This is a genomic window from Alloyangia mangrovi (genome assembly GCF_002300555.2).
In the GTDB taxonomy this organism is placed as follows: Bacteria; Pseudomonadota; Alphaproteobacteria; order Rhodobacterales; family Rhodobacteraceae; genus Salipiger; species Salipiger mangrovi.
In genome coordinates, this window is record NZ_NTHN02000025.1 from 1 (window position 1) to 56,230 (window position 56,230).

Here is a 56,230-nt window from a genome sequence, read left to right on the forward strand (position 1 = left end):
CATGCCGCCGCCCAACGCCATCCAGATGGACCCGGCAGCCCGCCGCGAAATCGTGAAATGGTACCGCGCCGCCACGAAAGGCTGATGCCGGGCGACGCGATGCCCAGCCCGCTCGGCGCGGACGCCAAACCGCGCCACGGATGAGGTCCGCCGTCGCAGCGCATCTCTCGGAGGCATTCACCAGCCATTGCACGATGGGCCGCTGAAAGAGCGGTACGGGCAGGGAAATGGGCGCGGCCGGGCCCCGGCGCGCATCTCAAGCACTTCGGCGTTCTGGGTGATGCCGCGCTTTCACCCGGTCTTGTCGCCCCGAGGTGCCCCGACCGCCGCAGCGCGAGCGGCCGGCAGACCGAGCCATACGGGACGCAGGCAGGGCGCTCGGCGAGGGCCGGCTTGAGGATGCCGAGGCGCAGCCCGAGCTCGGCCTTGGTGCACGCGGAAAGGCACTTCTTGAGGAGCTCATGCGTCCGCAGCGGGATGCTCTCGGTCGCCGCAGGGCTCGGGGCCGCGCACATCGTGCCGCGGGTGCAGATCGCTGCGGTGCCCGCGCCGACGCTTGCCACAGGCCGGTGCGCATCGCGCAGTGGGCGCGCAGTTTGCGGGTAAACGGGATCTCGCACAGACCCACCGCAGGTGATTTTCCGCGCAAGAAACGTTCTTCCAGCCCTTCGGCCACCCAGATGTGAAAACTGTTGCGCGACTCAAATTGGTCTGACCTATTACCAATATGAATGATACTCCCGCCACTTCCGGCGCGCCCGAGGGCCAGCTATCCGCGCTTCCTCCGCTTGGCCGGAGCCGTCAGATCATGGATGCGCTCGCCAGATACATCGAGCAGCGCAACCTCCAGCCGGGCGACCGGCTGCCGCCCGAACGCGAGCTGACCGCTGCGCTGAAAGTGGGCCGCTCATCAATCCGCGAGGCGGTCAGCCAGCTCTCGGCGCTCGGCATCGTCGAGGCTCGGATCGGCTCTGGCACCTACCTGCTGCGGAAGATCTCGGCCGACACGGTCTACATGCCGCTCAGCGTCTCGGCCGACGGTCTGGCCGAAGCGCTGCTCATGACCTTGGAGGTGCGGCGCGGCATCGAGATCGAGGCCTCGATCGCCGCCGCGCGGCGGCGGACCGAGGCCGACATCGTGCGGATGCGCGACGCGCTCGAAGAGATGGAGCGCACCCACCACCGTGAGGGCGGAAGCGGCAAGGCAGACTTTGCTTTCCACATGTCGATCTACGACGCAGCTCACAACCCGCTGTTCCGGCAACTGCTGGAGCAGATGCGCGATATTCTCGACCGGTTCTGGGAACGCCCCTTCGACCGGAACGACTTCGCCGCCCGATCCTTCCCCTACCACCGCACCCTCTTCGACGCGATCTGCGCCGGGGATACGGCGGCCGCGGCAGAAGAAACCCGCAAGATCCTCGACGTCGTCGAGGAGGACATCAGGAACATGCGCCCATGAACGATCTCTACGAGGCCTCCCGGCTGATCACGGCCCACGACCGCGACAGCATCCTCGACGCCGTGGTGCCGCCGATCGTGCAGACCTCGCTCTTCACCTTCGGCAGCTACGACGAGATGATCGCCGCCTACCGCGGCGAGATCACCCGGCCGATCTACAGCCGCGGCCTCAACCCCACCGTCCGCGCCTTCGAGGAAAAGCTGGCGGAGCTGGAAAAGGCCGAGGACGCGCTGGCCTTCGCCTCGGGGATGGCGGCGATTTCGGCCTCGGTGCTGAGCAATGTCGCGCCCGGCGACCGGGTGGTGGCGGTGCGCAACGTCTATCCCGACGCCTTCCGCCTCTTCGGGACCTACCTGCCGCGCATGGGAATCACCGTCGATTATGTCGACGGCACCGACCTAGCGGCGGTCGAGGCGGCGCTGCCGGGGGCGAAGCTTCTCTACCTCGAGAGCCCGACAAGCTGGGTGATGGAGCCGCTCGACGTGGGGGCTCTGGCCGCTGCCGCGAGGCGCCACGGCGTCTTTTCGGTGATCGACAACAGCTGGGCGACGCCGGTCTTCCAGAACCCGATCGAGCTGGGTGTCGATCTTGTGGTGCATTCCGCCTCGAAATACATCGGTGGGCACAGTGACGTGGTGGCCGGGGTGATCGCCGGGTCCAGAGCCGACGTCGACCGCGTGCGTGGCGAAATTTACCCGTACCTCGGCGGCCGCATCGCGCCGATGGACGCTTGGCTGCTGCTGCGCGGGCTGCGCACCCTGCCGCTGCGCGTCGCGGCACATCAGGACAGCGCGCTCGAGATCGCCCGACGCCTGGCGGCACTCGAGGTGGTCGAGACCGTCATGCACCCCGGCCTCACGCCGCTACCAACGGGGCTGCGGGGCACCACGGGCCTCTTCTCATTCGTCTTCCGCGAGGGCATCGACCTGCGCCGCTTCTGCGACGCGCTGAAGCTGTTCAAACTCGGCGTCAGCTGGGGCGGACACGAGAGCCTCGTGGTGCCCGGAGACGTCGTGCTCGAACAGAAGGCCAGACCCAACTCGGCCCATGAATTCGGCATCTCCTCGCGTTCGGTCCGGCTGCACATCGGGCTCGAGGGCACCGAGGCGCTCTGGGCCGACCTGACCGCGGCGATCGCCGTCGCGCAACAGCCGGTGGCGGTCAAGGCCGCGCAATAACCTGCGGCGTCCGCTGCCGTGCGGCGGCGGCCCCTCCGGGCCGCGCCAAACCAACAGACCACCAACAGACAACCAACAGGGAGAAGACCATGAAGAAATTGCTCAGTGCCAGCGCCCTGGCGTTGATCGCGGCAAGTGGCGCGGCTAGCGCCGAGACCACGCTGAAGCTGGTCGAGGTGATCACCAGCCCGGCGCGGACGGAGACGCTCAAGCAGATCGTCGCCGGCTTCGAAGAGGCGCACCCGGACACCAAGGTCGAGATCATCTCGCTGCCCTGGGGCGAGGCCTTCCAGAAGTTCGCCACCATGGTCTCGGCCGGTGACCTGCCCGACGTGGTCGAGATGCCCGATACCTGGCTCTCGCTCTACGCCAACAACGGCCTGCTGGAGAGCCTCGAGCCCTATCTCGCCGACTGGGACGTGACTTCCGACATGACCGACCGAGCGCTCGAGCTGGGCCGCGACATCGACGACACCGCCTACATGCTGCCCTATGGTTTCTACCTGCGGGCCCTGTTCTACAATAAGGAACTGCTGGCCGAGGCAGGGGTCGAGGCCCCGCCAACCACGCTCGAGGAGTTCCGCGCCGCCTCCGAGGCGATCTCGGCCCTGCCCGGGAAATCTGGCTACTGCCTGCGCGGCGGCCCCGGCGGTCTCAACGGCTGGATGATGGCGGGCGCCACGATGGCCGGCGACAACGCCTTCTTCAACGAGGACGGCACCTCGACCATGGACAGCGAGGGCTGGGTCAAGGGCATCGAGTGGTACGTCGACCTCTACAAGGACGGCCTAGCACCGAAGGACAGCGTGAACTGGGGCTTCAACGAGATCGTCGCGGGCTTCTACTCGGGCACCTGCGCCTTCCTCGACCAGGACCCCGACGCGCTGATCGCCATCGCCGAGCGCATGTCCGAGGATCAGTACGGCGTCATCCCGATGCCCAAGGGCCCGGACGGCAAGGCCTTCACCACCATCGGCTACGCCGGCTGGTCGATGATGTCGGCCTCCGAGCACAAGGATCTGGCCTGGGACCTGATCGCCCAGCTCGAGGGCCCCGAGGGCAACATCGCCTGGAACAAGAAGATCGGCGCGCTGCCGGTGCTGAAGTCCGCCGAGAAGGACGAGTTCTACGCAGCTCCCGCTTTCAAGGGCTGGTTCGACGAGCTGGCGGACGAGAACGTCGTGCCGACCGTGATGCCGACCTACCTGGAGGAATTCGCCTACTTCAAGGACTCCCTGGCCATCGCCTCGGGGCAGAAGGCGCTCTTGGGCGAGATCACCCCGCAGGAACTCGCGTCCGAATGGGCCGCCTACCTGACCAAGGCGCAGCAGAAACACCTCGCCAAGTAATGGGCCAAGTAACCTGACGCTGGGGCCGGGCGTGCGCGTCCGGCCCACCCCTTCCCCCGGAGGACCGATGACCGCAACGCCCATCCCCACCACCTACCGGCGTCCGCTGCGCCAGCGCCTCGCCGTGACGCTCGAGCCCTGGCTCTACTGCGCCCCGGTGCTGATCCTCATCACCTCCGTGATGCTGGTGCCGCTGATCCTCGGCGTCTCCTATGCCTTCCGGGACATCCAGCTACTCAACCCCTTCTCCGGCGGCTTCGTCGGCCTCGAGCACTTCAAGGCGCTCGGCCAGGACGATGCCTTCCTGCGCGCGCTGCGCAACACCCTGTGGTGGACCGGCGCCAGCGTCTTCTTCCAGCTCGCCTTCGGACTGATCCTCGCGCTGCTGCTCAACGTGCCCTTCACCGGGCGCGGGCTGGCGCAGGCGCTGGTCTTCCTGCCCTGGGCGGTGCCGACCTTCCTGGCCGGCCTCAACTGGGCGTGGCTCTTCAACCCGGTGATCGGGCCGATCCCGCACTGGCTCGCCGCGCTCGGGCTGATGGACGAGCCCTCGAACATCCTCGCCGATCCGAGCATCGCCATGTGGGGTCCGATCCTCGCCGCGACCTGGTGGGGCATCCCCTTCTTCGCCATCACCCTGCTCGCGGCGCTGCAGTCGATCCCCAAGGATCTCTACGAGGCGGCCTCCATCGACGGCGCCTCGCCGATCCAGCGGTTCTTTTCGATCACCCTGCCCTACCTCGCGCCGGTGATCGCCATCACCGTGCTGTTGCGCACTGTCTGGGTCGCCAATTTCGCCGACCTGATCATCGTGATGACCAACGGCGGGCCCGCCGACCGCACCCAGACCGTCGCCAGCTACATCTTCACCCAGGCCTTCAAGCGGCTCGACTTCGGCTATGCCTCGGCGGTCGCGCTGGTGCTGCTGGCGCTGCTGCTGGCCTATTCCATGGTCATCCTCGTCTTCCGCCAGAAGCTTTCGAACAGGGACAAGTGACATGACCGCGACCCGTCTTTTCGGCACGCTGGCGCATCGCGCGGCCATCCTGTGCTTCATCGCCTTCGCGCTCTTCCCGCTCTACTGGCTGCTCAAGGTCTCGGTGACGCCGAACGACCTGCTCTACTCCGAGGGCGTGCGCATGTGGCCCTCACGCACGACGCTCGACCACTTCCGCTTCGTGCTGGCCAACAGCGAATTCCCGCGTTTCTTCGCCAACAGCCTGATCGTCTCGGGCACGACCGCGTTGATCTCGACCGCCCTTGCGGCGCTGATGGGCTATGCGCTGTCGCGCTTCCAGTTCCGCGGCAAGCTGTGGCTCGCCGGGCTGCTGCTGGTGACGCAGATGTTCCCGCTGGTCATGCTGGTGGCGCCGATCTTCAAGATCCTCTCGCCGCTCGGGTTGACCAACAGCCTCACCGGGCTTGTCATCGTCTACACCGCCTTCAACGTGCCTTTCGCCTCGTTCCTGATGCAGGGGTTCTTCGATGGCATCCCCTCGGACCTCGAGCAGGCCGCGATGATCGACGGCGCCGACCGCTTCACAGCCTTCCGCCACATCATCCTGCCGCTGGCGCTGCCGGGGGTGGCGGCGACGCTGGGCTTTGTCTTCACCGCCGCCTGGTCCGAGATGATCTTTGCGCTGATGCTGATCTCGGGCAGCGAGAAGGCCACCTTCCCCGTCGGGCTGCTGACCTTCGTGTCGAAATTCTCGGTCGATTACGGGCAGATGATGGCGGCCGGCGTGCTGGCGCTGATCCCCGCCTGCCTCTTCTTCCTGCTCATCCAACGCTACCTGGTGCAAGGCATGACCGCCGGCGCCGTGAAAGGATAACCCCATGGCCACGATGGAAATCCGCTCCGCGAGCAAGAACTACGGCACGATCCGGGTGCTCGACGACATCAACCTAGACATCGGCGACGGCGAGTTCATCGTGCTGGTCGGCCCCTCGGGCTGCGGCAAGTCCACGTTGCTGAGGATGATCGCCGGGCTCGAGGAGATCACCGGCGGCGAGATCCGCATCGACGACAAGGTGATGAACGCCCTGCCCCCCAAGGCCCGCGACATCGCCATGGTGTTCCAGAGCTACGCGCTCTACCCGCACATGAGCGTGGCCGACAACATGAGCTACTCGCTGCGGCTGCGGAAGACCGACAAGCCGACGATCGCCGAGAAGGTGGGCGCCGCCTCGGCCAAGCTCGGGCTCGACGCCCTGCTCGAACGCAAGCCCAAGGCGCTCTCGGGTGGGCAGCGCCAGCGCGTTGCCATGGGCCGGGCCATCGTGCGCCAGCCCAAGGCCTTCCTTTTCGATGAGCCCCTGTCGAACCTCGACGCCCGCCTGCGCGAGCACATGCGCGCCGAAATCCGCAAGCTGCACCGGGAGCTGGGCGCGACCTCGATCTACGTGACCCACGACCAGGTCGAGGCAATGACACTCGCCGACCGGATCGTTGCAATGCACGGCGGCCACATCCAGCAGGTCGGCACGCCGCTCGAACTCTACGACCGGCCCGCCAACCTTTTTGTCGCCGGGTTCATCGGCTCGCCTGGGATGAACTTCCTCAAGGGCGATATCGCGGACCGCAGTCTGCACCTTCGCGACGGCCGGACCGTGGCGTTGCCCGCGGAGATGCCAGCAACCATGGGCGAGGCGACGCTCGGCATCCGGCCCGAACATGTGGTGCTTTCCCCGGCGGGCGAGGCGGGCCTCGAGACCACGGTGGACCTCGTCGAGCCGACCGGCCATGGCATCATCCTGCACCTGACGCTGGCTGGCACCGTATTCAAGGTGCTGACGCACGACCGCCGCTGGCTCGAGCCGGGATCGTCGGTCGGCGTCTCCTTCCCGGCCGAAGCACTGCACCTCTTCAACGCCGAGGGCGTCCGGGTCTGACCCGGACGCCCCGCGCACCTCTGGCACAGTGGCCTTCGCCAGCCCCTAACCGCGGCTGGCGAACATCGGTCCGCCCTTCCAGCGCGGAAAACCGTAGCCATGAACCTCCACGAGGTCGATGTCCTCGGGGCGCTCCGCGATGCCTTCCTCGAGGATCGCCGCCCCTTCAGAGGCCATGGCTCTCACCAGATGCGCCGCGATCTCCGGGCGGGGCAGATCCTGCTCTCCGGTGATGCGCGCGGACAGCAACTCGGCCGCCCGGGGCGAAGGCCGCGCCGCCCGGTCGCCCTCGACGTAATCGTACCAGCCGCCCCCGGTCTTCTGCCCCTTGCGCCCGGCCCGCACGAGGATGTCACCCAGCGTCTCCGGCACGTCCTCACCCGCCGCCCGCGCGCCTTCGCGCTGCAGGAACGCGATGTCGAGTCCACCCAGATCCTGCGCCTCGAACGGGCCCATGCGGAAACCGTAGCCGCGCATCGCGGCGTCGATCTCCGAAATCGCCACGCCCTGCGTGACAAGCGCCTCGGCCTCGGCACGGTAGCGCTTGAGGATGCGGTTGCCGATAAAGCCTTCGCAGATGCCCGCCTGAACCGGCATCTTGTTTAGCGCCCGCGCCAGCGCAAAGCCGGTGGCCAGCACTTCGGGCGCGGTGTCGGGCGTGGGCACAATCTCGAGCAGCTTCATGATGTGGGCGGGACTGAAGAAGTGCAGCCCGATAAAGCGCTCGGGGTGCGGCAGCCCCTCGGCGATGGCGCGCGGGTCGAGATAGGACGTGTTGGTCGCCAGCACCGCGTCCGGGCGGCAGACCCGGCCCAGTTCGGCAAAGACCGCGCGCTTGACGCCGATCTCCTCGAAGACGGCCTCGATCACCAGATCCGCCTGTGCCAACTCGGCGTAATCGGTGCTGCCACGGACTCCCGCGATGCGCTCCGCCCGGCCTGCCTCGGCGAGTTTGCCGCGCTTGACCGCGCCGTCGAAGATCGCGGCGACGTTGGACAGGCCCCGCGCCACCGCGCCCTCGTCACGCTCGATGAGAATGATCTCCATCCCCGCCTCGCGACATGCCGCGGCGATGCCCGCGCCCATGGTGCCGCCGCCTATGACGCCGACGAGCTTGAAAGGACGCGGCTCGATGCCTTTGAGCGCAGAGGGTTTCGGCGCGGCCCGCTCGGCGAAGAAGACATGACGCAGCGCCGCCGCCTCGTCGGATCCGCGCAGGTCGAGGAAGGCCTCGCGTTCATGCGCCATGGCCGCGGCGAAGCCGTGCTCTGTGGCAAAGCGGATGCTGTCCAGAGCGCGCAGGGGCGCCTGGTGCCCGGCCTTCACAGCGGCCTTTCGCGCCTTTTGCCAGAACTCCTCGGGCATCGGCTCAAGCGGGCGCTTCGACACCGGCATGGGCATCTCGGCATCAAGTGCGGCACGGGCGAAGGCCACCGCGTCGCCCTCCAGATCGCTCACCACGGCGTCGATGAGACCGACCTTCAGCGCGCTGCCGGCGGGCATCGGACGACCGTTGGTCACCAAATCGACGGCCGCCTCGACCCCGGCAAGCCGCGGTGTGCGCACCGTCCCCGAGGCGCCGGGAATGACGCCGAGCGTGACCTCGGGCAGGCCGACTCGGGCAGTCTCGACGGCCACGCGGAAACGGCAGCCCATGGCGATCTCGAAACCGCCGCCAAGCGCCGCACCGTGGATCGCCGCGACCCAGGGTTTCCGCGCCGCCTCGATCCGGTCGACCACCTGAGGCAGGTGCGGCTCGACCGGCGGCTTGCCGAACTCGCGCACGTCGGCCCCGGCAAGGAAGGTGCGCCCGGCGCAGATCAGCACCACCGCCCTCACCTCGGGGTCAGCGTCGAGCTGGCCGACCATCTCGAAGAGCCCCTTGCGCACGGCTTCGGAGATCGCGTTCACCGGCGGGTTGTCGAGGGTTACGACGGCGATCTCGCCGTCGCGGCGGACAGTCAGAAGGGTCATGGTTCAGAGTCCCAGATAGGCTTCACGGATGCGCGGATCGGCGATGAGCTCGGGGGCCGGGCCGGTCATGGTGATCCGCCCCGTCTCCATCACGTAGCCCCGGTCCGCGATCTTGAGCGCGCCATAGGCGTTCTGCTCGACGAGCAGCACCGTCACGTCGCGCTGCTTGAGCGATTTCACCACCTCGAAGATCTGCGCCACCAGCAGCGGCGCCAGACCCATCGACGGCTCGTCGAGCAGCAGGCAATGCGGACGGCCCATCAGCGCGCGGGCGATGGCCAGCATCTGCTGCTGCCCGCCCGAGAGCCCGCCCGCCGCGAGGTTGCGCTTTTCCTTCAGGATCGGGAACATGGCGAAGGCATCCGCCATGTCGCGCTCAACCCGCTCGTCGGTGAAGAGGAAGGCGCCGAGGCGCAGGTTTTCCTCGACCGAGAGATTGGTGAAGATCTGCCGCCCCTCGGGAGATTGTGCGAGCCCCCGCTTCAGACGCTTGTGGGCGGGCACCGAGGCGAAGCTCTCGCCCCGGAAGACAATGCTGCCGTCGCTGACCGGCTGGATGCCCGAAAGGCATTTCAGCAGCGTGGTCTTTCCCGCGCCGTTGGCGCCGACGACCGTCACGATCTCGCCCGAGCTGACCTCGAGGTCGAGCCCGTGCAGCACCTCGATGCGCCCGTACCGCGAGCGCAGCCCCTCAACCGTCAGCATGGGCAGGCTCCTCCTCTTCGGTGCCGAGATAGGCGGCGATCACCGCCGGGTCGCGCGAGACGGTGGCCGGGTCGCCTTCGGCGATCTTCTCGCCGTGGTCCAGCACGACGATGTGGTTCGAGATACGCATCACCAGCTTCATGTCGTGTTCGACCAGCAGGATGGCGATGCCCGAGGCCGCAAGCTCCGCGATCAGGTGGTCGATCTCCTCGGTCTCGACCGCGTTGCAGCCCGCCGCCGGTTCGTCCAGCAGCAGGATCTTCGGGCTCAGCGCCAGCGCGCGGGCGATCTCGAGCCGCTTCAGCGCGCCGTAGCTGAGGTTGCCCGCCACCTGCTCGGCGGCCTTCTCGAGCCGCACGCGCTCCAGCAGCTTGCGCGCCCCGGCGCGGGCCTCGGCAGCGCGGCGCTTCATGCCGGGCAGCGCCAGCAGGTCGGCCCAGACCGAGCCGCGCTCGGAGAGGTGATAGCCCGCCAGCACGTTGTCGAGCACCGTCATCTCCTGGAAGATCTGCAGGTTCTGGAAGGTGCGCGACAGGCCCATCTCGGCCAGCCGGTTCGGCGCGACCCCTGTCACCTCGGTCCCGTTCAGCGAGACCGAGCCGCGACCGGGCTGGTAGACCCCCGAGATCATGTTGAAGAGCGTGGTCTTGCCCGCGCCGTTCGGCCCGATGACCGAGACGATCTCGCCCGGCGAGACCTTGAAGCTCACGTCGTTGACCGCCTTCAGCCCGCCGAAGCTGATGCCGAGGCCCTGTACGTTCAGAAGGCTCATTCGTCCCTCCCCTTCAGGCGCCGCGCGATCGAGGGCAGCAGCCCCTGCGGCAAGAAGATCATTACCAGCACCATCACGAGGCCGAGCACCAGCTGCTCGTATTCTGCAAACACCGTGAGCACCTGCGGCAGCAGCGTCAGGATCGCCGCGCCGAAGGTCGCGCCCAGCACCGAGCCGACGCCGCCCAGCACCGCCATGGTGACCATCTCGACCGAGTGCATGAAGCCCGCCACGTCCGGCGTGATGTAGCCGTTCTGCAGCGCCAGCAGCGAGCCCGCGACCGAGGCGTAGACCGCCGAGATCACGAAGGCGCGCAGCTTCTGGCGCGGCACGTCGACGCCGACCGTGGCGGCGGCCACTTCCGAGCCGTGCAGCGCCCGCATGGCGCGGCCCGAGGGGCTGTCAAAGAGGTTGAGCGCCAGCCACGCCCCGACCAACAGCACCACGCCGCAGATCATGTACCAGAACTCGCCGCCCGACAGCCGCCAGCCCATGTCGCGCAGCAGGCTGCGCAGGCCGAGGTCGGCGACGTTCATCCCGTCCGGCCCGCCGGTCAGCGCGCGCTCGTTGGTCAGCACCATCGACACGAGGATGCCGAAGCCGAGCGTGGCGACCGCGAGGTAGTAGCCCTTGAGGCGCAGGATCGGCTTGCCGATCAGCGCCGCCATCACGCCCGAGATCACCGCCCCCAGCAGCACCGCCAGTGCCGGATGCAGCCCGAGGTGCTCGGGCGCCAGTGCGCAGGCATAGGCGCCGATCCCGGCGAAGCCCGCGTGGCCAAGGCTGATCTGCCCGGCATAGCCGATCAGGATCACCAGACCCACCACCGAGAGCGCGTTGACGAAGATCAGCGCGCCGACACGGTAGTAATAGCCCGAGGGGAAGAACAGCGGCAGCAGCGCGATGAGCAGCGCCAGCACGCCGAGCGAAATCCACTTGTTGCGACCGGTCATCACACGCGCTCCGTCGATTTGCGGCCGAAGAGGCCCTGCGGCATCACGAAGAGCACACCGAGGATGACGATGAAGGCCACCGCCTCCTTGTACTGCGAGCTGAGGTAGCCCGCGGTCAGAGCCTCGAAGCAGCCCAGCAGCAGCCCGCCCACCAGCGCGCCCTTGGGGTTGCCCATGCCGCCCAGCATGGCGGCGGCGAAGCCCTTGAGCGCCAGCGCGACACCGACGTCGTAACCGACCAGCGTGATCGGCGTGACCAGCACGCCGGCAAAGGCGCCGATGGCCGCCGAGAGGCCGAACGAGAGGGTCATCACCCAACCGGTGTTGATCCCGACGAGCTGCGCCGCGACGCGATTATTGGCCGTGGCCAGCACCGCCTTGCCGGTCAACGTGCGGGTGAAGAAGACCCACAGCCCGACGAAGACCGCCAGCGCGCCGCCGATCACCCACAGGCTCTGCGGCAGGATCGTCGCGCCGAGGACATGGATCGGATCGTCGCCCGAGAAGGACGGGAAGCGGTGCAGCTGCTTGTCGAAGATCAGCTGCGTCGCGCCTCGGATCACGATCGAGGCGCCGATGGTGATGATGATCAGCGAAACCACCGGCGCGCCGCGCGCGGGCTCGATGGCGAGCTTGTTCAGCCCGACGCCGATGGCCGAGGTCGCGAGGATCGCGAGCAGCGCCGCCAGCGGCAGCGGCAGTCCGGCCTCGAAGGCGAAGACGGTGATCATCCCGCCCAGCATGACGAATTCGCCCTGGGCGAAGTTCACCACGTCGGAGGCGTTATAGATGATGGTGAATCCCAGCGCCACGAGCGCGTAGACAGCGCCCACGGTCAGACCGGAGAACAGGAATTGCAGCAGGGCGTCCATCGGGGCTCCCAGAGCTAGGCGTTTGGGGGATATGGCTCCGGGCGCGGGGCCCGGAGCCGGAGCGGGTCACTCGACGGGCAGCCAGTCGCCGTCCTTGATCTCCAGCATCCGGAAGGCGCTGAGATCGAGGCCGAGGTGATCCTCGGGCGAGAAGCTGTAGGTGCCGGTGGTGCCGACAAGACCGCTGGTCGCTTCCAGCGCGTCGCGGATCGCCTGCGGATCCTCGCTGTCACCGGCGCGGGTGATGGCGTCGACGATCAGCGCGAAGGCGTCATGCGCGTAGCCGCCGAAGGTCGAGACGTCCTGGTCGTACTTGGCCTTGTAGGCCTCGGTGTAGGCGGTCACGACCTTGTACTGAGGATCGTCCTCGGCCAGCTTGTCGGCGATCAGCAGCGCGGTGCCCGGCAGGCGCAGCCCCTCGGCGGCCTCTGCCCCCGCGAGCTCGATGAAGGCGTCCGAGGCAACCCCGTGGCTCTGGTAGAGCGGGATCTCAAAGCCGAGCTGCGCGACGTTGCGGGTGACGATCGCCGGGCCCTGGCCGAAGCCCGGGTTCAGCACCGCCTGCACGCCGTCCGTATTGCGGATCCGGGTCAGCTGCGGGGTCATGTCTGCGTCCTGCGGACCGTAGGTTTCGTCGGCGAGGATCTCGATGCCGTGATCACCCGCGACCTCCTTGCACTGCGCCTGCATCGAGGCGCCAAAGCCGTCGGTGCCCGAGATCATGCCGATCTTGGTGATGCCCTGCGCCTGCATGTCGGTGAAGATCTTCTCGCAGGCCATGCGGTCGGTGTGCGGGGTCTTGAAGACATTCGCCCGCACCGGGTCGACGATCGAGATCGCGCCGGCGAGCGAGATGAAGGGGATGCCCTCGTCCTCGGCGACCGACAGGATCGACATGGTGGTGCCGGTGGTCGAACCGCCGAGGATCGCGACGACCTCGTCATCCTCGACGAGGCGGGTGGCGAAGGTGCGCGCCTTGTTAGGATCGCCGCCGTCGTCGTAGAGCGTCAGGGCGATTTCCTCGCCGTTGATCCCGCCCGCCTCGTTCAGCTGCTCGACCAGCATCTCGATGGTCTTCGCCTCAGGGTCGCCGAGGAAGGCCGCGGGCCCGGTGGCGGAAACGCTTACGCCAAGGCGGATCTCGGCCTGCGCGGCGCCGCTGAGGGCACCGAGCGCGGCCAGGGTGGCAAGCGCGGTGGTGGTCTTGGACATCATGGTAACTCCTCCCAGATTGGTGTCCGTCGATGGTCTTGTGCCGGGTCCGTTCAGGCCGCCTTGGGCCAGCGGATCATCACGCGCCGGAAGCGGGGCGCGACGAAGGCGGCATCGGTCAGGCAGGCATTGCCCGCCGGGTTCGCCCCGGTGACGTGGAAGTCGGAGAAGGCCGCCGACTGGTTCACGTAGATGTTGCCGGTGAGGTTCACCGAAAGGTTCACCCCCGCCTGCGCGAAGGCCTTCGCGGCCCGGCCGATGAGCGCGTCGTCGGTCGCGTAGAGCGCCGCGGTGATCGCGCCCTTCCGGCGGGCGATGCCGGAGGCGCGCGCGATGGCATCCTCGGCGTCCTCGCAGGGCACGAGGAACGAGACCGGGCCGAAGCACTCGTCGTCCTGCGGGCCCTCGGCATCCTCGACCGCCACCATGAGCGGCGTGGCGCTGCGGCCGTGGCCGGTCTCGGCGCTGTCGCGGATCACCCGGCCTGCGCCGCGCGCGGCGGCGATGCGATCGAGCGTCGCCGGGTTCACGATGGTGCCGCAGACCCCCGCCGCGCGGGCCGGGTCCGAAAGCAGTGCGTCGATCGCGCCCTTCAGCCCCTCGGCCACCTCGTCGAAGCTCTTGTGCCCTGCATCCGTCTCGATTCCGCCGCGCGGGATGTAGAGGTTCTGCGGCGAAGTGCACATCTGCCCCGAGTAGAGCGACAGCGAGAAGGCAAGGTTGGCGCACATCCCGGCGAAATCATCGGTGCCGGTGATCGTGACCGAGTTGACCCCGGCCTCCTCGGTGAAGACCTGCGCGCGGCTGTGCGTGCGGGTCCAGTCGGCGAAGGCGGTCGATCCGGTGTAGTCGATCAGCGCCACCTTCTCATGGGTCACCAGAACCTTGGTGATCTCGGCGCCCGGCGCGTCGGCCCCCAGCAGCACCGCGTCCTGCGGCAGACCTGCCTCGACGAAGACCTCGCGCAGCACGCGCACGGTCAGTGCCAGCGGCAGGATCGCGCGCGGATGCGGCTTGACGATCACCGGGTTGCCGGTGGCGAGGCTGGCGAAGATCCCCGGGTAGCCGTTCCAGGTCGGGAAGGTGTTGCAGCCCACGGTCAGCGCGACGCCGCGCGGCACCAGCTCCCAGTGCTTCTCCATGACCAGCGGCGCGTGCTTGCCCTGCGGCTTTTCCCAGACCGCGTCGCGGGCGCTGCGGGTCAGCTCGGCATAGGCCATCGCCAGCGCCTCGAGTCCCCGGTCCTGCGCGTGCGGCCCGCCCGCCTGGAAGGCCATGGCAAAGGCCTGCCCGGTGGTGTGCATGGTCGCGTGGCCGAGCAGGAAGCTCATCCTGTTGAGCCGCACCAGCGCCTCGAGCAGCGCGCCGACCCGCGCCTCGACCGACGCCTCGGCGAAGGCGGTCGCAGCAGCCTCGGCGGCGGCGACCAGCGTCTCGGGGGCTGCGGCGGGATAGCTGATGCCAAGCTCAGGGCCCCAGGGCGAGACCTCGGCGCCGACGCGACCCTCCTCGGGGTGGCCGGGCAGGTCGAAACCGGCGCCAAGCAGCGCCGCATAGGACGATTCGCCCTCTTCCTTCGCGGTCTCACCATAGATCTTCCCGCTCGGGACCTCGGGAAACGGGGTCCAGAATTCGCGCGTCTCCAATGCCTTGAGGGCACTTTCCAGAAGCGGCTGATGGCGGGTGAACAGGTCTGTCATGGCTCCTCCCAAAGCTTGACCAGTATCATTGACCGTCCGGTCGGTTTATGCAACAGTAAATCTCACAGGCCCCGTGGAGGGGGGCTGGGAGGATCACATGACGACATCGCAAACCGTGCTGGCGGAGCTGGACTCCGGCGTTCTGAAACTGACGCTCAACCGCCCGGAAAAGCTCAACTCCTTCAACGAGGAGATGCACCTCGCGCTGCGCGCTCAAATCCAGCGGGCGAATGATGACGACGCGATTCGCGCCGTGCTGCTGACCGGCGCCGGGCGCGGCTTCTGCGCCGGGCAGGATCTCGGCGACCGCGATCCGCGCAAGGGAGGGCCGAAGCCGGACCTCGGCCACACGATCGAGACCTTCTACAACCCCACCCTCCGCATGATCCGCGCGCTCGAAAAGCCGGTGATCTGCGCCGTCAACGGCGTGGCAGCGGGGGCCGGGGCCAACATCGCCTTTGCCTGCGACATCGTGCTGGCGGCGAAATCGGCGAAGTTCATCCAGGCCTTCTCGAAAATCGGCCTCATTCCCGACGCGGGCGGCAGCTGGTCGCTGACCCGCATCCTCGGCGAGCCGCGCGCCAAGGCGCTGACCATGACCGCCGAGCCGCTGATGGCCGAGACCGCCGCCGACTGGGGGCTGATCTGGAAGGCGCTGGACGACGAGGCGCTGATGCCCGAGGCCGAGGCGCTGGCGCGCAAGCTCGCCGCTGGTCCGACGCTGGGACTCGGCCTGACCAAGCGGCTGATCCATGAGGCCGCGACGAATGATCTCGACACCCATCTCGACCGCGAGCGAGACTGTCAGCGCGAGGCGGGTCGGTCCGACGACTACGCCGAGGGCGTGACCGCCTTCCTCGAGAAGCGTCCCGCCAGCTTCCGGGGGAAGTGAGCCATGAAGGATAGCCAGACGATGACCCCTCAGGATCTCGCCGAGGCCTGCGCCAAGGAAATGTGGAACGCCGACAGCGCCTCGCAGCGGCTCGGCGTGCAGCTCAAGCACATCGCGCCCGGCCATGCGACGCTCGAGATGGTCTTGAGCGACAAGATGACCAACGGCCACGGCAATGCCCACGGCGGCTACCTCTTCACGCTGGCCGACAGCGCCTTTGCCTTTGCCTGCAACACCTACAACGAGGTGACCGTCGCGCAGCATTGCTCTGTCACCTACATCACCCCGGGCGCGCTCGGGGACAGGCTGACGGCCACCGCGCGCGAAGTGTCCCGCAAGGGCCGCTCCGGCATCTATGACGTGACGGTGACCCGGGAGGACGGGACCGTCATCGCAGAATTCCGCGGCCATTCGCGGACGCTCAACCGGCCCCTGCTGCCCGAAACGCGCGCAGAGGACTGACCATGAAGGGAGGAGACACCATGACCGACATGACCCCCATGAAGGAGATCCTCGATCCGATCGAGATCGCCAGCCGTGACGAGATTTCCGCGCTTCAGGAAAAGCGCATGGCCTGGTCGCTGCGCCACGCCTACGAGAACTCTCCCTTCTACCGCAAGCGCTTTGACGAGCAGGGCGCGCATCCGGACGACTTCAAGACGCTCGCCGACCTCGCCAAGTTCCCCTTCACCATGAAGCAGGACCTGCGCGACACCTATCCCTTCGGCATGTTCGCCGTCCCGCGTGAGCAGCTGGTGCGCATCCACGGCTCGTCCGGCACCACCGGCAAGCCCACCGTGGTCGGCTACACCCAGAAGGACATCGACACCTGGGCCGACTGCATGGCGCGCTCGATCCGCGCCTCAGGCGGCCGCAGGGGCGACATCTGCCACGTCGCCTACGGCTACGGCCTGTTCACCGGCGGCCTCGGCGCGCATTACGGCGCCGAGCGCCTCGGCTGCACCGTGGTGCCGATGTCGGGCGGCATGACCGAACGCCAGGTCACGCTGATGCAGGACTTCCGCCCGCAGATCATCATGGTCACCCCCTCCTACATGCTCTCGATCCTCGACGAGTTCCGCCGCCAGGGCCTCGACCCGCGCCAGAGCTCGCTCAAGGTCGGCATCTTCGGCGCCGAGCCCTGGACCAACGCCATGCGCGAGGAGATCGAACAGGCCTTCGACATGCACGCGGTCGACATCTACGGCCTGTCCGAGATCATGGGCCCCGGCGTCGCCAACGAATGTGTCGAGACCAAGGACGGGCTGCACGTCTGGGAAGACCACTTCTACCCCGAGATCATCGACCCGGCGACCGGCGAGGTCCTGCCCGACGGCCAGATGGGCGAGCTGGTGTTCACCACGCTCACCAAGGAAGGCCTGCCGATGGTGCGCTACCGCACCCGCGACCTCACGCGCATCCTGCCCGGTACCGCGCGCTCGATGCGCCGGATCGAGAAGATCACCGGCCGCAGCGACGACATGATCATCCTGCGCGGCGTCAACGTCTTCCCCACCCAAATCGAGGAGCAGATCCTGAAATGCGAGGGCCTCGCCCCGCACTTCCAGATCGAGCTCTCGCGCAAGGACCGCATGGACATGATGACCGTGCACGTGGAATGCACCCCGAACCGCTGCGATGCGGATGCCCGCGCCGCCTCGGCGAAGGAACTGTCGCATCACATCAAGTCGGTGGTGGGCGTCTCGACCAAGATCGAGGTGCATGATCCGCAGGGTGTTGCCCGTTCCGAAGGCAAGGCGAAGCGCGTCGTCGACAACCGCCCGAAGTAACCCGCTCGCAGGGTAGCAAAAATCCCGTCCGGCGGCTAAGGACTGGCGCCAGCCATCCCGACCGCCGGACCAAGAGGAGCATTCGCGCTTATGGCAAGAACGCGCGCCAGCGACTTCGAGGAGAAGCAGCATCAGCTGCTTCTGACCGCCGCCAACGTCTTCGCGACGCAGGGCATGGAAAAGGCATCCATGTCGCAGATCGCGTCCGAGGCGGGGGTGTCGAAATCGCTGCTGTACCACTACTACCCGTCGAAGGACGCGCTGATCTTCGCGATCATCGAAACCCATCTCGACGAGCTTGACGCGGCGCTGGAAGAGGCGGACGACCCCGCCCTGCCCCCGCGCGCACGTCTCGAGCAGCTGGTGATGACCGTGCTCGACGCCTACAAGGGCGCCGACGACCAGCACAAGGTCCAGCTCAACGCCGGGCCCGCGCTGTCGGACGAGCAGAAGGCCGCGATCACCAAGATCGAGCGGCGCATCGTCAAGCACTTCTCGGCGGTGTTGAACGAGATCCACCCGCAGCTCGACACGCCGGAACGGCCACTGCTGATGCCAGTCACCATGTCGCTCTTCGGCATGATGAACTGGGTCTACATGTGGTTCCGCGACGGCGGCAAGATCAGCCGCGAGGACTATGCCCGCGTCGCGACGACCCTGATCCTCGAGGGGGTCAAGGGCGTCCGCTGAGCGCCGCGCGCTCGACCACCAGCGGATCATACTCGGGCGCCGTCACGCGGCGGCGCCCCTCCTCCACCTCGGTCAGCGGCTTCGCCGGGGCAAGCTTGGTCTTGGCATCCACCGCAAGCTGGCGATAGACATCCGTGCCGCGCGACTTCCAGTCGATTTCCTGCTCGGTCAGCTCGCGCAGCACCTTGGCAGGCGAGCCTACGGCCATGACATTGGCCGGGATCTCGGTCCCCGCCCGGACGAAGGCCATGGCGCCGAGGATGCTGTTCTCACCGATCCGCGCCTCGTCCATCACCACCGCGTTCATCCCGATCAGCGCGTTGCGCCCGATGTGGCAACCGTGCAGCACCGCGCCGTGTCCGACATGGCCACGCTCCTCGACCACCACGTCCTTGCCCGGGAAGGCATGGGCGACGCAGGTCTCCTGCACGTTCGAGCCCGGCTCCAGCGTGATCCGCCCGAAGTCGCCGCGCAGCACGGCACCGGGGCCGACGTAGCAGCCGGCCCCCACAATCACGTCCCCGATCAGCACCGCCTCGGGATGGACGAAGGCCGAGGGGTCCACCACCGGCACCACCCCATCCCAGGACCAGATCGCCATGCTCAGACCTCCTGCGGCAGCGGCCAGCTGCGCGCCACCATGGTCAGCACGTCGTATTCGGCCACAACCTCATCCTTCTGGTTGGTGACGCGGCAATCCCAGCGGACCTCGCCGTAGACCGTGCCCTCGCGCGGGTTGATCTGCTTGCAGGTCAGCTGCACCTGCAGGCTGTCGCCGAAGTAGACCGGGGTCAGGAAGCGCAGGTTGTCGACGCCGTAGTTGGCCAGCACCGGGCCGGGATCGGGCTGAACGAAGAGACCCGCCGCGAAAGAGGCGATGAGGTAGCCATGCGCCACGCGCTCGTCGAAGAACGGGTTGGCCCTGGCGGCCTCGCTGTCCATGTGCGCGTAGAAGGTGTCGCCGGTGAAATGCGCGAAGTGCTCGACATCTTCCTCGGTGATGACCCGGCGCTCGGTGACCAGCTGGTCGCCGATGGCAAGCTCGGCCAGCGACTTGCGGAACGGGTGCGTGCCCTGCTCGGCCGGTGCGCCCGCGACCCACTCGCCGGTCACCGCCGAGAGCAGCCGCGGCGTGCCCTGCACGGCGGTGCGCATCATGAAGTGCTTCACCCCGCGCATGCCGCCCATCTCCTCGCCACCGCCCGCGCGGCCCGGCCCGCCGTGGACTAGCGGCGCCAGCGGCGCGCCGTGGCCGGTCGAGCTCTTGGCGCTGTCCCGGTTGCCCAGCATCACCCGCCCGTGGAAGGGCGCAACGCCCAGCACCAGCGTCGACGCGACCTCGGCATCGTTGGTGAAGACCGACGAGACCAGCGAGCCCTTGCCCTTCATCGCCAGCTCGATCGCCTGATCCAGACCCTCGTAGCCCATCACCGTCGCGACCGGGCCGAAGGCCTCGATGTCATGCGGCGCGGTGGCGTTCATCGGGTCGGCGCAGCGCAGCAGCACCGGGTTCATAAAGGCACCCGCCTCGGCATCGCCCGAGACCAGCGCGACCTTCGCCGGATCGCCAAAGACGATCTCCGCCTCGCGGGCGATCTCCATGATCTTCTCGCGCACGCCCTGACGGTCGCCCAGAGAGGCGAGCGCGCTCATCCGGGCGTTTGCGTCCTCCGGCAGACCCAGCGGCGTCTTCGCAAGACGCTCGGACAGCGCCTCGATCACCGCCTGCTCCTGCGCCTTCGGCACGATTACGCGGCGGATCGCGGTGCATTTCTGCCCCGACTTCGCGGTCATCTCGCGGTGCACTTCCTTGACGAAAAGGTCGAACTCCGGCGTGCCCGGCACCGCGTCGGGGCCGAGGATCGCGGCGTTGAGGCTGTCGGCCTCCATGGTGAAGCGCACCGAGTTCTCGACGATCGCCGGGTGCGACTTCAGCTTGCGCCCGGTCGTGGCCGAACCGGTGAAGGTGACGACGTCCTGCCCGGTCACGTGGTCCAGAAGGTCGCCGACGCCGCCGCAGACGATCTGCAGCGCGCCGTCCGGCAGGATGCCCATCTCGAGGATCCGCCGCACCACCAGCTCGGTCAGATAGGCGGTCGCCGAAGCGGGCTTCACGAGGCAGGGCATGCCGGCGATCAGCGCGGGGGCGATCTTTTCCAGCATCCCCCAGACCGGGAAGTTGAAGGCGTTGATGTGGATCGCGACGCCGTGCATCGGCACGAGGATGTGCTGACCCACGAAAGTCCCGTCGCGCGAAAGCCCCTCGACCGCGCCCTCGGGGATCACCTTGGCATTGGGCAGCTCGCGCCGCGCCTTCGAGGCGAAGGTGAGCATGGTCCCGATACCACCGTCGATATCAGGCCAGGCGTCGCGCGCCGTGGCGCCGGTGGCGAGGCTCTCGGCGTAGAACTCGTCCTTCATCTCCATGAGCTTGAGGCCGATCTCTTTCAGCATCAGCGCCCGCTCGTGGATGGTGTACTGGCGCAGCGCCTTGCCGCCGACCTCGCGGCCCCAGTCCAGCGCCCCGGCGAAATCGAGCCCGTCCGAGCCGATATAGGCATGGACCGCCCCGGTCGCGGCGTTGGCGAGCGGCTTGCCCGCGCCCTCGCCGGCGCGCCAGGCGCCCTGCACGTAGCTCTCGAGGCGGCGCGCGGTGCGTCCCGTATCCAGCATTTGCTCGTCCTTCCTGTTCAGTTCAGGCCAAGGCCGGAAAGCACGCTCTCCGCCTCGGCGCGCCACGCGGTGCGCAGCGTCTCGTTGTCGGTGTGGCGCAGGCCCATGGCCTTGAGCTTTTCGAAGCGCTCGGAAACCGCCGGGCCGAAGGTCTCAGCGACGCGCGGCATCCAGTAGGCGACCGAGGCCTTCGCCTCGTCCGTGGCGCCGATCCGTTCGAGCCCCTCGAGCCCCAGTTCCATGTGCCGCTTCTCGCGCGGGAGGATGTCGCGCAGCACCTCGGCCAGCGGCTGGTAGGAGCAGCGCGCCAGCTCGCCCACCGCGTGCTGCGTGGCAAGGCCCATGAGCACGTTCATAACCACCGCGTCGGTCCAGCCGGTCAGCGGGTAGTGGAAGACCGAAAGCCGCATGTCGCCGCCGTGGCGTTTCGCCTCGAGCGTGCTGTCGCGACTCTCGCGTGCGGCCCAGTCGTGGGCCCGCTCGTAGAGGGCCTTGTCGGTGCCGAAGCCCTCCATCAGGTCGAGCACGCGCTCGGCATGGTCGGCCTTTTCCTGGGTGATCCGGCTGGCGGCGATGCGTGCCTTGATGCCCGGCGCCCAGTTGATCGCCCCGGCAAAGCCCGCGGATCCCGCCAGCTCGCTGTCGACGAAGGAGGACATGAGCCGCAAGAGCTCGCCGCGGTAGCGCGGCGGCACGTTCTCGGGCGAGGTCAGCTTGCCGCCCTGCGCGAGGTAGTCGGCGATGTGCATGGTATCGGTGTCATTCGTCATAGCTGAGCACCACCTTGTCGGAGAGCGGAATGCACTGGCACGACAGAACGTAGCCCGCGCGCACCTCGTAATCCTCAAGCGCGTGGTTGATCTCCATCTCGACCTCGCCCTCGATCACCTTGGCGCGGCAAGTCGAGCAGACGCCCGCCTTGCACGAATAGGGCGCGTCCATGTTGTTCTGGATCGCGGCGTCGAGGATGGCCGTGCCGTCCTTCGGCATCTGGAACACCCGCGTCGCGCCGTCGAGCGTGACCGAGACCTCGCAGGTGTTGCCCGCGGCGGCCGCCTGCTGCGACACGGCACGCGCCTTGGCCCGGCCCGGCTGCGACGAGGCGAAGAGCTCGAACTTGATCTGCGCGTCCGACAGCCCGGCCTGACGCAGGCTCTCGGCAATGGTCAACATCATCGGCTCGGGGCCGCAGATGAAGGCGGTGTCGACACTTGTCGCGTCGATCCAGAGGCGGAACAGCATCTCCATCTTCTCGGCGTCGATGCGCCCGGTGAAGAGGTCGATCTCCTGCCCCTCGCTCTCGAGAATGTGGATCACCGAGAAACGCCCGAGATAGGTGTTCTTCAGGTCCTCCAGCTCCTCGCGGAACATGATCGAGCCGACCTGGCGGTTGGCGTAGACCAGCGTGAAGGTGGCATGGGGCTCACGCGCCAGCACGGTCTTGATGATCGACAGCACCGGGGTGATGCCAGAGCCGCCCGCGAAGCCGAGGTAGCTCTTGGCGCTGGCCGCGTCGAGCGAGGTGAAGAAGCGCCCCTGCGGGGTCATCGCGTCGAGCGTGTCGCCGGGCTTGAGGTTTTCATTTGCCCAGGTCGAGAAGGCCCCGCCGTCGACGCGCTTGATGCCGACCTTGAGACAGCCTTCATCGAGCCCTGCGCAGATCGAATAGGAGCGGCGCAGCTCCTCGCCGTCGAAGTCGCGGCGGAAGGTCAGGTATTGGCCTTGGGTGAAGCCGAAGCTCTCGGCGTCCTCGGCGCGGGGCCTCAGCGTGACCACCACGGCATCGCGGGTCTCGCGGCGGACGTCGGTCACTTCGAGGGGATGGAAACGGGGCATGTCAGACCTCCTCCTGTCTGCACAGGGAAATGCGTCGGGGATGCCCCGCAGGGGCACCGGAATGGCTCAGTGGCACTTGAAGTAGTCGAAGGGCTCGAGGCAGTCGCGGCAGCGGTAGCTGGCCTTGCACGGGGTCGAGCCGTACTGGCTCACCCGCTCGGTATGGGACGAGCCGCAGCGCGGGCAGGCGATCACCAGGTTCGACCGGCCCGACAGCCGCGCCGCGCGGCCCGCCATCAGCCCGTCCGAGGCCGTGCCATCCACCGGCGGGGCGATGCCATAGGCGCGCAGCTTGTCACGCGCGGCCTCGGTCACCCAGTCGGTGGTCCAGGGCGGCGACAGGCGGCGTTCCAGCCGCAGGTCGGTGACACCCTTCTCGCGCAGCTGGGTCTCGATCATCAGGTCGATTACCGAGGTTGCTGGGCAGCCGGAATAGGTCGGCGTCACCGCCACCACCAGCGTCTGCCCCTCCCAGCGGACCTCGCGCACGATGCCGAGCTCCGTCACCGAGACCACGGGGATCTCGGGGTCGGGCACCTCGCCCAGCCAGTCCCAGACCTGCTGGGTGGATGGCAGAACCGCGCTCATCGGCTTACCAGCTTGCGCCCGGATAGGCGCGCTGCAGGAACTGCATCTCGGCAAGGATGTAGCCAAGGTGCTCGGTGTGTCGCCCCTGCTTGCCGCCGGAATGCGCGTCGAACCGCTGCTCGGGCTGGCGCAGGGTCGCCTCTTCCAGCACCTCGCCGACGGTCCGCTGCCAGAACGGCAGCAGGTCCGAAAGCGCCGGAGCGATGCCGGCCTCGGCAACCGCGTCGTCGATGGCATCCTCCGCAAACATCTCGCCGGTGTAGCCCCAGACCTTGTTCAGCGCCGCCTGCATGCGGGCATGGCTCTCCTCGGTGCCGTCACCCAGCCGGACCACGAGATCCGACGAGCGCTCGAGGTGGTAGGACACTTCCTTCAGCGCCTTCGCGGCGATCTCGGCGACGCGCGGGCTCGAGGATTTGGTCAGCGCGGTCAGCAGCTCGAAGTGGAAGGCGTCGAAGAGAAACTCGCGCATCAGCGTCACGGCCATGTCGCCGTTCGGCAACTCGACCAGCTTGAGGTTGCGGAACTTCATCGCGTCGCGCAGGAAGGCGAGGTCATCGGCGCTGCGCCCTGCCCCTTCGACCTCGGCGGCAAGGCCGAGCCACATCTGCGTGTGGCCGATGAGGTCGAGCGCGGTATTGGCGAGCGCGATGTCCTCTTCCAGAACCGGGCCATGGCCACACCATTCCGAAATGCGGTGGCCAAGGATCAGGGAATTGTCCCCCATCCGGCAGAGCCAGTCGAAGAACGCAGTCTTCAGCGCCACGTCCGCGACATGCGGATCCTGCGCCTGCGCGGCGGCGGCGCGCTCGGCGAGCGTCACCACGTCCGGCGTTGCGACATCGGGAAGCGAGGGCATCACATGTGCCCCACTTCGTCGGGGATGTCGAAGAAGGTCGGGTGGCGGTAGACCTTGCTCTCGGCCGGATCGAAGAGCGGGCCCTTCTCGGAGGGCGACGAGGCGGTGATCGCCGCCGAGGGCACCACCCAGATCGACACGCCTTCCTTGCGGCGGGTGTAGACGTCGCGGGCGTTCTTGATCGCCATCTCGGCATCGGGAGCGTGCAGGCTGCCGACGTGGCGGTGGTTCAGCCCGTGCTGGCCCCGGATGAAGATCTCCCAGAGCGGCCATTCTTTCTTGGTCATGTCACATCCTCCTCGATGCGCTTATTCAGCGGCCACGTTCGAGGCCGCGCGGCGGGCGGCGGCCTTCTCGGCATAGGCGGTCAGCCCGTCACGGAACCACGCGCCCTTGTCCCAGGCCTCGCGGCGGGCGCCGAGACGCTCCTCGTTGCAGGGACCGTTACCCTTGATCACCTCGAAGAACTCGTCCCAATCGGGCTCGGCGAAATCGTAGTGACCGCGCTCCTCGTTCCATTTCAGCGTCTCGTCGGGCACGGTGAGGCCGAGGTATTTCGCCTGCGGCACGGTCTCGTCGACGAATTTCTGGCGCAGCTCGTCGTTGGTGTTCATCTTGATCTTCCACGCCATCGACTGTGCGGAGTGCACCGAGTCCTTGTCGGACGGGCCGAACATCATCAGCGAGGGGTACCAGAAGCGGTTCAGCGCATCCTGCGCCATTTCCTTCTGCTCGGGCGTGCCCTGCGCCATCTTCATCATGATCGCGTAGCCCTGCCGCTGGTGGAAGCTCTCTTCCTTGCAGATGCGGATCATCGCGCGGCTGTAGGGGCCATACGACGTCCGCTGCAGCGGCACCTGGTTCATGATCGCCGCGCCGTCGACCAGCCAGCCGACCGCGCCCATGTCGGCCCAGGTCAGCGTCGGATAGTTGAAGATCGAGCTGTATTTCATCGCGCCCGAGTGCAGCTTCTCCATCAACTCGTCGCGCGACACGCCCAGCGTCTCGGCGGCGGAATAGAGGTAAAGCCCGTGCCCGGCCTCGTCCTGCACCTTGGCGAGCAGGATCGCCTTGCGCTCCAGCGTCGGCGCGCGGGTGATCCAGTTGCCCTCGGGCAGCTGGCCGACGATTTCCGAATGCGCGTGCTGGCCCATCTGGCGGATCAGCGTCTTGCGGTAGCCCTCGGGCATCCACTCCTTGGGTTCGATCTTCTCGCCGCGGTCGACCCGCTCCTGAAAGGCGCGCTCCTCGGGGCTCATCTCCTCGGGGGACTTCATGCCTTCCGATTTCACCATCTGTGCATACATGGTCGTGCCTCCTCCTGAAGGGGTCAGATACGTTCGAGGATCATCGCGATCCCCTGCCCCACGCCGACGCACATGGTGCAGAGGGCGTAGCGGCCGCCGGTGCGCTGCAGCTGCCGGGTCGCGGTCAGGACGAGCCGCGCGCCGGACATGCCAAGCGGATGGCCCATGGCGATGGCGCCGCCATTGGCGTTCACATGGGCCGCGTCGTCAGGCAGGCCAAGCTCGCGCATCACCGCGAGCCCCTGCGCCGCGAAGGCCTCGTTGAGCTCGATCACGTCCATCTGCTCCAGCGTCAGGCCAGCGCGCTCAAGCACGCGACGGGTCGCCGGAACCGGGCCGATGCCCATGACGCGGGGCGCGACACCCGCCGCCGCCATGGCGACGACGCGCGCCTGCGGCATGAGGCCGTTCTTCGCGGCCGCGGCCTCGGAGGCGACGATCACCCCCGCCGCGCCGTCGTTGACGCCCGAGGCATTGCCCGCGGTGACGCTGAGATCGGGGCCGTTCACGCCGCGCAGCTTGGCCAGCATCTCACGCGTGGTGCCGGGGCGCGGGTGCTCGTCGGTGTCCACCACAAGCGGATCACCCTTGCGCTGCGGCATGGTCACCGGAACGATCTCCTCGGCAAAGAGACCCGCCTTCTGCGCCGCCTCCCAGCGGTCCTGCGAGCGCACGGCAAAGGCATCTTGGTCGGCGCGGCTGATGCCGTAGTCTTCGGCCACGTTGTCGGCGGTCTCGGGCATCGAATGCGTGCCGAAGGCCTTGTCGAGCTTGGGGTTCTTGAAGCGCCAGCCGATGGTCGTGTCATACATCTCGGCATTGCGCGAGAAGGCCGAGGTGGCCTTGCCCACCACGAAGGGCGCGCGGCTCATGCTCTCGACACCGCCGGCCAGCAGCAGGTCTCCGTCCCCGGCGCGGATGGTGCGGGCAGCAAGGCCGATCGCGTCCATGCCCGAGCCGCAGAGACGGTTGACCGTGGTGCCCGGCACCTCGATCGGCAGGCCCGCCAGCAGCCCGGCCATGCGCGCGACGTTGCGGTTGTCCTCACCGGCCTGGTTGGCGCAGCCGAGGATGATGTCATCGACGCTGGCCCAGTCGACCGAGGCATTGCGCGCCATCAGAGCGGCCAGCGGAATGGCGGCCAGATCGTCGGCGCGGACAGCCGATAGCGCCCCGCCGTAGCGGCCGACGGGCGTGCGTATTGCGTCGCAGATGAATGCCTCGGACATCCGATTCCTCCTCCCTCGAGAATCGAGGCCGACCATAAATGACCGACCGATCGGTCAACTAACTAGCACGACATACAGCACATGTTAAGTCACAAATGTCTATTGGCGTGACGCATTGACGAGACGCCTCCCGCGTGGATCACGCCGCCGCCTCGCGTCGCAGCTGAAAGAGCCGCCACTCGGTCTCGTCATTCCGCGCCGCAAGATGCCCATCCGGGCTGAGAAACTCAGTGCCCACATGGGTTTCCGCGAGTTTTGACAGGCCGACATAAGCGGTCACGAAGAGTTTGCGCGCCGCTTCCGCGGGCCAGTCATGAGGATAGGCGGCCCGTGGCAGGCGCGGATCGCTGAGTGCCGCATGGCGGTAGTCATGCACCAGTCGCAGCCGCAGCGCGAGCGCATCCTCCGGTGAAACCCGCACAGGCCCGGCCAGCAGGTCGCGCAACGCGCCATGGCGTGCAAGGAAGCTCGAATAGGCCTCGGCCACCCCGGGAAGACCCCAGCGTTCCGAGGCGAGCTGGCCGAGGTCACCATGCCCGTCAAGTTGTTTCGCGCGAAGCAAAACCCCCGCCACCGGCGCAATGTCCTCGCGATTGGGTGCCAGCGCGACACTTGGCGCAAGCCGCGCCCAAGGCAGCGGCAGATCGGCGTCGCGCAGCGCGTCCGACAGGCACAACAGCCAGTCTTCGGGCACCGGCGGTGGCGCAAAAAGCAAGCGGGCCGCCTCGCGGAATTCGGCCCTCGCGGGCTCGGACAGGCGATAAAAGCTGCGCCGTCCGATCCGCACACCCTCGAGCTGCCCGGCCCCCACGAGGCGAGAGACCGCAGTTCGCACGAGGCTTTCGTTCAGACCATGGCGCGCGCAGCACTCGATCAAGGTGCCCATCCAGAGCATGCCGCCACGCGGCTCGACCACGTCACCATAGATCGTGACGATGAAGGCCGGCGCGCGCGGGGCCTCGGTGGCCGCAAGCTCGGCAAGCGCCAGCGGCTCGGCGGGCAGATTGCGTGCCTCTCGTATCACGGCCTCGTTCATCACATGCCCTCCTGCGGCGGCGCCCGGTGTGACGCGGCGCCAGTTTACGCCAGCTTCCGGGATATGTCACATGATTGTAGAGTCTTTATGGATTTGCGTGCTGCTATCTGCCAGCCCCTCGGCCATCTGCGCCCGGACCCGTGCTGCCGCCGCCTGCTTCACCGGGCCGAAGCCGCGGATCTCCATCACCAGCGCGGCCTTTGCGGCGCGCGTGTCGCGGTTCTCGACGCCCAGCCCTGAAACCAGCCTGCCCAGCAGAGCGCGGTACTCGGTGATGAGGTCGCGCTCCATCTTCCGCTCGTCGCTGTGGCCGAAGGGATCAAAGGCGGTGCCGCGCAGCGGCTTCATCTTCGCAAGCACCCGCAGCGCGGGGCGCATCCACGGCCCGAAAGCGCGCTTGAGGGGCCGCCCGCGTGCATCCGTCCCCCGCGAAAGAACCGGTGGCGCCATGTGGTGCACCACCCGGAACGGTCCCTCGAAACGCGCGGCAAGACCCTCGTGAAAACCGGTCTGCGTGTGTAACCGCGCGACCTCGTATTCGTCCTTGTAGGACATGAGCTTGAAAAGCCCCTTGGCCGCCGCCTCGGTCAGCGCCCCGGCGGCGCCAGTGGCTGCGGTCTCGGCCTCTCGGACCTTGCCGATTTCGCGCAGGTACACCCCTGCCCAGGCAGCATTCTGATAGCCCGTCAGGAACTCGGCCCGCCGCGCGATCATCTCGTCCAGCGTCAGCACCGGGCTCGCGGGCAGGTTGGCGACGCGCTCGACCGCGGCCCGGTCATGCACCAGCACCCGTCCCCAGGTGAACGCATCCTTGTTCTGCTCCGGCTTCACGCCGTTGAGCTCGATCGCCCGCATCAACGCCTCGAGCCCCAGCGGCACCAGCCCCGCCTGCCAGGCCGCGCCGAGGATCATCACGTTGGCAAAGACGCTGTCGCCGAGCAGCGCCTCGGCCAGCGAGTTGGCGTCGAAACTCTGCAGCGACGCCGCATCGACAGTGGCGCGGATCGCCTCCAGCCGCGCGCCCGCGTTGAGATCGGCGTCGCGGTTCTGCACCAGATCGCCGGTGGGCATGACGGCGGTGTTGATCACGGCCCGGGTCTCGCCCTTGCGGTAGGTGGCCGAGGCCTTGGGCGAGGAGCTGACGACCAGGTCGCAGCCGATCAGCGCATGGGCCGAGCTGGGCTCGATCTTGACCTGGTTCAGCGCCGCTTCGGATGCCGCCACGCGCAGGTAGCTTAGCACCGGGCCGAATTTCTGCGCGAACCCCATGAAGTCGAGCACCGAGGCCCCCTTCTGCTCGAGGTTCGCCGCCATCGCGATGAGCTGGCCAACGGTGACCACCCCGGTGCCGCCGACACCGGTGACGAGGATGTCCCAGGGCTGCGAAAGCGCGGGCAGCTCGGGCTGCGGCAGGGCCGCCTGCAGCCGGGCGAGTTCCTCCTTCCCGGCGGCACTGGCTTTTTTCAGCGTGGCTCCCTCGACGGTCACGAAGCTCGGGCAGAAGCCGTTGAGGCAGGTGAAGTCCTTGTTGCAGGTGTTGAGATTGATCTTTCGCTTGCGGCCGAACTCGGTCTCCAGCGGCTCGACGCTCAGGCAGTTGGATTCCACCGAGCAATCGCCGCAGCCCTCGCAGACCAGCGGGTTGATCACCGCGAATTTCTTCGGATCCTCCATCTTGCCGCGCTTGCGCAGCCGGCGCTTCTCGGTGGCGCAGGTCTGCTGGTAGATGAGGACGGTGGTGCCGGGGATCTCGCGCAGCTCGCGCTGCACCCGGTCGAGATCGCGCCGATGCTCGACCGGCACGCCTGCCGGCAGGCCCTCGCGGCGGAGCGCCTCGGGGTCGTCCGAAACCACGACCACCTTCTTGGCGCCCTCCGAGACCATCGACTGCGCGATGGCCGCGACGCTGAGCGGGCCGTCGACGTGCTGCCCGCCGGTCATCGCCACGGCATCGTTGAAGAGGATCTTGTAGGTGATGTTGGTGCCTGCGGCGATTGCCTGCCGCACCGCCAGCGAGCCGGAGTGGTAATAGGTGCCGTCGCCGAGGTTCTGGAAGATGTGCCTGTTGCCGTTGAAATTCGAACGTGAAACCCAGTTCACCCCCTCGCCGCCCATCTGGATCAGCGAGGTCGTGTTGCGGTTCATCCAGCTGGCCATGAAATGGCAGCCGATCCCGGCCAACGCCTGGCTACCCTCGGGCACCTTGGTCGAAGTGTTGTGCGGGCATCCCGAGCAGAAGTAGGGCGTGCGCGCAGCCCCCTCCACGAGGATCGGCGCGGGCGCGGGAACCACGTCCGCCGCCTTGCTCACAAGATCAAGGTCAGGAAAATTGCGCTCCAGCCGCGCCGCGATGTGCCGGGCGAGCATGACCGCGCCCAACTCGTGGGTCCAGGGGATCAGACGGTTGCCCGCCTCATCGCGCTTGCCCACCATGCGTTTCGGCTTCTGGCCCGGGAAGTCGTAGAAATGCTCTTTGAGCTGGCTTTCGATGATGCCGCGCTTCTCTTCGATGACCAGCAGCTCGCGCTTGTCCTTCGCAAAGGCCAGCGCGCCATGGTGCTCGAGCGGCCAAACCATGCCGACCTTGTAGATGTCGAGGCCGATCTCGGCGGCGCGCACCTCGTCGATGCCCAGCAGCCGCAGCGCCTCGAGCACGTCGAGATGCGACTTGCCGGTGGTGACGATGCCGAAATGCGCCTCATGCCCCCATTCGCTGTGATCGATCGGATTGGCGCGCGCAAAAGCCAGGACCGCCGCCTTCTTGGCTTCCATCCGCTCCTCGATCTGCGGCCCCGGAAGGTCGGGCCAGCGGTAGTGCAATCCGCTCTCGGGCGGCTCGAAGTCGGGGGCCACAAAGGAGCGGGGCTTTGGCAGCTCGAAAGACATGCCGGATTCCACGGTCTCCGAGATTGCCTTGAAACCGACCCACATGCCCGAGAAGCGCGACAGTGCGTATCCCCATTCGGCGAAGCTCAGGAACTCGGCCACGTTGGCAGGATTGATCGTCGGCATGAAGAAATTCATGAAGGCGACGTCGGATTGGTGCGGCATTGAGGACGAAACGCAGCCATGGTCGTCCCCGGCCACCACCAGCACCCCGCCATGCGGCGAGGACCCATAGGCATTGCCGTGCTTGAGCGCATCCCCGGCTCGGTCGACCCCGGGTCCCTTGCCGTACCACAGGCCGAAGACCCCGGCGCAGGTGCGGTCCGGGTCGGTTTCGACCTGCTGCGTGCCAATGATCTGCGTCGCCGCAAGCTCCTCGTTGACGGCGGGCACGAAGCCGATCCCCCCCGGCATCCACCAGCGCGCGGTTCCGCGCCACCTCGAGGTCGATCCCGCCCACCGGCGAGCCGCGATAGCCCGAAATGAAACCGCGCGTGTCGAGGCCTGCGGCCTTGTCGCGGCGAGCCTGGTCGAGCGCGATGCGCAGGATCGCCTGCGTGCCGGTCAGAAAGACTCGACCCTCGGTGCGGGTGTAGCGGTCCGACAATTCGTAGTCGCGCAGAATGGGTGTCTGATCGGTCATCGGCTCCTCCCAAAGCCCGTCGCGGCCAAGCCGCGTCCTCCGATCTCAGGGTAAGGCTTGCCGCTGAAACCCCATCTCTAATAGGATCAGATTCACATCATTACTGAAATCCATGTTTCACATTACTGACCCGAATGAACTGCATGACAAAGCTAACGCCTCTCGAAGCCAGAATGCTTGCCATCCTGCAATCCGACGCCTCGATCAGCATGAGCGAGCTCGCGCGGCAGACGAACAGCTCGAGCGCCACCTGCTGGCGGCGCCTGCGGGAACTGGAAGAGGCCGGCGTGGTCAGCGCGCCGGTGCGCCTGGTCGATCCGGCCAAGGTCGGGCGGGGCATGGACGCCTTCTGCCAGGTGCGGATGAAGGCACAGGACGCCGAGGCACGCTCGGCTTTCCAACGGGCGATGGACCTTGAGCCCGCGATCGTCGAGGTCTACTCGATCTCGGGCGATTGGGATTACTTGCTGCATATCGTGGTGAAGGACATCCCCGATCTCGAGAATATCCTGATGACCCGCATCCACGAGCTGGACTGCGTCGCCACCGCCTCGACCATGTTCGTGCTGCGCCGGGTCAAGCACACCACCCGCATTCCGGTCTGAGCCTAGCGAAACCTCTGCCCCGCATCGTCAGGCCACCTCCTTGCGCGTGGGCGAGGACCGAAGCCTCATCCGCCGACAGGCCATGCCAAGGGATTGGGCTTCACCTGCCAGCCAACGCGACGCAGCAAAACGGCAAACCGGCGGCGGCTACAGCCGGCGATGGGCTCAGGCTCATCGACGGCATCGGGGCGATCAGATTTCACCAATCTGTCATGCACATGTCGCCCCGCTGTCGCAGCCCGCGGCCAGAGATCGCAGCGACGCTGCACAGCTGTGCGGCCCGACAGGACAGGGCAGACCATGAGCGACATCCGCATCTCCGGCATCGACAAGAGCTACGGCCAGACGCAGGTGCTGCGGCAGGTCTCGTTGAGCATCGAGGCCGGGGAGTTCGTCGCCGTTCTCGGCCCCTCGGGCTGCGGCAAAACCACCCTGCTCCGCTGCCTCGCCGGCTTCGAGAAGCTCAACGGCGGCCGCATCGAGATCGGCGGAGGCACCGTCTCGGCCCCCGGCCGGCACCTCGCCCCCGAGCATCGCGGCATCGGCGTGGTGTTCCAGAACTACGCGCTCTGGCCGCATATGTCGGTGGCCCAGAACGTCGCCTACGGGCTGAAGATCGCCGGCATTCCCAGGACCGAGAGAAATTCCCGTGTCTCCCGGGTGCTCGATCTGGTGGAACTGGGCCCGCTCGCGCACCGCCGCCCTGCCGACCTCTCGGGCGGCCAGCGCCAGCGCGTCGCCCTCGCGCGCTGCCTCGCCATGGAGAGCCGCGTCGTGCTGCTCGACGAGCCGCTGGCCAACCTCGACTACACCTGCGCGGCGCGCTGGAAGAGGAGTTCGCCGCCTTCCACGCCCGCTCGGGCGCCACCATGTTCTACATCACCCACGACCAGTCCGAGGCGCTGGCCCTCGCCGATCGCGTGGCGGTGATGGACAAGGGCCGCATCCTGCAGTTCGACCGCCCCGAGGCGCTCTTCAGCCAGCCGCAGAGCGAAACTGTCGCCGGTTTCATCGGCGAGGGGCGGGTGCTCGAGGCCGAGGACATCCGCCCGCTCGGGCAGGGCCGCGCCGCCGCCTCGCTGCTCGGCCAGCGCATCGAACTGCGCTGCGCGCCCGGCGAGACCGTGCGCCGCCGCGCCAAGATCTCCTTCCATCCGGGCGATCTCGCGCTGACCGACAGCCGCGACGCCATCCCCGGCAATGTCACCCGCGCCACATACCGCGGCGCCTACCTGCGCGCCGAGGTCATGGCCGGCCCCGCCGGGGACATACCGCTCTCCGTGAACATCGCCGCCCCCGCCGCGCTGAGCCGCGGCCAGCGGATATCCCTCGCCCTGCGCGACGGCTGGGTCATTCCCGATGCCGCGCCCTCTCACCCCTCCTGAAAACGCAACCGCAAGGACACCGAACATGCGTCTTCTCAGCCTCACCCTCGCCGCGACGCTGCTCTCCAGCGCCGCCTTTGCAGAAACCACCCTGACGCTCTACACCAGCCAGCCGCCCGAGCAGGCGCAGCAGACCGTGGATGCCTTCGAGGCCGCCAACCCCGACATCAAGATCGAATGGACCCGCAACGGCACCTCGGCGCTGATGAACGTGGTGCGCGCCGAGATCGAGGCAGGCAACGTGCAGCCCGACGTTTTGCTCGTGGCCGACGTGATCAACCTTGGAGAGCTGAAGGCAGGCGGTCACCTCTTGGCCTATGAGGACGCCCCCGTCGCCGCCTATGACCCCGCCACCTATGACGCCGACATGACCTATTTCGGCACCAAGGCGATGACCACCGGCATCGCCTACAACACCGAGATCGCCGAGCCGGTCACCCATTGGATGGACCTCATCACAGAAGAGAACCGCGGCATGATCGGCGTGCCCTCGCCGCTCTACTCCGGCGCCGCGCTGAACCATCTGCACGCGCTGCTGAACGCCGAGGGCATCGGCTGGGCATTCTACGAGGGCCTCAACGATCTGGACGTCGTCCCCGAGGGCGGCAACGGCCCGGCCACCAAGGCCGTCGCCTCGGGCATGGCGAAATACGCGATCATCGTCGATGCCAACGCGCTCCGCGCCAAGGCCGACGGCTCGCCCGTTGACTTCATCGTCCCCGAGGACGGCGTGAGCTTCATCACCGAGCCCGCCGCCATCATGGCCACCACCGAGCACCCGGAAGAGGCCAAGCTCTTCATCGACTTCCTCCTGAGCGAAGAGGGCCAGAAACTGGTCGCCGAGCAGGGCTCGCTGCCGATCCTGCCGGGCGTCGCCGGCCCCGAGGGTTTCCCCAAGCTCGAGGACATGACCCTGCTTGGCTACAACGTCGACGCCGCGCTCGAGACCAACGAGGCCGTGCGCGCCCACTTCGCCGAGCTCTTCGGGCTCTGAGCGCGTGAGCCTTGTCCAGAACCAACCGGCGCGCCCTTTCCGGGCGCGCCGACTGCTCCGGGCCATGGGTAACGCGCGGATGCCGGTGCTCGCGCTGATCCTCTTCGCCGGGCCGTTCTTCATTGCGCCACACGCCCGGGACCTGCAGGCCACATTTCCCCCTCAGGGCAGCCTCGATGCCGCCCGCATCGCGGATATCCTCGGCGGCCACCGGGTGCCGGAGACGACGCTCAACACCCTCTGGTTCGGCAGTGGCGCGGCGCCGCGCGCCATGCCCGAGGCCACCACCCGCCTGACCGCCGCGCTCGGCCCGCGCCCGCGGCAGTGCACCAGCCTCGAGGTCTGAGCCATGATCCGTCACCACATTCCCGACGCCGTTCCCGCATCCGAGGCCGCCGAGGACCACCGGCCGCTGCTCTGGCAGGTCGCGGCGGGGATCGGCCCCGGTCTCGGCACGCTCTGGCTTGGCAACCTGCCCGCCGCCGAGGACGGGACCGCGCTGCAGCGGACAGGCATCTCCGCCAGCCTCAATCTCGCGATGAACATCTTTCCCGGGCCCCTGCTCCGCCCCGACGGCACCCACCTGCGGCGCTACCAGATCGGCCTGCTCGACGGGCCGGGCAATGCCCCCGAGACGCTGGCCGCGGCGGTCATGCTGATTGACGGGCTCGCGGCAGTTTACACCGCGGGCAAGCCGCACTACCCCGCCCATTCAAGAGGCGGTCTGCTGGTGCATTGCCGCGGCGGACGCTCGCGCTCGGTCACCGTTCTGGCGCTCTGGCTGCACCTGCGGCGGCCCCGCGAATATCCGACGCTCGAGGCGGCGCTCACCCACCTCCGCGCGCTGCGCGGCCTCGAGCAGAGTTACCCGCTGCCGCCGATGATTGGCCTCGCCGGCGAGGTGCTGGACCGCGGGCTCTGCGCCCGATGACACCGCCGCGCCCACCGCTTGGCCCACCCCGCGGCCGTTTCGTCTCGGCCGCCGACGTGGCCCGGCTGGCCGGGGTCTCGCGCTCGGCGGTGTCGCGCGCCTTCACCCCCGGTGCGCAGGTCTCGGAGCAGGCCCGCGCGCGCATCCTAGAGGCCGCCGAGGAGCTCGGCTACCGGGTCAATCGCCTCGCCCGAACTTTGCATCAGGAACGCTCGGACCTCGTCGGCGTGGTCGGCGGCAATTTCTCCAACCCCTATATCTCCGCCCAGCTCGATGCCCTGTCGAAGGCACTGCATGCGCGCCGCCTGCAGTGCCTTCTGATGAACAGCGCCGGTGGCGCGGCCGAGGACCTGAAGCGCCTGCTCGACTACCGGGTGCGCACGGTGGTGCTGCTCTCGGGCGCCGCCCCCGACACGCTGATCCGCCTCTGTGCCCAGAACGGCGCACGCATGGTGCTGATCAACCGCCCGCGCCCGCCCGAGGGCGCGCGGGCCGATCTCATCCTTGCGGGCAACGCCCGCGGTGGACGGCTCGCGGCCGAGCAGCTGGCGCAGGCGGGCTGCAAGAGCGTGGCGGTGGTGATTTCAGGCTCGCGCACCTCGGCCAAGATCGACCGGGCCGAGGCCTTCTGTTCGGAGATGGCCCTGCGCGGCATCCCGGCGATCCGCTGGGCCGACGGGCCGAACAGCTATGAGACCGGGGTAGAGGCTGCCCGGGCGCTGCTCCGCACACCCGGGATCGACGGCATCTTCGGCGTCACCGACGAGATCGCGCTCGGCGTGCTCAACACCGCCCGCTTCGAGCTCGGGCTGCGTGTGCCGGAAGACCTGTCGGTCATCGGCTTCGACGACGCGCCGATCTCGGGCTGGTCCTCGCATGCTCTGACCACCGTCGGCCAGTCGCTCGACGATCTCACCCGCGCCACGATGGAGGCCGTCGCCCTGCCCCCCCGAGGCCGCGCCGATGCTCTACGAGGTGCCGGTGCGGCTGGTCGAGCGCGGCTCGGTGCGTGCGCGGCTCAGCCCCTGAACAGGCCGAGGATGGCTCTTGAGCGGCCTACGGGCCTGCTGCGCAGGAACGTGCCGCACCCGACGCAGCACAAATGTCCGTATCCTTGCCGGCGCTTGGCGCTGAATCAGGCGTCGCGCCGGGTGCGATCCTATCGGCTCGAAAACACGATGACACAGCCTTTGGCACGTGTCCGCGAGAGCTGGCACCGGGATGCCAGCTCTTTCCGGCTCTCACCGGATCTTCACGCCGTCGCCACAGCCAGCCCCTGATCGAGGTCGGCGATAATATCCGCGACATCCTCGATGCCAATCGAGATGCGCACCACATTCGGCGCCGCTCCGGCCTGCACCTGCTGCTCTTCGTCGAGCTGCCGGTGGGTCGTCGATGCCGGGTGGATGATCAGGCTGCGCGTATCACCGAGGTTGGCCACATGGCTGAACAGCTTCAGGCCGTCCACCAGCCTCACGCAGGCATCGTAGCCGCCCTTGATCGCCACGGTGAAGAGCGCGCCCGCGCCCTTGGGCACGATGCGCTGCGCCCGCTCATGCCAGGGAGAGGAAGGCAACCCAGCATAGGTCACCGCCTCGACGCGCGGATCCTTTTCGAGCCATTCCGCCACCGCCTGCGCGTTTTTCACATGTCGCTCCATGCGCAGGCCGAGGGTCTCGATCCCCATCAGCGTGTAATGCGCGCCCTGCGGGTTCATCGTCATGCCGAGGTCGCGAAGCCCCACCGCGATGGAATGGAAGGTAAAGGCCATCGGCCCGAGCGCGGCATGGAAGGTCAGCCCGTGATAGGCTGGCTCGGGCTGCGACAGTGACGGGAACTTGTCCGAGGCCGACCAGTCGAACTGCCCCGAGTCCACCACGATGCCGCCGGTGACCGTGCCATTGCCGGTCAGGTATTTGGTCGCCGAATGCACCACCAGCGTCGCGCCGTGCTCGATCGGTTTGCAGAGCCATGGCGTGGCCGTGGTGTTGTCGACGATCAGCGGAATCCCGGCCTCGTCCGCGATCTTCGCCATGGCACCAAGGTCGGTGACGTAGCCGCCGGGATTGGCGATGGTTTCGCAGAAAAGCGCGCGGGTGTTCTCGTCGATCGCCGCCTTCACCGCCTCCAGGTCGTCGGTATCGACAAATGTCGCGGACCAGCCGAAGCGACGGATCGTCTGGCTAAACTGCGTGATGGTGCCGCCATAAAGCCGCGAGGACGAGACGATGTTGCAGCCCGGCGCCATCAGCGGGAAGAGCGCCATGATTTGCGCCGCGTGGCCCGACGAGCAAGCGATGCCGCCCGCGCCGCCCTCGAGCGCGGTGACCCGGTTCGCCAGCGCCGAGACGGTGGGATTGGTCAGCCGCGAGTAGATGTAGCCGACCTCTTCGAGGTTGAAGAGCCGCGCCGCATGATCCGCATCGCGAAACACGTAAGATGTGCTCTGGTAGATCGGCACCTGCCGCGCGCCGGTTGCTGCGTCGGGCTCTGTGCCGGCGTGCACGGCGAGCGTGTCGAAGCCGGGGGTATTGCCTGTCATGAAATTACTCCTCCTTACCTGACGGCACGTTAGGCAAGCTGGGCCGCCGCAGCAATGACCCGAAACGCGCGCCGCCGGAATCTGGTGCAGATATGGTCGAACGGCCCCGCGGGCGCGCGAAATGAGATTTGCAGGCCTTCCGACATCGACACGGCGCATCGCGGCCCTACCTCCCCTGCACAAGCCACGCGCCAAGCTACGCATGCGCAGCCAGGGAGGTAAGCCATGGTTTCGTTCGAACTCAACGGGAAAGATGTGTCCGTGGACGTGCCCGAGGAGACGCCGCTCCTCTGGGTGCTGCGCGACGAGCTGCAGATGACGGGCACGAAATTCGGCTGCGGCATCGCCCAATGCGGCGCCTGCACGGTGATGCTGAACGGCATGACCCGGCGCTCCTGCGTGACCCCGGTCTCGATGGTCGAAGGCAGTTCCGTCACCACGATCGAGGGCATCGACGGCCCCGAGGCCGAGGCTGTGCAGGCGGCCTGGGAAGGGCTGGACGTGCCGCAGTGCGGCTGGTGCCAGTCGGGACAGGTGATGAGCGCCACCGCACTGCTGATGGAAATTCCCAAACCCAGCGACGAGGACATCGACAACGCGATGGCCGGCAACATCTGCCGCTGCGCCACCTACGTCCGCATCCGCAAGGCGATCCACGACGCCGCGGACAAGCTGGAGGGTTGAGACGATGACACAGGTGCTTTCCCGCCGCAGCTTCCTGGCCTCTTCCGCGGGGCTGGTGATCGGCATGACCCTGCCCCTCGCGGCCCGCGCCCAGTCCGGAGCGGCCGCGGCCTTCCAGTCCGGGGCGATCGACGAGGCAAGCTTCGCCCCCAATGCCTTTGTCCGCGTGGCCCCCGATGACACCGTCACGGTGATCATCAAACACATCGAGTTCGGCCAGGGCCCCTTCACCGGCCTCGCCACGCTCGTCGCCGAGGAGATGGACGCCGACTGGGGCCAGATGCGCGCCGAGAACGCCCCGGCCAACGACGAGCTCTACAAGAACCTTGCCTTCGGCATGCAGGGCACCGGCGGGTCGACCGCCATGGCCAATTCCTACATGCAGATGCGCAAGGCCGGCGCCGCCGCCCGCGCCATGCTGGTGGCCGCCGCGGCCGAGGAATGGGGCGTGCCCGAAAGCGAGATCACCATCTCCAAGGGAGAGATCAGCCACGGCTCGGGCAAGAGCTCGGGCTTCGGCGCGCTGGCAGAGAAGGCCGCCGGGATGACCCCGCCCGAGGACCCGCCGGTGAAATCGGTCGACCAGTTCGTCCTGATCGGGACCGACCTGCCCAAGCTCGACACCAGGGCCAAGTCCACGGGAACGGCGATCTTCACCATGGATGTGTACCGCGAGGGCATGTTGACCGTGGTCGTGGCGCACCCGCCGAAGTTCGGAGCGACCGTCGGGTCCTACGACGACAGCGCTGTGCTCGATGTCCCCGGCGTGCAGGCGGTCCGGCAGATCCCGCAGGGGGTCGCGGTCTATGCGACCTCGACCCATGCCGCGCTCAAAGGCCGCGAGGCGCTGAAAGTCGAGTGGGACGACAGCGCTGCCGAAAAGCGCAGCTCCGCCGCGATCTTCGAGGCCTTCTCGAAGGCCGCGTCCGAAGGCGGCAAGGACGCCGAGGTGCTCGGCGACGGGGCGGCGGGCATCGATGGTGCGGCGCAGGTGATCGAGGCCGAATTCCGCTTTCCCTACCTCGCCCACGCGCCGATGGAGCCGCTCGATGGTGTCATCGAGGTCCGCGAGGACGGCGCCGAGGTCTGGATGGGTTCGCAGTTCCCCGCGCTCGACAAGCCGACCATCGTGCAGACGCTCGGCCTCTCGCCCGAAAGCGTGCAGCTCAACGTGATGCTTGCGGGCGGCAGCTTCGGTCGTCGCGCGCAGGACACCGCGCATTTTGCGGGCGAACTGGCCGAGGTGGCCAAGGCCGCCGGGGCCCCCGGCAGCTTCAAGCTGGTCTGGACACGCGAAGACGATCTGCACGGCGGCTACTACCGCCCGCTCACCGTCCACAAGATGCGCGCCGGACTCGACGCCGACGGCAAGCTGACCGGATGGGAAGACGTGGTCGCCAACCAGTCGATCATGGCCGGCGGGCCGATGGCGCAGATGATGCAGGACGGGATGGACCCGACCTCCTACGAGGGTTCGACCAAGATGCCCTATGAGCTCGGCAATCTGCGCGTCGGCTGGGCAGCGCAGGAAAGCCCCGTTTCGGTGCTCTGGTGGCGCTCGGTCGGGCACACGCACACCGGCTATGCCACCGAGGTGTTCCTCGACATGGTGCTCGAGGCACAGGGCAAGGACCCGGTGCAGGGGCGGCTTGATCTCATCCGCGAGGATGCGGCGCGCGACCGCGGCGTGCTCGAGAAAGTCGCCGAGATGGCGGGCTGGGACGGCACAAAGGTCAAGGGCGACAGGGCCTATGGCGTTGCCGTGCACGAGAGCTTCGAGACCTACGTGGCGCAGATCGCCGAAGTGTCGGACGCGGGAGGATACCCGAAGGTGCACCGCGTCTGGTGCGCTGTCGACTGCGGTGTCGCGGTGAATCCCAACGTGATCCGCGCGCAGATGGAGGGCGGCATCGGCTTCGGCCTCGGCAGCGTGCTCTTCGACGAGATCACCCTCGGCGAGGGCGGCGTGGTCCAGCAGGCGAACTTTGACAGCTACCGCATGCTGCGCATTCACGAAATGCCCGAGGTGATGGTCGAGATCATCGCCTCGGATGCCGACCCCACAGGCGTCGGGGAGCCGGGGGTGCCGCCCATCGGTCCCGCCGTCGCCAACGCCTGGCGGGCGCTGACCGGCGAAGCGGTCACCGAGCTGCCTTTCCTCACCACCATGGAGGCCTGAGCCATGCGCAAGACGATCCTGATGGCGGCGCTGCTCGGCGCCGCGCCCACCCTCCTTGCCCTGCCCTCTCTTGCCGAGACGGTCAAAGGACTGCGCACCGTGGACGAGTTCGACGGCATCGAGAACGAAACCGAGCGCTCGGTTGCGCTCTTCACCGAGATGATGGCGGTGATCGAGCACCCGCGCTGCCTCAATTGCCACCCCGTCGGCGACAGCCCGCGGCAGGGCATGGACATGCATCCGCATGTGCCGCCGGTGGTGCGAGGGGATGCCGATTTCGGCGCGCCGGGGATGCGCTGCAACACTTGCCACGGTGAAGAAAACTTCACCTTCGTCACCAAGGAGGGATCAATTCCCGGCCATTCTCCGTGGCAGCTCGCCCCGATCGAGATGGGCTGGGTTGGCAAGAGCGCGGCGGAAATCTGCGCACAACTCAAGGACCCGGAGCGCAACGGCGGGCGCAGCATGGAGGACCTGCACGAGCACAACGCCACGGACGGGCTCGTTGGTTGGGGCTGGGACCCGGGCGAGGGCCGCGAGCCCGCCCCCGGCACGCAGGAGGTCTTCGGCCAGCTTACGAAAGCTTGGATCGAGACCGGCTCGGCCTGCCCTGATAGCTGATCTTTTCGACATCATGGCTTCATGGCAAGTCCGATCAGGCACCGCCGCAAGGGGATTAAGGAGTGGGCCACCTTTGATCAACGCCGTTGAAATACGGCAGACCCTACCCAATCGGAGTGGGCAGCCTGCCGGTCGGACGCTGCCTGATCGAAGGCATGTGCATGACGCCGCATCTCAGATGGAGGGGTCATGCTGGGCGAGGTTCCTGGCATCGACGCACGCCCGCGCTGGGGTGCCGACCAGAAGCCGAAGATCGCGCCGCCGGCTGGCGCTCACGGCGCGGCGTTGACCCAGATGGCCAGGCGCGATGAGAGCCCCCCTAGAGCCAGTTCCCGAGCTCCTGATCCGTGGCACCCATCGGGTGGGTACGCCCGCCTCGGAGCCGAAGTCGCGATCAATCGCGCGCACTCACGGCGCCTGCCTTTAATCTCGGCCTCTCTCGCCTAGATAACTTTCACCGATCAACTATTCCGACGAGAGCCATGTCCAATCCGCGCCAGCTTCCGAGGGGAGCACAGCCATGATCCCCGCTCTGGCCCTCTTTGCGTTCAGCGTCGGTTACGCGCTCTTTTCGTTCCTGATCGCGGTGACGTTTCGCGACGAGGTCATCGCCGATGTTCTCGGGACCGTGACATCAGAGCCGGATGTCTCGCTCTGGTATCTGGGGGTGATCGCCCTTGCGCTGGCGTTCTGGGCGCTGCGGGCTGAGACCCGGCGCGGCATGAGCCGCGGTAGGGCCTCCGCCAATGTGGCGCTGGTCTTCGGCGCGATCCTCGCCCTGCACCTCGGCTTCACCTTGTTCAAGACCACGATGCCGCAGATCGTGCCCTATTACGCCGATCCCTACCTCGCGCGCTTCGATGCCTGGCTGCATGGCAACGCGGACCCTTGGGCGATTATCAACCGGCTCTTCGGCCCCAGCGTCATGCTGAGCCTAACCCCGCTCTACCACGGACCCTGGCTGATCGCGGCTTTCCTGTTCCCGGTCATCCTCGTGGCCTGCGACCATGATCACACTCGGGTAAAACGCTACCTCGTGCTCTATTGCGCAAGCTGGATCGTCATTGGCAACATGATCGCCCTCGGCGGCATGTCCGTAGGGCCGGTGTTCTATGACCGTCTCTATGACAGCAACCGCTTTGCCATGCTGACCTGGACGCTGCGCTATGCAGGGGTGGACGGCTCCACGATGGGGGCGCTGCAGGACTATCTGTGGGAGATGTATTCGGCGGGGCGCGAAAGCTTCGGCACCGGGATATCTGCCTTTGCCTCGGTGCACGTGTCGGTCGCCACGGTGGTCGCGCTCTATTGCGGCGAGCGTTCGGCGCTGCTGGCCTTTCCGGCAGCACTGTTCTGCGCGATCATCCTGCTGATCTCGATCTGGAGCGGCTATCACTACGCCGTGGATGGGTACTTCTCGATCGGCGTCATGGCGCTGCTCTGGGCCTATCTGCGCAGGCGCATGGAGCCCGAGGCGGGAACAGCCGCGCTCCGCGGTGGCGCGCTGGGGGGCCTGCAGAGGATGCGCAAAGACTGACGCAGAGACCAAGGCCGAGACCCCATGTTGGCGCAAGGGCAGACAAATTTCCGGCACCCTGGCCAGGCCTCGACTGTAACCTGCCGATGGATATCGCGGATCAGGACGTCGCATCCCGACGCGCTTAGATTGCGGCCGCGATAGATTTCATCGTCGAGACAGAAAATGCCGTTCCTCCGGCCGCATCAGGCTGGGGTGTTGTCGATGCCGATAGGCCCGGTCGAAGGGTGTTGTGCGGTTCAGTCCGCCGCGGCCACGGGCCCGCGCGTTGCGTAATAGGCGGCAAGATCGGCGATATCCGCATCCGTGAGATTCCGCGCGGCCGCCTGCATGAGGTGGGCTCGGGGGGGTGTCGGGCGCAGGACCGTCCCGGTAGAGATGTAGCCAGTTGACAAGCCAATAGCCGTCCTGCCCCGCGATCCGCGGGGTGTCGTCCCGCTTCGGCGAGACCCCGTCGGTGCCCCCCTCGTGGCAAGCGGCGCAACTGGCGATGTCTTCGTGCTCGTCGCCGCGCTGCGCCAGTTCGCGGCCCCGCTCGGCATCTCCGAAGGGCAGCGCTTGGCCTTGCCAGGCCCCGTCCATGCCCGCGAAGCGTCCGGCGATCGCGGCACGCATCTCCGCGCCGAGAGGCGCGGCCAGCGGTTCCATGAACCCGCTCTCGCGGTGCCCCGTGGCATAGGCCTCCAGCACCGCCTCCAGCCAGGCCTCTGACTGCCCCGCCAGTTTCGGCGCCGTGCCGTCGCGGCCCAGCCCGTCCTCGCCGTGGCAGCGCGCGCAGGCCAGCTCTTGCGGGATGGCGCCGGGCAGACCGCCGAAGCGCACGCCTTCACTGTCATAGCCTCCGGCCCGGCCAAAGGCGGCCTCCTCATAGGCCGCGCGGTCGAAGCTGTCGTAGTGCGACAGGAAGGCCGCCACTGCCCAAGGCTCGTCGTCGCGGCCCTCACCGGGCCAGCTCGGCATCCCGGTGTACTTGAAGCCGTGGCGGGCGATCCACCAGAACTCGCTGGGCTCGAAGTCCCTGGACGTGAGCATCGGCGGCTCGGGCCTCATGCCTTTCACCACCGGATTGCGCGCAATCCCCGGCGCGCCGTGGCAGGTCTGGCAACCGGTGGCGAAATGTCCCGCGCCGAGGCGGATCAGCGCAGGGTCCTCGAGGTCGACGTGGCGCGGCACCTCCACCCGGTTCGCCCGCACCCGCACCGCATTGCGCAGGTATTGGTGCAGCGTCTCGCCCACGCCCGGGAGATGCGGCACCGAGGCGGCAATATTGTAAGGCGCGAACCAGAAGAACGCGGCCCCGCCCATGGCCAGCACACCGATGCTGCCAAGTATCCAGCGTTTCAGCCTCATGCCTGCGCCTCCTTGAGGTCCAGCGCCTGGCCAAGGCGGCGCAGCGCCGCGACGAGGTAGATCGCGCCCCCCCGCCCCGGCCATCAGCGCCCCGGCGACCTGTTGCTCCTGTAGCGCCGAAAGGCCAAGATGCCCCGCGCAGATGTCGCCATAGAGCGTGCGTGGCGCGAGTCCGATGAGCGCCCCGAGCAGCGTCATGTGCATCGTCGTCGCCAGCAGCACCACCGCGCCGCCGAAGCCCCCCGCCGCGCGCACCGAAGCCCAGAGCAGCATCCCGGCGGCAAGGAAACTGCCCTGCTCCAGAACGAGGCCCGTGAAGCTCAGTCGCGCCCAGACATGCAGTGCCGGCAGGTGCCAGACCCAGACCACCAGCATCTCGGCCACCGCGCCCAGCACCAACGCCATCGCCCCCGAGGGCAGCCGCAGCGCCGGGGCCCAGAGCGCGGGCACCACCGCCGTCACGCCCAGGTGCAGCACCATGTGCAGCACCATCGAGCCCGCCGCCAGCCCGGGAAGCGGCCCGAGCCAGAGTACCGCCAGCACTGCCAGCGCAAGAAGGCGGCGCGGGCTCAGCATTCGCCCAGCACCATGCCGGGGATCACGGTGAACAGGATCGCCACCGCCGAGAGCACGCAGAGCAGCAGTGCCACATGCCCGACGAAGCGATCCCGTGCGCGCTCGGAGCTTTCGGTGATCTCTTCGATAATGACGAAGACGCCGCCGTAGCGCCGGATCGCCAGCACGGCCAGACCGATAATCGCGGCGATGCAGAGCGCGCCGAGCCCGGCGATGATCCAGCGTGGCTCCATCAGCGTCGTGCCACGCCCGAGCTTGGCGCACCAGATCGCCGCCACCCAGTAGCTGAGCAGGAAATGCGCCGCCCAGATCGAGGGCGCGGCGACGAGGATCCAGACCGAGCCCTGGTCGATCACGCGCGGCGCATCGCCGGGCGGAACCGTCTTGTTGCGCGGCGCCATCAGACCACCCCCATCAGCATCGGGAAGAGCGCCAGCAGCGCGAAGATCACCACCGCTGTCAGCGCAAGGAAATGGGTGAAGAGCGTCAGGTTCACACTGTCCGCCCGGTAGCGCGGGGTGCAGCGGCTGCGCCAGACCCGCGCCGCCACGTAGAGCCGCATCACCGCGTCGAGCAGCAGGTGCAGCCCCATCCACAGGATCAGCACCCAGACGGTGGCATCGAAGGAGGTTTCAGTGGGATCGAACCCCGCGCTCCGGGCCGCCCAGCCCCACGCCCCGATCCCGAGCGCGCCGAGCGGCACGCCTGCGACAAGCAGCGCCATCGCCTGCCCCGTGCCGCCAGCCGTCAGCCGCTCGCGCGCCAAGAGCGCGGTCACCCAGCCCGCCAGCAAGAGCGCCAGCCCGACCAGCAACCAGCCGAAGCCCGGCAACCGTGCTGCGCCCGGCAGGAAGTCCGGCAGCGCCGTCCAGTAGAAGAAATAGCTGAACACCAGCCCCATGAAGGCGGTCATGTCGCCGGTCATGGTGATGAACACCGCCCACCAGCCCGGCGAGTTGTTGCCCTGCGCATAGGTTGGCAGCACCAGCCCGCGCCCCGCCTCCTTCTCCGGCTTCTCGGGGATCTCCGAGGTGCCGGTCCACAGCCACCAGAGCGTGAAGCCGATGAAGCCCGCGCCGAAGAGCAGGGTCAGCGTCCAGAGGTGGAAGGTCGCGAGGATGAACACCGCGCCGAGGCAGAAGGCCGAGCCGAGCGTCAGGTAACTCGGGCCGCCGACGCGCTGCACGTAGAGCGGGCGTGCGTCGAGGATGTCGGTGATGATGAGCTCGCGCTTGCCTTCTTCGGCGTCGGGCAGGAACCACTCGCCGCGGTCCATCTCTCCCAGCAGCTCCTTCTGCTCCCAGAGCGGGTAGCGGGTGTGGATATAGGGGATCGAACGCACGCCCCAGGGCTTGTCGGGCACCTCGGCGCTCCATTCCATCGTGCCGGCGTTCCAGAGGTTCCGCTCCACCAGCGGCGCCTTGCCGCGCGGCCAGAGCACGTTGACCGCCAGCACCACGAAGCCCGACGCGAAGATGAAGGCACCGATCGTGGAGACCATGTTGAGCACCGCCCAACCGTCGCTGACGTCATAGGTCCAGACCCGCCGCGGCATCCCCATGACCCCGGTCCAGTGCATCGGCAGGAAAGCAAGGTTGAAGCCGCCGAACATCAGCCAGAAGCTCCAGCGTCCCAGCTTGTCAGACATGCGCTTCTGGGTGACGAAGGGATACCAGTAATGCACGCCCGCGAAGAGCGGGAAGAGCATGCCGCCGATCAGCGTGTAATGCAGGTGCGCCACGACAAAGTAGCTGTCATGCGCCTGCCAGTCGAAAGGCACCAGCGCCACCATCACCCCCGTGAGCCCGCCGAAGACGAAGATCGCCAGCGCGCCCCCGGCGAAGAGCATCGGCACCGAGCGGCGCACCTTGCTGACCAGCATGGTCGCGATGAAGCAGAAGATCTGGATGCCCGTCGGCACCGCCACCGCCTCGGATGCGGCCGAAAAGAACGAGAGCGAGATCTCGGGCAGGCCGGTGGTGAACATGTGGTGCACCCAAAGCCCGAACGACAGGAAGGCCACGCCCACCGCCGAGAGCACGATCCACGAATGCCCGACCATGGGCCGCCCGGCGAAGGTCGGCAGGATGGTCGCGATCAGCGCGATCGAGGGCAGGAAGATGATGTAGACCTCGGGGTGGCCGAAGATCCAGAAGAGGTGCTGCCACAGCAGCGGATCGCCGCCGCGGTCGGGATCGAAGAACGCCCAGTTGAAAGCGCGCTCCATTTCCAGCAACAGATCGCCGGCGATCAGCGGTGGGAAGGCGAAGAGGATCATCCCCGCCACCACCAGCACGTACCAGCAGTAGAGCGGGATCAAGTTCAGCCGCATGCCCGGCGGGCGCGACTTCAGCACGCCGACGATCAACTCGACGGCGGCGGCAATGGAGCTGACCTCGATGAACGACAGGCCCAGCAACCAGATGTCCGCCCCAAGCCCACTGTAGTCGGGGTCGGACGACAAGGGCGTGTACATGAACCAGCCGCCGTCCGGCGCCACGCCGAAGAAGACCGAGCCGCAGACAAAGAGTCCACCGATCAGGAAGCACCAGTAACCGAAGGCCGAGAGCCGCGGGAAGGGCAGGTCACGCGCCCCAAGGATCTCGGGCAGGATGAGGATCGCCACCGCCTCGAAGATCGGCACGGCGAAGAGGAACATCATCGCCGTGCCATGCAGGGTGAAGAGCTGGTTGTAGAGGCTCTGCGACAGCAAATCGTTGTTCGGCACCGCCAGTTGCGCGCGGATCAGCAGGGCCAGAAACCCGGCAAAGGTGAAGAAGGCGAAGGAGGTCAGCAGATACCACTTGCCCACCGACGAGTTGTTCACCGCCGAGATGCGCCGCCAGCCGGTCGGTGTCTTCCAGACCTTCATCAGCCGCGCGCGCTGCGCCTCGTCGCGCGCCTTGTCGTAGGGCTCGGCGGGAGGCAACTTGGAGAGGTCGATCTCTTGGGTCATGCGCGGCGCGGTCCCTTATTCGAGGCTCATCAGGAAGCTGACGAGCGCGTCGAGCCTCTCGCCCTGCAGGCCCGGATAGGCGGGCATGTCGATATCGGGCTTCATCTCGTGGGTGTCGGTGATCCAGCGCGCCATGTTGTCCGGGGTCATGGCGTAGATCCCCGCTCCCAGCTTGTCGCGCGAGGCGAGGTGGGTAAGATCCGGTCCCACCGGCCCCTGCGCCTCGGTGCCGCGGATGGCATGGCAGGCACCGCAGCCTTCCTCCTCGAAGACGGCAAAGCCCCGATCCCCCTCGGCCACCTGCGCAGGTCGTGCTTCCTGTTCAAGCCATCGGACAAACGCGCCGGGCTCCATCACCACGGCGTCAAAGCGCATCAACGCATGCGCGCCGCCGCAGAACTCTGCGCAGAGCCCACCCCAGTTGCCGAGCTTCCGTGGGGTCAGCGCCAGCGTGGTCTCTCGGCCGGGGATCATGTCCATCTTGCCCCCGAGCGCGGGAACCCAGAACGAATGGATCACGTCGTCAGCGGTCAGCTTGAAAAGGGTCCGCTCCCCGAGCGGCAGGCGAATTTCGTTGGCGGTCGTCACCGGGCCTTCGGGTGTGTCGTAAATCACCCGCCACCACCAGCGTTCCCCGTCGACCCGCACGGTCAGCGCGCCGTCATCGGAGGTGATGTGACGCAGGATGAGCAGCCCCCAGACGAGCAGCCCGCAGACGACCAGCACCGGCAGGACGACACCGCCCCAGATGATAAAGCGCCGGGCCTCGCGCTCGCGATGCGGCTTGGCCTCGGCCCGGTGCGCATATGTCGCCGCGCCGATCACGAGGCTCCAGATCACCGCCGCGCCCGCCAGCACCACCCAGAAAAGCGTCTCGACCGATTGCGCTTCCTCACCGGCGGCGGCGAGCCAGTTGTGGCGTCCCGAGCATCCGGCCAGGAGTGTCAGTGTCGCTGTCGCTCCAAGTGCCCTCAAAGGTTTGCCCCGCCCCCACGAAATCACCGCAAAATCTTTGGTCAACGATACAGGAGGCGAACCGTTCCACGAAATTCATGCGAAATTACCTCGCGGCGTGGATGGCGCAGGCACGCACCGCGGAGAGGGCGGTCATCACCTCGTAGGCCATCATCGGCCAGACCACCGGGTCCGCCTTGTCGGAAAACGCCCACCAGTCGGCGCCGAGCGGGGACTTGCGCGGACATGGCGCATTCCGTCCAAGGGTTGCTTCGGTTTGAGCCAGCCCCGCGTGCCTCAGACAATCCGCCCGGCGATTTTCTGGCAATCGGCGGGTCCGGCCGCACTTGGCCGGCAGTGGGTCAGCCCTGTGCCGTACGGTATGCAACGGCGCGGGCGCGTTGACCGGCCAGGGTATCAGCCTGTCGTGGAAGGACTTGGGCCACCACAACCCACTCTGGACCGACATCCGACACGGGCCGCGGTGCGTTCAGGCAGACAGCAAAAACCCCATGAAGGCCTCGGCCTCCGGCATGCGGACCGCCGTTCCGGCACCGCAGCCGAGCAACCGGTTGGTCATCCGCTCCTCGAGGTCCAACCGGTCTTTGAGCATGGCCAGCCCCCCCGGCGCGGTCGCCCTCCGCGCAGCACTGCCGCGCCTGCGCCAAGACCACCCAGCGCATGCGCCAGGCGTGCTGCAACAAGGACACGGTCATGTCGGTGTCGATCACATCGAAGGCCCCCTCCCGAACGCCATCGGCGACGAGCCGGCGCAGTAGCGGCGTGGCGCGCTGCCGGGACTCCTGATCCAGCTTGAGAAAGATCGACTCGTTGCCAGCCATCATCGCGATGCGTATTACCGCCAGGATCTTGTCCGCATGGTCGAGTTCCCATCGTGTCGTGCCCGCGAGATAGGCCGTGAACCGCGCCGCCGCGCCGCCCGGGCTGCGCTCATAGACCGCCTGACCCGCGGCGGTGCTGGCATCGGTGAAGCGCAGCAACAGCGCCGCGAGCACCTCATCCTTCGAGGCGAAATGATGGTAGAAGCCGCCCTTGGAAATTCCCGCCGCCTCGAGAAGCAGGGCCACGGTCACCTCTTCCCACGGGTGGGTGGACAGAAGGTCGGCCGCGACATCCAAGATTGCGGTGCGTCGGTCCCCTGCACTCATTCTGGAATATTTGGCGGTCACGATTACGTTCTCCGTCTGCTGCACCCTTGATAGCCGACCGACGGTCGGTATGTAAAGGCACGCAAACCAAGCCCCGAACCGGCCCTCATGAGCGAAGGTACCCCAGCATGACCGACCGTCCCGACACCGCGGCTCCGACCAGAGCGCTGCAGTTCGAAACCGACCGCGGTTCGTCGCGCCCGTTCTGGATCGCGCTCTCGCTGGTGGTTGCGCTGGTCGCCTGGATGGGCAGCGGCCTGGTCTTCCCCGGGGCCGAGCCTGAGAAGGACACGGCAATCGCGGATCCGCTGCCCCCTTCGGTCATGGTGCGCCCGTCACAGGCGGAACCGGTCACGCTGAGCTACCGGGCCGAGGGCCAGGCGCTGCCGGACCGCGACACCGAGGTCATCGCCGAGACCGCAGGCACGGTGATCGAGATGCCCGCCTCAAAGGGCGACCGGGTGCAGCAGGGCGACATCCTGGCCCGGCTGGATTCGACCCGCGCCGAAGCCGCGCTGGCCCAGGCCAAGGAACAGCGCACCAATGCCCAGCGGGAGTTCGACAATGCCGCGCAGCTCTTCGAGCGCGGCGTGGCGACGAATGACCGGCTGTCCGAGGCCCGCGCCACGCTGGCCGCCGCCGAAGCCGACGTGGCAAGCGCCGAAGAGGCCATCGGCAATCTTGTTGTCGAAGCCCCCTTCGCCGGGCGCATCGAGGCGCTGCCCGCCAGCGAGGGCGAATACGTGCAGGCCGGGGCCACCATCTCGCGTATCGTCGACAACGACCCGCTGACCGTCGCCATCCAGGTGCCGCAGCAGGCGTTGAGCCGGATCAGCGAGGGTCAGACTGCGCAGGTGAGCTTCATCACCGGCCAGACCCGCGAGGGGCGCGTCAGCTTCGTCGGCGCCGCCGCGGCCGCCGAGACCCGGACGTTCCTGACCGAGATCGAGGTTGCGAACCCCGGCGGCGAGGTGCCCGCGGGCATCTCGGCGCAGGTCACCATTCCCACCGGCGAGGCCAAGGCGCATCGCGTCGCCCCGTCGATCATCTCGCTCGACGAGGCCGGGCAGATCGGACTGAAGACCGTCGAGGACAGTCGCGTCGCGTTCCATCCGATCCAGATCGTGAAGACCGAGATCGACAGCGTCTGGGTCACCGGCCTCGACGACGACGTCACGCTCATCACCCTGGGACAGGGCTTCGTGCGCGATGGCGAAGAGGTCCGGGCCGAGCCGCAGGAGGAAGGCGCGCAGGTCTCCACCAATGCCGCCGACCTGCCGCTCGAAGTCGCCGAGGACAAGCCATGACCAGCCTGATCGACGCCGCGTTTTCCCGCGGCCGCGCGGTGATGATCCTCCTGGCGATGATCCTCACCTTCGGTGCCGTGGCCTATGTCTCCATCCCCAAGGAAGCAAACCCGGAGGTTCCGCTTCCGCTGGTTTATGTCAGCACCACGCTCGACGGCATCAGCCCCTCGGACGCGGAACGCCTGCTAATCGAGCCGATGGAGGCCGAATTCGGCGCCATCGAGGGGCTCGAAAAGATGTCTGCCGAGGCCACCGAGGGCTTTGCCAGCGTGCAACTCGAGTTCGCCGCGGGCGGCGACATCGACGAGGCGCTCGACAAGGTGCGCGAGGCCGCCGACACGGTGCAGAGTGACCTGCCCGAGGACGCGACCACGCTCAACGTCACCGAGATCAACACCGCGCTCTTCCCGATCATCACCGCCGTGCTCTCGGGGCCGCTTCCGGAGCGCACGCTGAATGACATCGCCGAGGCGGTGCAGGACAAGCTCGAGGCGCTGCCCGGCGTGCTCGAGGTCGACATCGGCGGCGCGCGCGAGGAATTCCTCGAGGTGCTGATCGATCCCACGGTCTTCCAGACCTACAATCTCAGCTTCGAAAGCCTGACCAGCCAGCTGCAGCGCAACAACCAGCTCATCGCGGCGGGCGCCATCGAGACCGGCGGCGGGCGCATCGTGCTGAAGGTGCCCGGCCTTATCGAGGATCTCGAGGATGTGATGGATATGCCGGTCAAGGTCGACGGCACCACGGTCGTCACCTTTGGCGACGTCGCCACGGTGCGCCGCACCTTCGAGGACCCGACCGGCTACGCGCGCATCGACGGCCAGCCCTCGCTCGCGCTGGAGGTCACCAAGCGCTCAGGGGCCAACATCATCGACACGGTCGCAGCCACCAAGCAGGTCGTCGACCAGATGAGCGCGGACTGGCCCGACAGCCTGCGCGTGACCTACCTCCAAGACCAGTCCGAGCAGGTGAAGACCCTGCTCTCCGACCTCGAGGCCAACGTCATGGCCGCCATTCTGCTGGTGATGATCGTCATCGTCTTCGCGCTCGGCTTCCGCTCGGCGATCCTTGTCGGCCTGTCCATTCCCGGCGCCTTTCTTGCCGGTGTCGCGATCATCTGGGCAATGGGCTACACGATGAACATCGTCGTGCTCTTCGCGCTGATCCTCGTGGTGGGCATGCTGGTGGACGGCGCCATCGTCACTGTCGAGCTCGCCGACCGCCGCCTGCAAGAGGGCGACAGCCCAAGAGCCGCCTATGCCCATGCCGCCAAGCGCATGGCCTGGCCGATCATCGCCTCGACCGCGACGACGCTCTCGGTGTTCTTCCCGTTGCTGTTCTGGACCGGCCTCATAGGCCAGTTCATGAAGTACCTGCCGATCACCGTGATCCTGACGCTCGGCGCCTCGCTCTTCATGGCGCTCATCTTCATCCCCGTGCTCGGCGGCACGATCGGTCGCAACCAGCCGCAGACCGCGCGCGCCAAGGCCGCGCTGCACGCGGCGGAGCGCGGCGATCCGCGTGACATCTCCGGTCTGACCGGCGCCTACGTACGGCTGCTCGAACGTGCGATTCTGCGTCCCTGGACCACGATTGTCCTCGCCCTGGCGCTGCTGCTCGGAGGCTTCGCGCTTTATGGCCAGTTCGGGCGCGGCATCTCGTTCTTCCCGTCGGTCGAGCCCGAGTTCATGCAGGTGCAGGTCCGCGCCCGTGACAACCTGTCGATCTACGAGCGCGACGATCTCGTGCGCAAGGTCGAAGACCGGCTGGTCGGCACCGAGGGGATCGAGAGCGTCTACGCCCGGTCGACCATGAGCGCCGGCGGCGGCGAGGAGGATGTGATCGGCACGCTGCAGCTCGACCTGGTGGACTGGCAGCAACGCCCCACCGCCGATGAAATCGGCGCGGAAATCCGGGACAAGATGTCGGACATCGCCGGCATCGACGTGCAGGTCGAGACCGAGAGCGGCGGCCCTTCCAGCGGCAAGCCAGTGAACCTGCGGGTCTCGGCGACCGACGCCTCCGAACAGAGCGCCTCGGTGGATGCCGTCCTGGCCGCGATGGAGCGTGTGGGTGGCTTCACCGATGTCACCGACACCCGCCCCCTGCCCGGCGTCGAGGTGGCGATCAACGTCAACCGCGCCGAGGCCGCGCGCTTCGGGGCCGATGTGAGCCTGCTGGGTCAGGCGGTGCAACTGCTCACCCAGGGCATCACCGTGACCGACTACCGGCCGCCCGATGCCGACGGCGAGCTTGACGTCCGGGTGCGCTTCCCCAACGACTCCCGCTCGCTATCGGAGCTGACGAACCTGCGCGTGCCGACCTCGGCGGGCCTCGTGCCGATCTCCAACTTCGTGACCTTCGAGCCGGTCGAGCGCGTCGGAGTCATCCGCCGGATCGACGAAAAGCGCGTCACCACGATCGAGGCGAACGTGGCGCCCGGGCTTTTGGTCAATGACCAGGTCACCGCCCTGCGCGCCGAGCTCGACAGGGCCGAGTTGCCCGAGAGCGCCAGCTACGAGTTCGCCGGCGAGGCCGAGGACCAGCAGGAATCTATGATCTTCCTCGCCCTCGCCTTTGTCGCGGCCATCGTGCTGATGTTCCTGATCCTCGTGGTACAGTTCAACAGCATCTACCAGTCCGTCGTGGTGATGAGCGCCATCGTCTTCTCGATCGGCGGCGTGCTGCTGGGGCTTGTCGTCACCGGGCGGCCCTTCGGCATCGTCATGGGCGGCGTCGGGGTGATCGCTCTGGCGGGTATCGTGGTGAACAACAACATCGTGCTCATCGACGCCTTCAACGACCTGCGCAGGGCCGGGCTCTCGCCGCTCGAGGCGGCGCTCCGCACCGGCGCGCAGCGTCTTCGGCCGGTGGTGCTGACCTCGGTCACGACGGCGCTCGGCCTGATGCCGATGGTGCTGGGGATGAACATCGACTTCATCAGCCGCGAGATCGTCTTCGGCGCACCCTCGACGCAGTACTGGACCGAGCTGTCGAGCGCCATCGCGGGCGGCCTGGTGATCGCCACCGTGCTTACCCTAGTCGTCACCCCGGCGATGCTGATGTTGCGAGAGAAGCCGCGCACGCGCGCCCTGGGCACGCAGGCAGGGCGGCCCGCGGAGTAAGACCGCGCCGCCACCGGCCTCGCTCCGCGCAAGGGGCCGGTGGCGGGAGAGCGAAGCCGGTGGCGAAGTGACCGACATCGCGCCGCTCGGAAACCGGGGCGGTGGGGCATAAGCGTTTCGACGGACCGATGTCGCGGACCGCCACCCCCGGCTCGCGCGCCTGGCAACTGCTCGCCATGCCAGCGCCTTCCCGGCCGACAACGTCGGCCGGGGCTGGTTCGCGGAGCGTCAGGTCGCCGCCGTCAGTCGCGCACCACGGACGGGCCCTCCTACCCTTGTTGGGTGCTGGTTGCGCCAAGCTGCTTGGGATGCAACACGACCCGCGCATTCATCGGCACCTGGTCGTAAAGCTGGGTGATCTGCTCGTTGATGAGGCCCGCACACCCGTTCGACACGGCGCGACCTATGGTGCCCGGATCATCCGTTCCGTGAATGCGCAGGAAGGTATCGCCGCGCTCTGGCGTGAACAGATAGAGCGCGCGCGCGCCGAGGGGATTGCCGGGCCCTCCGGGCATGCCGCCATCGGCGTACTTCTCATATTTTTCCGGCTCGCGCTCGATCATGTCAGGGGTCGGCGTCCAGGAAGGCCACTCCTTCTTGGCCCCAACGTAATACTCGCCGGGCTCGTAGAGGCCATCGCGTCCGACGCGGATGGCATATATCCACGCCTGCCCATCAGGAAGGGACCAGAACAGACGGTACGCGTCCGGATAGACATGCACTTCGTTGGCCGGCAGGGGGGGCGGCCAGGCGCATGAGTTGCGGACGTATCACGCTGGGCACCGGGGGACCGGCGCCGCGGTTTGAGCCCGGAGAACCGCGGGAAGCGCAAGGCCCGCAGCAGAGGCGAGGCCCAGCTTCAGAGCATGACGGCGTGTGGCAAAGGCGTTCATGGATATTCCTTTCCTTTACCGACCCAACATTGATCGGCCAGAGAACACTTGTTTGGCTAACTTAACTAGCGCTTAGCTCTCTGTGCGCCACACGCGGGACAGGCGTGGGAAACTGGCACCGACTTCCGTTACGGAAGCCGCTTCGCCAGATGTACTTGGCCAAGCGGCTCGCTCCGCCAGACCGGGTGCCCACGCCTGTTCCCGCGTTGGGGGTACCGGTGCGGGCCGATTGTCAGCCACTCCTTCAGCCGGACCGACCTGAACCCTCCGGCGTGTCCATCCACGCTGTGCCCCTGGCCGCCGCCAGGTATGGCCATCCCTCCGCTACCTTCGGTGGACAGCTTCCACGGGCCCTGAAGTACGGCCCGTGGTCGGGATCAAGTCGCGATCAGAGGAAGGCCTGCGCCACGATGGCCGAGCCCACGTAGGTGCCGGTCATCACCAGCACCGCGACAACGGCGATCTTCCAGCCCGAGGTCTTGGCGATCTCGATCTCGCGCCTGGCGATCGCGATGCCCGCATAGGCGAGGCACGGCGTGGCGAGCGTCAGGAAGTTCACGTGGCTGACCTTGTCGAGGACCCAGGCGCTGCCAGGTGTCCACGGCATGGTGGCGAGGATGCCGACTGCGGAGATCCAGGCCACCGAAGGCAATTTGAACGGCACGAATTTGGTCAGGAGCATGCCGATCATGCACATCACCCACAGGATGATCAGACCTACCAGCCCCTGCGGCACCGTGTTCTCGGACGCCACGGTGTTGCCAACCAAGGCGATCACGCAGACCACAGCCAACGCCGCGGCATGGGCGCCGAGGCCGAGCTTGGGGTCTTCGGTCAGATCGATGTCGTCAGTACGAATGTCGCTCATGGCTCAGGCTCCGGCTTTCGAGGGCTCTTTGCGGCCCAGCAGGTCGTAGAGTTTCT

Annotated in this window: 50 protein-coding genes (1 of these 50 cut by a window edge); 23 read left to right on the forward strand and 27 right to left on the reverse strand. The window is 67.5% G+C overall.

The features are described from left to right. Positions 1 to 808 precede the first annotated feature (808 nt). From CLG85_RS14275 to CLG85_RS14300, 6 genes are all read left to right on the forward strand, one after another. The gene (locus CLG85_RS14275) at positions 809 to 1,462 is read left to right on the forward strand and encodes a FadR/GntR family transcriptional regulator (protein WP_217989734.1); all 654 of its coding nucleotides are present in this window, start codon (positions 809 to 811) and stop codon (positions 1,460 to 1,462) included. Then, positions 1,459 to 2,640 (forward strand): PLP-dependent transferase, encoded by a 1,182-nt coding sequence (locus tag CLG85_RS14280; protein WP_095881708.1) that lies wholly within the window; start codon positions 1,459 to 1,461, stop codon positions 2,638 to 2,640. The genes CLG85_RS14275 and CLG85_RS14280 overlap by 4 nt, the downstream gene beginning before the upstream one ends. Positions 2,641 to 2,729: 89 nt before the next feature. After that, the gene (locus CLG85_RS14285) at positions 2,730 to 3,989 is read left to right on the forward strand and encodes an ABC transporter substrate-binding protein (RefSeq protein WP_095881707.1); all 1,260 of its coding nucleotides are present in this window, start codon (positions 2,730 to 2,732) and stop codon (positions 3,987 to 3,989) included. 67 nt (positions 3,990 to 4,056) lie between these two features. Next, positions 4,057 to 4,986: a carbohydrate ABC transporter permease gene (locus tag CLG85_RS14290; protein ID WP_095881706.1), complete on the forward strand. Its 930-nt coding sequence runs from the start codon at positions 4,057 to 4,059 to the stop codon at positions 4,984 to 4,986. Position 4,987: 1 nt separating this feature from the next. Then, the gene (locus CLG85_RS14295; protein ID WP_095881705.1) at positions 4,988 to 5,821 is read left to right on the forward strand and encodes a carbohydrate ABC transporter permease; all 834 of its coding nucleotides are present in this window, start codon (positions 4,988 to 4,990) and stop codon (positions 5,819 to 5,821) included. A gap of 13 nt (positions 5,822 to 5,834) precedes the next feature. Beyond that, complete coding sequence (locus CLG85_RS14300) at positions 5,835 to 6,881, forward strand: ABC transporter ATP-binding protein (protein WP_446323474.1); 1,047 nt, start codon at positions 5,835 to 5,837, stop codon at positions 6,879 to 6,881. Between the two features lie 45 nt (positions 6,882 to 6,926). On the opposite strand, the gene CLG85_RS14305 is transcribed toward CLG85_RS14300, so the two are convergent. The 7 genes from CLG85_RS14305 to paaN all read right to left on the reverse strand — a co-directional run bounded on the left by CLG85_RS14305 (position 6,927) and on the right by paaN (position 15,069). Next, entirely contained in the window at positions 6,927 to 8,855 is a 1,929-nt protein-coding gene (locus CLG85_RS14305) for a 3-hydroxyacyl-CoA dehydrogenase NAD-binding domain-containing protein (RefSeq protein ID WP_095881703.1), read from the reverse strand. A gap of 3 nt (positions 8,856 to 8,858) precedes the next feature. Continuing rightward, the gene (locus CLG85_RS14310) at positions 8,859 to 9,560 is read right to left on the reverse strand and encodes an ABC transporter ATP-binding protein (RefSeq protein ID WP_095881702.1); all 702 of its coding nucleotides are present in this window, start codon (positions 9,558 to 9,560) and stop codon (positions 8,859 to 8,861) included. Beyond that, positions 9,547 to 10,332, reverse strand: coding sequence for an ABC transporter ATP-binding protein (locus tag CLG85_RS14315; RefSeq protein ID WP_260349379.1), 786 nt, complete (start codon positions 10,330 to 10,332; stop codon positions 9,547 to 9,549). The genes CLG85_RS14310 and CLG85_RS14315 overlap by 14 nt, the downstream gene beginning before the upstream one ends. After that, positions 10,329 to 11,285 (reverse strand): branched-chain amino acid ABC transporter permease, encoded by a 957-nt coding sequence (locus CLG85_RS14320; RefSeq protein WP_095882538.1) that lies wholly within the window; start codon positions 11,283 to 11,285, stop codon positions 10,329 to 10,331. Before CLG85_RS14320 ends, CLG85_RS14315 begins: the two co-directional genes overlap by 4 nt. Further along, on the reverse strand, positions 11,285 to 12,157 hold the full coding sequence (locus CLG85_RS14325) for a branched-chain amino acid ABC transporter permease (RefSeq protein WP_095882537.1): 873 nt from the start codon (positions 12,155 to 12,157) through the stop codon (positions 11,285 to 11,287). The genes CLG85_RS14320 and CLG85_RS14325 overlap by 1 nt, the downstream gene beginning before the upstream one ends. Before the next feature lie 66 nt (positions 12,158 to 12,223). Continuing rightward, complete coding sequence (locus CLG85_RS14330) at positions 12,224 to 13,372, reverse strand: ABC transporter substrate-binding protein (RefSeq protein ID WP_375796924.1); 1,149 nt, start codon at positions 13,370 to 13,372, stop codon at positions 12,224 to 12,226. A 50-nt stretch (positions 13,373 to 13,422) separates the two neighbouring features. Next, positions 13,423 to 15,069, reverse strand: coding sequence for a phenylacetic acid degradation protein PaaN (gene paaN / locus CLG85_RS14335; RefSeq protein WP_260349385.1), 1,647 nt, complete (start codon positions 15,067 to 15,069; stop codon positions 13,423 to 13,425). A 97-nt stretch (positions 15,070 to 15,166) separates the two neighbouring features. Here paaN and paaG point away from each other — a divergent pair, with 97 nt between their 5' ends. The 4 genes from paaG (at position 15,167) to CLG85_RS14355 (ending at position 18,441) form a co-directional block, all read left to right on the forward strand. Next, on the forward strand, positions 15,167 to 15,961 hold the full coding sequence (gene paaG / locus CLG85_RS14340; RefSeq protein ID WP_095882836.1) for a 2-(1,2-epoxy-1,2-dihydrophenyl)acetyl-CoA isomerase PaaG: 795 nt from the start codon (positions 15,167 to 15,169) through the stop codon (positions 15,959 to 15,961). A 21-nt stretch (positions 15,962 to 15,982) separates the two neighbouring features. Then, positions 15,983 to 16,423, forward strand: a complete 441-nt coding sequence (paaI, locus tag CLG85_RS14345) for a hydroxyphenylacetyl-CoA thioesterase PaaI (RefSeq protein WP_095882835.1) — start codon at positions 15,983 to 15,985, stop codon at positions 16,421 to 16,423. 20 nt (positions 16,424 to 16,443) lie between these two features. Next, positions 16,444 to 17,751 (forward strand): phenylacetate--CoA ligase PaaK, encoded by a 1,308-nt coding sequence (gene paaK, locus CLG85_RS14350; protein WP_095882837.1) that lies wholly within the window; start codon positions 16,444 to 16,446, stop codon positions 17,749 to 17,751. 90 nt (positions 17,752 to 17,841) lie between these two features. Then, positions 17,842 to 18,441 carry a TetR/AcrR family transcriptional regulator gene (locus CLG85_RS14355; RefSeq protein WP_095882834.1) on the forward strand — a complete coding sequence of 200 codons (600 nt, stop codon included), beginning with the start codon at positions 17,842 to 17,844 and terminating at the stop codon, positions 18,439 to 18,441. Here the strand turns inward: CLG85_RS14355 and CLG85_RS14360 are convergent. From CLG85_RS14360 to CLG85_RS14410, 11 genes are all read right to left on the reverse strand, one after another. Further along, entirely contained in the window at positions 18,425 to 19,042 is a 618-nt protein-coding gene (locus CLG85_RS14360) for an acyltransferase (RefSeq protein ID WP_095882833.1), read from the reverse strand. The genes CLG85_RS14355 and CLG85_RS14360 overlap by 17 nt on opposite strands. 2 nt (positions 19,043 to 19,044) lie before the next feature. Next, entirely contained in the window at positions 19,045 to 21,114 is a 2,070-nt protein-coding gene (gene paaZ / locus CLG85_RS14365; protein WP_260349414.1) for a phenylacetic acid degradation bifunctional protein PaaZ, read from the reverse strand. A gap of 17 nt (positions 21,115 to 21,131) precedes the next feature. Continuing rightward, a complete protein-coding gene (locus CLG85_RS14370; RefSeq protein ID WP_260349427.1) occupies positions 21,132 to 21,884 on the reverse strand; it encodes a Phenylacetic acid catabolic protein in 753 nt (250 codons plus the stop codon). After that, positions 21,874 to 22,950, reverse strand: coding sequence for a 1,2-phenylacetyl-CoA epoxidase subunit PaaE (paaE, locus tag CLG85_RS14375; RefSeq protein ID WP_095881125.1), 1,077 nt, complete (start codon positions 22,948 to 22,950; stop codon positions 21,874 to 21,876). The genes CLG85_RS14370 and paaE overlap by 11 nt, the downstream gene beginning before the upstream one ends. A gap of 66 nt (positions 22,951 to 23,016) precedes the next feature. Further along, complete coding sequence (paaD, locus tag CLG85_RS14380) at positions 23,017 to 23,538, reverse strand: 1,2-phenylacetyl-CoA epoxidase subunit PaaD (RefSeq protein ID WP_095881126.1); 522 nt, start codon at positions 23,536 to 23,538, stop codon at positions 23,017 to 23,019. 4 nt (positions 23,539 to 23,542) lie between these two features. Next, the gene (gene paaC, locus CLG85_RS14385; RefSeq protein ID WP_095881127.1) at positions 23,543 to 24,397 is read right to left on the reverse strand and encodes a 1,2-phenylacetyl-CoA epoxidase subunit PaaC; all 855 of its coding nucleotides are present in this window, start codon (positions 24,395 to 24,397) and stop codon (positions 23,543 to 23,545) included. Next, positions 24,397 to 24,684, reverse strand: a complete 288-nt coding sequence (paaB, locus tag CLG85_RS14390; protein ID WP_095881128.1) for a 1,2-phenylacetyl-CoA epoxidase subunit PaaB — start codon at positions 24,682 to 24,684, stop codon at positions 24,397 to 24,399. The genes paaC and paaB overlap by 1 nt, the downstream gene beginning before the upstream one ends. 21 nt (positions 24,685 to 24,705) lie before the next feature. Then, a complete protein-coding gene (gene paaA / locus CLG85_RS14395) occupies positions 24,706 to 25,704 on the reverse strand; it encodes a 1,2-phenylacetyl-CoA epoxidase subunit PaaA (RefSeq protein WP_095881129.1) in 999 nt (332 codons plus the stop codon). 23 nt (positions 25,705 to 25,727) lie between these two features. Then, entirely contained in the window at positions 25,728 to 26,933 is a 1,206-nt protein-coding gene (gene pcaF, locus CLG85_RS14400) for a 3-oxoadipyl-CoA thiolase (RefSeq protein WP_260349428.1), read from the reverse strand. Positions 26,934 to 27,072: 139 nt separating this feature from the next. Then, positions 27,073 to 27,969 carry a PaaX family transcriptional regulator C-terminal domain-containing protein gene (locus tag CLG85_RS14405; protein ID WP_095881130.1) on the reverse strand — a complete coding sequence of 299 codons (897 nt, stop codon included), beginning with the start codon at positions 27,967 to 27,969 and terminating at the stop codon, positions 27,073 to 27,075. Between the two features lie 66 nt (positions 27,970 to 28,035). Next, positions 28,036 to 31,248, reverse strand: a complete 3,213-nt coding sequence (locus tag CLG85_RS14410; protein WP_375796925.1) for an indolepyruvate ferredoxin oxidoreductase family protein — start codon at positions 31,246 to 31,248, stop codon at positions 28,036 to 28,038. A 423-nt stretch (positions 31,249 to 31,671) separates the two neighbouring features. Here CLG85_RS14410 and CLG85_RS14415 point away from each other — a divergent pair, with 423 nt between their 5' ends. The 7 genes from CLG85_RS14415 (at position 31,672) to CLG85_RS14445 (ending at position 36,693) form a co-directional block, all read left to right on the forward strand. Then, on the forward strand, positions 31,672 to 32,103 hold the full coding sequence (locus tag CLG85_RS14415) for an Lrp/AsnC family transcriptional regulator (RefSeq protein WP_235865314.1): 432 nt from the start codon (positions 31,672 to 31,674) through the stop codon (positions 32,101 to 32,103). Positions 32,104 to 32,403: 300 nt separating this feature from the next. Next, the gene (locus CLG85_RS14420) at positions 32,404 to 33,033 is read left to right on the forward strand and encodes an ABC transporter ATP-binding protein (protein ID WP_260349429.1); all 630 of its coding nucleotides are present in this window, start codon (positions 32,404 to 32,406) and stop codon (positions 33,031 to 33,033) included. Further along, positions 32,973 to 33,488, forward strand: a complete 516-nt coding sequence (locus CLG85_RS14425) for an ATP-binding cassette domain-containing protein (RefSeq protein ID WP_260349430.1) — start codon at positions 32,973 to 32,975, stop codon at positions 33,486 to 33,488. Before CLG85_RS14420 ends, CLG85_RS14425 begins: the two co-directional genes overlap by 61 nt. A 25-nt stretch (positions 33,489 to 33,513) precedes the next feature. Next, entirely contained in the window at positions 33,514 to 34,482 is a 969-nt protein-coding gene (locus CLG85_RS14430) for an ABC transporter substrate-binding protein (protein ID WP_095884512.1), read from the forward strand. A 64-nt stretch (positions 34,483 to 34,546) separates the two neighbouring features. Continuing rightward, positions 34,547 to 34,828, forward strand: coding sequence for a hypothetical protein (locus CLG85_RS14435; protein WP_260349431.1), 282 nt, complete (start codon positions 34,547 to 34,549; stop codon positions 34,826 to 34,828). A 3-nt stretch (positions 34,829 to 34,831) separates the two neighbouring features. Beyond that, positions 34,832 to 35,413 carry a dual specificity protein phosphatase family protein gene (locus CLG85_RS14440; RefSeq protein WP_260349432.1) on the forward strand — a complete coding sequence of 194 codons (582 nt, stop codon included), beginning with the start codon at positions 34,832 to 34,834 and terminating at the stop codon, positions 35,411 to 35,413. Then, complete coding sequence (locus CLG85_RS14445; protein WP_260349434.1) at positions 35,410 to 36,693, forward strand: LacI family DNA-binding transcriptional regulator; 1,284 nt, start codon at positions 35,410 to 35,412, stop codon at positions 36,691 to 36,693. Before CLG85_RS14440 ends, CLG85_RS14445 begins: the two co-directional genes overlap by 4 nt. Here CLG85_RS14445 and CLG85_RS14450 read toward each other — a convergent pair. Then, complete coding sequence (locus CLG85_RS14450; protein WP_095881716.1) at positions 36,666 to 37,955, reverse strand: O-acetylhomoserine aminocarboxypropyltransferase/cysteine synthase family protein; 1,290 nt, start codon at positions 37,953 to 37,955, stop codon at positions 36,666 to 36,668. The two genes, CLG85_RS14445 and CLG85_RS14450, sit on opposite strands and share 28 nt — an antisense overlap. Before the next feature lie 225 nt (positions 37,956 to 38,180). On the opposite strand from CLG85_RS14450, the gene CLG85_RS14455 reads away from it, so the two are divergent. The 4 genes from CLG85_RS14455 (at position 38,181) to CLG85_RS14470 (ending at position 42,976) form a co-directional block, all read left to right on the forward strand. Then, complete coding sequence (locus CLG85_RS14455; RefSeq protein ID WP_095881715.1) at positions 38,181 to 38,639, forward strand: (2Fe-2S)-binding protein; 459 nt, start codon at positions 38,181 to 38,183, stop codon at positions 38,637 to 38,639. A gap of 4 nt (positions 38,640 to 38,643) precedes the next feature. Further along, on the forward strand, positions 38,644 to 40,818 hold the full coding sequence (locus CLG85_RS14460) for a xanthine dehydrogenase family protein molybdopterin-binding subunit (RefSeq protein ID WP_095881714.1): 2,175 nt from the start codon (positions 38,644 to 38,646) through the stop codon (positions 40,816 to 40,818). Positions 40,819 to 40,821: 3 nt separating this feature from the next. Continuing rightward, the gene (locus CLG85_RS14465; RefSeq protein WP_095881713.1) at positions 40,822 to 41,439 is read left to right on the forward strand and encodes an Isoquinoline 1-oxidoreductase subunit; all 618 of its coding nucleotides are present in this window, start codon (positions 40,822 to 40,824) and stop codon (positions 41,437 to 41,439) included. Between the two features lie 520 nt (positions 41,440 to 41,959). Further along, on the forward strand, positions 41,960 to 42,976 hold the full coding sequence (locus tag CLG85_RS14470; protein WP_095881712.1) for a phosphatase PAP2 family protein: 1,017 nt from the start codon (positions 41,960 to 41,962) through the stop codon (positions 42,974 to 42,976). A 147-nt stretch (positions 42,977 to 43,123) separates the two neighbouring features. Here CLG85_RS14470 and CLG85_RS14475 read toward each other — a convergent pair whose 3' ends face one another. From CLG85_RS14475 to CLG85_RS14495, 5 genes are all read right to left on the reverse strand, one after another. Further along, positions 43,124 to 44,902 (reverse strand): c-type cytochrome, encoded by a 1,779-nt coding sequence (locus CLG85_RS14475; protein ID WP_260349437.1) that lies wholly within the window; start codon positions 44,900 to 44,902, stop codon positions 43,124 to 43,126. Continuing rightward, the gene (locus CLG85_RS14480) at positions 44,896 to 45,303 is read right to left on the reverse strand and encodes a hypothetical protein (RefSeq protein ID WP_095881504.1); all 408 of its coding nucleotides are present in this window, start codon (positions 45,301 to 45,303) and stop codon (positions 44,896 to 44,898) included. The genes CLG85_RS14475 and CLG85_RS14480 overlap by 7 nt, the downstream gene beginning before the upstream one ends. Further along, positions 45,303 to 47,858 (reverse strand): cytochrome c oxidase subunit I, encoded by a 2,556-nt coding sequence (gene ctaD, locus CLG85_RS14485; RefSeq protein ID WP_260349438.1) that lies wholly within the window; start codon positions 47,856 to 47,858, stop codon positions 45,303 to 45,305. Before ctaD ends, CLG85_RS14480 begins: the two co-directional genes overlap by 1 nt. 15 nt (positions 47,859 to 47,873) lie before the next feature. Continuing rightward, positions 47,874 to 48,833: a cytochrome c oxidase subunit II gene (coxB, locus tag CLG85_RS14490; protein ID WP_095881503.1), complete on the reverse strand. Its 960-nt coding sequence runs from the start codon at positions 48,831 to 48,833 to the stop codon at positions 47,874 to 47,876. 341 nt (positions 48,834 to 49,174) lie between these two features. After that, on the reverse strand, positions 49,175 to 50,002 hold the full coding sequence (locus CLG85_RS14495; protein WP_260349440.1) for a TetR/AcrR family transcriptional regulator: 828 nt from the start codon (positions 50,000 to 50,002) through the stop codon (positions 49,175 to 49,177). Between the two features lie 107 nt (positions 50,003 to 50,109). Here CLG85_RS14495 and CLG85_RS14500 point away from each other — a divergent pair, with 107 nt between their 5' ends. After that, positions 50,110 to 51,288, forward strand: a complete 1,179-nt coding sequence (locus CLG85_RS14500) for an efflux RND transporter periplasmic adaptor subunit (RefSeq protein ID WP_095881501.1) — start codon at positions 50,110 to 50,112, stop codon at positions 51,286 to 51,288. Continuing rightward, positions 51,285 to 54,413, forward strand: a complete 3,129-nt coding sequence (locus CLG85_RS14505) for an efflux RND transporter permease subunit (protein WP_260349441.1) — start codon at positions 51,285 to 51,287, stop codon at positions 54,411 to 54,413. The genes CLG85_RS14500 and CLG85_RS14505 overlap by 4 nt, the downstream gene beginning before the upstream one ends. A gap of 269 nt (positions 54,414 to 54,682) precedes the next feature. Here CLG85_RS14505 and CLG85_RS14510 read toward each other — a convergent pair whose 3' ends face one another. The 3 genes from CLG85_RS14510 to CLG85_RS14520 all read right to left on the reverse strand — a co-directional run. Then, positions 54,683 to 55,135: a L,D-transpeptidase gene (locus tag CLG85_RS14510; protein ID WP_375796926.1), complete on the reverse strand. Its 453-nt coding sequence runs from the start codon at positions 55,133 to 55,135 to the stop codon at positions 54,683 to 54,685. A gap of 559 nt (positions 55,136 to 55,694) precedes the next feature. Next, complete coding sequence (locus CLG85_RS14515) at positions 55,695 to 56,174, reverse strand: hypothetical protein (protein ID WP_095884056.1); 480 nt, start codon at positions 56,172 to 56,174, stop codon at positions 55,695 to 55,697. A gap of 3 nt (positions 56,175 to 56,177) precedes the next feature. Further along, positions 56,178 to 56,230, reverse strand: partial view of a DUF3100 domain-containing protein gene (locus CLG85_RS14520; protein WP_095884055.1) — the 3' portion only. It continues 763 nt past the right edge of the window; only the last 53 of its 816 coding nucleotides appear in the window; its start codon lies off the right edge, out of view; its stop codon occupies positions 56,178 to 56,180.

Excerpts from the sequence above, each read along its gene's own strand:
- CLG85_RS14315 (WP_260349379.1), bottom strand. The coding sequence starts at position 10,332 with ATGAGCCTTCTGAACGTACAGGGCCTCGGCATCAGCTTCGGCGGGCTG.
- paaZ (WP_260349414.1), bottom strand. The coding sequence starts at position 21,114 with ATGCTGGATACGGGACGCACCGCGCGCCGCCTCGAGAGCTACGTGCAG.
- CLG85_RS14470 (WP_095881712.1), top strand. The coding sequence starts at position 41,960 with ATGATCCCCGCTCTGGCCCTCTTTGCGTTCAGCGTCGGTTACGCGCTC.
- CLG85_RS14290 (WP_095881706.1), top strand. The coding sequence starts at position 4,057 with ATGACCGCAACGCCCATCCCCACCACCTACCGGCGTCCGCTGCGCCAG.
- paaG (WP_095882836.1), top strand. The coding sequence starts at position 15,167 with ATGACGACATCGCAAACCGTGCTGGCGGAGCTGGACTCCGGCGTTCTG.
- ctaD (WP_260349438.1), bottom strand. The coding sequence starts at position 47,858 with ATGACCCAAGAGATCGACCTCTCCAAGTTGCCTCCCGCCGAGCCCTAC.
- CLG85_RS14475 (WP_260349437.1), bottom strand. The coding sequence starts at position 44,902 with ATGCTGAGCCCGCGCCGCCTTCTTGCGCTGGCAGTGCTGGCGGTACTC.
- CLG85_RS14325 (WP_095882537.1), bottom strand. The coding sequence starts at position 12,157 with ATGGACGCCCTGCTGCAATTCCTGTTCTCCGGTCTGACCGTGGGCGCT.
- paaN (WP_260349385.1), bottom strand. The coding sequence starts at position 15,069 with ATGACAGACCTGTTCACCCGCCATCAGCCGCTTCTGGAAAGTGCCCTC.
- CLG85_RS14460 (WP_095881714.1), top strand. The coding sequence starts at position 38,644 with ATGACACAGGTGCTTTCCCGCCGCAGCTTCCTGGCCTCTTCCGCGGGG.
- CLG85_RS14500 (WP_095881501.1), top strand. The coding sequence starts at position 50,110 with ATGACCGACCGTCCCGACACCGCGGCTCCGACCAGAGCGCTGCAGTTC.
- paaB (WP_095881128.1), bottom strand. The coding sequence starts at position 24,684 with ATGACCAAGAAAGAATGGCCGCTCTGGGAGATCTTCATCCGGGGCCAG.
- CLG85_RS14370 (WP_260349427.1), bottom strand. The coding sequence starts at position 21,884 with ATGACGAATGACACCGATACCATGCACATCGCCGACTACCTCGCGCAG.
- paaE (WP_095881125.1), bottom strand. The coding sequence starts at position 22,950 with ATGCCCCGTTTCCATCCCCTCGAAGTGACCGACGTCCGCCGCGAGACC.
- CLG85_RS14440 (WP_260349432.1), top strand. The coding sequence starts at position 34,832 with ATGATCCGTCACCACATTCCCGACGCCGTTCCCGCATCCGAGGCCGCC.
- CLG85_RS14280 (WP_095881708.1), top strand. The coding sequence starts at position 1,459 with ATGAACGATCTCTACGAGGCCTCCCGGCTGATCACGGCCCACGACCGC.
- CLG85_RS14450 (WP_095881716.1), bottom strand. The coding sequence starts at position 37,955 with ATGACAGGCAATACCCCCGGCTTCGACACGCTCGCCGTGCACGCCGGC.
- paaD (WP_095881126.1), bottom strand. The coding sequence starts at position 23,538 with ATGAGCGCGGTTCTGCCATCCACCCAGCAGGTCTGGGACTGGCTGGGC.
- paaK (WP_095882837.1), top strand. The coding sequence starts at position 16,444 with ATGACCGACATGACCCCCATGAAGGAGATCCTCGATCCGATCGAGATC.
- CLG85_RS14300 (WP_446323474.1), top strand. The coding sequence starts at position 5,835 with ATGGAAATCCGCTCCGCGAGCAAGAACTACGGCACGATCCGGGTGCTC.
- CLG85_RS14435 (WP_260349431.1), top strand. The coding sequence starts at position 34,547 with ATGGGTAACGCGCGGATGCCGGTGCTCGCGCTGATCCTCTTCGCCGGG.
- CLG85_RS14310 (WP_095881702.1), bottom strand. The coding sequence starts at position 9,560 with ATGCTGACGGTTGAGGGGCTGCGCTCGCGGTACGGGCGCATCGAGGTG.
- CLG85_RS14420 (WP_260349429.1), top strand. The coding sequence starts at position 32,404 with ATGAGCGACATCCGCATCTCCGGCATCGACAAGAGCTACGGCCAGACG.
- paaI (WP_095882835.1), top strand. The coding sequence starts at position 15,983 with ATGACCCCTCAGGATCTCGCCGAGGCCTGCGCCAAGGAAATGTGGAAC.
- paaA (WP_095881129.1), bottom strand. The coding sequence starts at position 25,704 with ATGTATGCACAGATGGTGAAATCGGAAGGCATGAAGTCCCCCGAGGAG.
- CLG85_RS14415 (WP_235865314.1), top strand. The coding sequence starts at position 31,672 with ATGCTTGCCATCCTGCAATCCGACGCCTCGATCAGCATGAGCGAGCTC.
- CLG85_RS14465 (WP_095881713.1), top strand. The coding sequence starts at position 40,822 with ATGCGCAAGACGATCCTGATGGCGGCGCTGCTCGGCGCCGCGCCCACC.
- CLG85_RS14425 (WP_260349430.1), top strand. The coding sequence starts at position 32,973 with ATGTTCTACATCACCCACGACCAGTCCGAGGCGCTGGCCCTCGCCGAT.
- paaC (WP_095881127.1), bottom strand. The coding sequence starts at position 24,397 with ATGCCCTCGCTTCCCGATGTCGCAACGCCGGACGTGGTGACGCTCGCC.
- CLG85_RS14285 (WP_095881707.1), top strand. The coding sequence starts at position 2,730 with ATGAAGAAATTGCTCAGTGCCAGCGCCCTGGCGTTGATCGCGGCAAGT.
- CLG85_RS14320 (WP_095882538.1), bottom strand. The coding sequence starts at position 11,285 with ATGACCGGTCGCAACAAGTGGATTTCGCTCGGCGTGCTGGCGCTGCTC.
- pcaF (WP_260349428.1), bottom strand. The coding sequence starts at position 26,933 with ATGTCCGAGGCATTCATCTGCGACGCAATACGCACGCCCGTCGGCCGC.
- CLG85_RS14295 (WP_095881705.1), top strand. The coding sequence starts at position 4,988 with ATGACCGCGACCCGTCTTTTCGGCACGCTGGCGCATCGCGCGGCCATC.
- CLG85_RS14305 (WP_095881703.1), bottom strand. The coding sequence starts at position 8,855 with ATGACCCTTCTGACTGTCCGCCGCGACGGCGAGATCGCCGTCGTAACC.
- CLG85_RS14360 (WP_095882833.1), bottom strand. The coding sequence starts at position 19,042 with ATGGCGATCTGGTCCTGGGATGGGGTGGTGCCGGTGGTGGACCCCTCG.
- CLG85_RS14355 (WP_095882834.1), top strand. The coding sequence starts at position 17,842 with ATGGCAAGAACGCGCGCCAGCGACTTCGAGGAGAAGCAGCATCAGCTG.
- CLG85_RS14480 (WP_095881504.1), bottom strand. The coding sequence starts at position 45,303 with ATGGCGCCGCGCAACAAGACGGTTCCGCCCGGCGATGCGCCGCGCGTG.
- CLG85_RS14515 (WP_095884056.1), bottom strand. The coding sequence starts at position 56,174 with ATGAGCGACATTCGTACTGACGACATCGATCTGACCGAAGACCCCAAG.
- CLG85_RS14505 (WP_260349441.1), top strand. The coding sequence starts at position 51,285 with ATGACCAGCCTGATCGACGCCGCGTTTTCCCGCGGCCGCGCGGTGATG.
- CLG85_RS14330 (WP_375796924.1), bottom strand. The coding sequence starts at position 13,372 with ATGATGTCCAAGACCACCACCGCGCTTGCCACCCTGGCCGCGCTCGGT.
- CLG85_RS14405 (WP_095881130.1), bottom strand. The coding sequence starts at position 27,969 with ATGAACGAGGCCGTGATACGAGAGGCACGCAATCTGCCCGCCGAGCCG.
- CLG85_RS14275 (WP_217989734.1), top strand. The coding sequence starts at position 809 with ATGGATGCGCTCGCCAGATACATCGAGCAGCGCAACCTCCAGCCGGGC.
- CLG85_RS14445 (WP_260349434.1), top strand. The coding sequence starts at position 35,410 with ATGACACCGCCGCGCCCACCGCTTGGCCCACCCCGCGGCCGTTTCGTC.
- CLG85_RS14430 (WP_095884512.1), top strand. The coding sequence starts at position 33,514 with ATGCGTCTTCTCAGCCTCACCCTCGCCGCGACGCTGCTCTCCAGCGCC.
- CLG85_RS14455 (WP_095881715.1), top strand. The coding sequence starts at position 38,181 with ATGGTTTCGTTCGAACTCAACGGGAAAGATGTGTCCGTGGACGTGCCC.